Annotated in this window: 53 protein-coding genes (1 of these 53 cut by a window edge); 28 read left to right on the top strand and 25 right to left on the bottom strand. The window is 63.9% G+C overall.

Annotated features, from left to right (window positions below; genetic code table 11):
* From N826_RS44450 to N826_RS30645, 4 genes are all read left to right on the top strand, one after another.
* Positions 1–191, top strand: a 191-nt coding sequence (locus N826_RS44450; RefSeq protein WP_044435280.1) for a hypothetical protein, incomplete at its 5' end; no start/stop codon positions are given.
* 14 nt (positions 192–205) lie between these two features.
* The gene (locus tag N826_RS30635; RefSeq protein ID WP_044435282.1) at positions 206–685 is read left to right on the top strand and encodes a hypothetical protein; all 480 of its coding nucleotides are present in this window, start codon (positions 206–208) and stop codon (positions 683–685) included.
* Between the two features lie 265 nt (positions 686–950).
* Entirely contained in the window at positions 951–1,286 is a 336-nt protein-coding gene (locus N826_RS30640) for a hypothetical protein (RefSeq protein ID WP_044435284.1), read from the top strand.
* Positions 1,287–1,363: 77 nt separating this feature from the next.
* Positions 1,364–2,578, top strand: a complete 1,215-nt coding sequence (locus tag N826_RS30645; protein ID WP_084721309.1) for an MFS transporter — start codon at positions 1,364–1,366, stop codon at positions 2,576–2,578.
* 161 nt (positions 2,579–2,739) lie between these two features.
* On the opposite strand, the gene N826_RS30650 is transcribed toward N826_RS30645, so the two are convergent.
* The 5 genes from N826_RS30650 to N826_RS30670 form a co-directional block, all read right to left on the bottom strand.
* The gene (locus N826_RS30650) at positions 2,740–3,588 is read right to left on the bottom strand and encodes a sugar phosphate isomerase/epimerase family protein (RefSeq protein ID WP_044435288.1); all 849 of its coding nucleotides are present in this window, start codon (positions 3,586–3,588) and stop codon (positions 2,740–2,742) included.
* Between the two features lie 52 nt (positions 3,589–3,640).
* Positions 3,641–4,663, bottom strand: a complete 1,023-nt coding sequence (locus N826_RS30655; protein WP_084721310.1) for an ABC transporter permease — start codon at positions 4,661–4,663, stop codon at positions 3,641–3,643.
* Positions 4,660–5,676, bottom strand: a complete 1,017-nt coding sequence (locus tag N826_RS30660; protein WP_044435290.1) for an ABC transporter permease — start codon at positions 5,674–5,676, stop codon at positions 4,660–4,662. The genes N826_RS30655 and N826_RS30660 overlap by 4 nt, the downstream gene beginning before the upstream one ends.
* Entirely contained in the window at positions 5,669–7,150 is a 1,482-nt protein-coding gene (locus N826_RS30665) for a sugar ABC transporter ATP-binding protein (protein ID WP_044435292.1), read from the bottom strand. The genes N826_RS30660 and N826_RS30665 overlap by 8 nt, the downstream gene beginning before the upstream one ends.
* A gap of 98 nt (positions 7,151–7,248) precedes the next feature.
* Entirely contained in the window at positions 7,249–8,244 is a 996-nt protein-coding gene (locus N826_RS30670; protein ID WP_044435294.1) for a substrate-binding domain-containing protein, read from the bottom strand.
* Between the two features lie 147 nt (positions 8,245–8,391).
* On the opposite strand from N826_RS30670, the gene N826_RS30675 reads away from it, so the two are divergent.
* The 4 genes from N826_RS30675 to N826_RS30690 are packed head-to-tail and all read left to right on the top strand — an operon-like array spanning position 8,392 to position 13,023.
* A complete protein-coding gene (locus tag N826_RS30675; protein ID WP_044435295.1) occupies positions 8,392–9,420 on the top strand; it encodes a LacI family DNA-binding transcriptional regulator in 1,029 nt (342 codons plus the stop codon).
* A complete protein-coding gene (xylB, locus tag N826_RS30680) occupies positions 9,417–10,889 on the top strand; it encodes a xylulokinase (protein ID WP_044435297.1) in 1,473 nt (490 codons plus the stop codon). The genes N826_RS30675 and xylB overlap by 4 nt, the downstream gene beginning before the upstream one ends.
* On the top strand, positions 10,886–12,310 hold the full coding sequence (locus tag N826_RS30685; RefSeq protein WP_211099430.1) for an FGGY-family carbohydrate kinase: 1,425 nt from the start codon (positions 10,886–10,888) through the stop codon (positions 12,308–12,310). The genes xylB and N826_RS30685 overlap by 4 nt, the downstream gene beginning before the upstream one ends.
* Positions 12,311–12,327: 17 nt before the next feature.
* Positions 12,328–13,023 (top strand): class II aldolase/adducin family protein, encoded by a 696-nt coding sequence (locus tag N826_RS30690; RefSeq protein ID WP_044435299.1) that lies wholly within the window; start codon positions 12,328–12,330, stop codon positions 13,021–13,023.
* A 60-nt stretch (positions 13,024–13,083) separates the two neighbouring features.
* On the opposite strand, the gene N826_RS44455 is transcribed toward N826_RS30690, so the two are convergent.
* On the bottom strand, positions 13,084–13,524 hold the full coding sequence (locus N826_RS44455) for a hemerythrin domain-containing protein (RefSeq protein ID WP_044435301.1): 441 nt from the start codon (positions 13,522–13,524) through the stop codon (positions 13,084–13,086).
* A gap of 163 nt (positions 13,525–13,687) precedes the next feature.
* On the opposite strand from N826_RS44455, the gene N826_RS30700 reads away from it, so the two are divergent.
* Positions 13,688–14,203 (top strand): ferritin-like domain-containing protein, encoded by a 516-nt coding sequence (locus N826_RS30700; protein WP_044435302.1) that lies wholly within the window; start codon positions 13,688–13,690, stop codon positions 14,201–14,203.
* A 525-nt stretch (positions 14,204–14,728) separates the two neighbouring features.
* Positions 14,729–14,935, top strand: coding sequence for a hypothetical protein (locus N826_RS30705; protein ID WP_044435304.1), 207 nt, complete (start codon positions 14,729–14,731; stop codon positions 14,933–14,935).
* Positions 14,936–15,008: 73 nt separating this feature from the next.
* On the opposite strand, the gene N826_RS30710 is transcribed toward N826_RS30705, so the two are convergent.
* Positions 15,009–16,415 carry an Nramp family divalent metal transporter gene (locus N826_RS30710; RefSeq protein WP_084721311.1) on the bottom strand — a complete coding sequence of 469 codons (1,407 nt, stop codon included), beginning with the start codon at positions 16,413–16,415 and terminating at the stop codon, positions 15,009–15,011.
* Positions 16,416–17,748: 1,333 nt separating this feature from the next.
* Here N826_RS30710 and N826_RS43525 point away from each other — a divergent pair.
* The gene (locus tag N826_RS43525) at positions 17,749–18,501 is read left to right on the top strand and encodes a hypothetical protein (RefSeq protein WP_147041106.1); all 753 of its coding nucleotides are present in this window, start codon (positions 17,749–17,751) and stop codon (positions 18,499–18,501) included.
* Positions 18,502–18,719: 218 nt separating this feature from the next.
* On the opposite strand, the gene N826_RS30715 is transcribed toward N826_RS43525, so the two are convergent.
* The 7 genes from N826_RS30715 to N826_RS30745 all read right to left on the bottom strand — a co-directional run bounded on the left by N826_RS30715 (position 18,720) and on the right by N826_RS30745 (position 27,536).
* Positions 18,720–19,142 (bottom strand): hypothetical protein, encoded by a 423-nt coding sequence (locus N826_RS30715; RefSeq protein ID WP_044435306.1) that lies wholly within the window; start codon positions 19,140–19,142, stop codon positions 18,720–18,722.
* A 48-nt stretch (positions 19,143–19,190) separates the two neighbouring features.
* Positions 19,191–20,897, bottom strand: a complete 1,707-nt coding sequence (locus tag N826_RS30720; protein WP_052832320.1) for a pyruvate, phosphate dikinase — start codon at positions 20,895–20,897, stop codon at positions 19,191–19,193.
* Positions 20,897–22,375 carry a pyruvate kinase gene (pyk, locus tag N826_RS30725; protein ID WP_052832322.1) on the bottom strand — a complete coding sequence of 493 codons (1,479 nt, stop codon included), beginning with the start codon at positions 22,373–22,375 and terminating at the stop codon, positions 20,897–20,899. The genes N826_RS30720 and pyk overlap by 1 nt, the downstream gene beginning before the upstream one ends.
* 19 nt (positions 22,376–22,394) lie before the next feature.
* Positions 22,395–23,366 carry a 2-hydroxy-3-oxopropionate reductase gene (gene glxR / locus N826_RS30730; protein ID WP_084721312.1) on the bottom strand — a complete coding sequence of 324 codons (972 nt, stop codon included), beginning with the start codon at positions 23,364–23,366 and terminating at the stop codon, positions 22,395–22,397.
* 97 nt (positions 23,367–23,463) lie between these two features.
* Positions 23,464–24,237: a hydroxypyruvate isomerase gene (hyi, locus tag N826_RS30735; RefSeq protein WP_044435309.1), complete on the bottom strand. Its 774-nt coding sequence runs from the start codon at positions 24,235–24,237 to the stop codon at positions 23,464–23,466.
* A gap of 32 nt (positions 24,238–24,269) precedes the next feature.
* Entirely contained in the window at positions 24,270–26,039 is a 1,770-nt protein-coding gene (gcl, locus tag N826_RS30740) for a glyoxylate carboligase (protein ID WP_044435310.1), read from the bottom strand.
* 465 nt (positions 26,040–26,504) lie between these two features.
* Positions 26,505–27,536, bottom strand: a complete 1,032-nt coding sequence (locus N826_RS30745; protein ID WP_044435312.1) for a TRAP transporter substrate-binding protein — start codon at positions 27,534–27,536, stop codon at positions 26,505–26,507.
* A gap of 143 nt (positions 27,537–27,679) precedes the next feature.
* On the opposite strand from N826_RS30745, the gene N826_RS30750 reads away from it, so the two are divergent.
* Together N826_RS30750 and N826_RS46300 are read left to right on the top strand one after the other, a co-directional pair.
* Entirely contained in the window at positions 27,680–28,396 is a 717-nt protein-coding gene (locus N826_RS30750; RefSeq protein WP_044435314.1) for a GntR family transcriptional regulator, read from the top strand.
* A 143-nt stretch (positions 28,397–28,539) separates the two neighbouring features.
* A complete protein-coding gene (locus tag N826_RS46300; RefSeq protein WP_044435316.1) occupies positions 28,540–30,978 on the top strand; it encodes a bacteriohemerythrin in 2,439 nt (812 codons plus the stop codon).
* A gap of 24 nt (positions 30,979–31,002) precedes the next feature.
* On the opposite strand, the gene N826_RS30760 is transcribed toward N826_RS46300, so the two are convergent.
* Both N826_RS30760 and ybaK read right to left on the bottom strand, forming a co-directional pair.
* A complete protein-coding gene (locus N826_RS30760) occupies positions 31,003–31,185 on the bottom strand; it encodes a hypothetical protein (protein ID WP_044435318.1) in 183 nt (60 codons plus the stop codon).
* A gap of 189 nt (positions 31,186–31,374) precedes the next feature.
* Positions 31,375–31,833, bottom strand: coding sequence for a Cys-tRNA(Pro) deacylase (ybaK, locus tag N826_RS30765; protein ID WP_244619719.1), 459 nt, complete (start codon positions 31,831–31,833; stop codon positions 31,375–31,377).
* Between the two features lie 290 nt (positions 31,834–32,123).
* Between ybaK and N826_RS30770 the strand changes: the two genes are divergently transcribed.
* The 4 genes from N826_RS30770 to N826_RS30785 all read left to right on the top strand — a co-directional run bounded on the left by N826_RS30770 (position 32,124) and on the right by N826_RS30785 (position 35,170).
* Positions 32,124–32,636: an RNA polymerase sigma factor gene (locus N826_RS30770; protein WP_044435371.1), complete on the top strand. Its 513-nt coding sequence runs from the start codon at positions 32,124–32,126 to the stop codon at positions 32,634–32,636.
* A gap of 467 nt (positions 32,637–33,103) precedes the next feature.
* Complete coding sequence (locus N826_RS30775) at positions 33,104–33,994, top strand: ferritin-like domain-containing protein (protein WP_044435321.1); 891 nt, start codon at positions 33,104–33,106, stop codon at positions 33,992–33,994.
* Between the two features lie 113 nt (positions 33,995–34,107).
* Positions 34,108–34,629 (top strand): RNA polymerase sigma factor, encoded by a 522-nt coding sequence (locus tag N826_RS30780; protein WP_044435372.1) that lies wholly within the window; start codon positions 34,108–34,110, stop codon positions 34,627–34,629.
* 106 nt (positions 34,630–34,735) lie between these two features.
* Positions 34,736–35,170 (top strand): hypothetical protein, encoded by a 435-nt coding sequence (locus tag N826_RS30785; RefSeq protein ID WP_044435323.1) that lies wholly within the window; start codon positions 34,736–34,738, stop codon positions 35,168–35,170.
* 25 nt (positions 35,171–35,195) lie between these two features.
* Here N826_RS30785 and ppc read toward each other — a convergent pair whose 3' ends face one another.
* Positions 35,196–37,964 (bottom strand): phosphoenolpyruvate carboxylase, encoded by a 2,769-nt coding sequence (gene ppc, locus N826_RS30790; RefSeq protein ID WP_084721313.1) that lies wholly within the window; start codon positions 37,962–37,964, stop codon positions 35,196–35,198.
* A 447-nt stretch (positions 37,965–38,411) separates the two neighbouring features.
* Between ppc and N826_RS30795 the strand changes: the two genes are divergently transcribed.
* Positions 38,412–41,039: a calcium-binding protein gene (locus tag N826_RS30795; protein WP_044435324.1), complete on the top strand. Its 2,628-nt coding sequence runs from the start codon at positions 38,412–38,414 to the stop codon at positions 41,037–41,039.
* A gap of 21 nt (positions 41,040–41,060) precedes the next feature.
* On the opposite strand, the gene N826_RS30800 is transcribed toward N826_RS30795, so the two are convergent.
* Both N826_RS30800 and N826_RS30805 read right to left on the bottom strand, forming a co-directional pair.
* Positions 41,061–44,024, bottom strand: a complete 2,964-nt coding sequence (locus N826_RS30800; protein ID WP_044435327.1) for a methyl-accepting chemotaxis protein — start codon at positions 44,022–44,024, stop codon at positions 41,061–41,063.
* 132 nt (positions 44,025–44,156) lie between these two features.
* Complete coding sequence (locus N826_RS30805) at positions 44,157–45,308, bottom strand: glycosyltransferase (RefSeq protein ID WP_044435329.1); 1,152 nt, start codon at positions 45,306–45,308, stop codon at positions 44,157–44,159.
* Positions 45,309–45,506: 198 nt separating this feature from the next.
* Here N826_RS30805 and N826_RS30810 point away from each other — a divergent pair, with 198 nt between their 5' ends.
* The 8 genes from N826_RS30810 to N826_RS30845 all read left to right on the top strand — a co-directional run bounded on the left by N826_RS30810 (position 45,507) and on the right by N826_RS30845 (position 51,926).
* Entirely contained in the window at positions 45,507–45,707 is a 201-nt protein-coding gene (locus tag N826_RS30810) for a hypothetical protein (protein ID WP_044435331.1), read from the top strand.
* A gap of 283 nt (positions 45,708–45,990) precedes the next feature.
* Complete coding sequence (locus N826_RS30815; protein ID WP_044435332.1) at positions 45,991–47,022, top strand: Bug family tripartite tricarboxylate transporter substrate binding protein; 1,032 nt, start codon at positions 45,991–45,993, stop codon at positions 47,020–47,022.
* A 75-nt stretch (positions 47,023–47,097) separates the two neighbouring features.
* Positions 47,098–47,604, top strand: coding sequence for a tripartite tricarboxylate transporter TctB family protein (locus N826_RS30820; RefSeq protein ID WP_044435334.1), 507 nt, complete (start codon positions 47,098–47,100; stop codon positions 47,602–47,604).
* Positions 47,605–47,637: 33 nt separating this feature from the next.
* Positions 47,638–49,161, top strand: coding sequence for a tripartite tricarboxylate transporter permease (locus tag N826_RS30825; RefSeq protein ID WP_044435335.1), 1,524 nt, complete (start codon positions 47,638–47,640; stop codon positions 49,159–49,161).
* A 13-nt stretch (positions 49,162–49,174) separates the two neighbouring features.
* Positions 49,175–49,867 (top strand): GntR family transcriptional regulator, encoded by a 693-nt coding sequence (locus tag N826_RS30830; RefSeq protein ID WP_044435336.1) that lies wholly within the window; start codon positions 49,175–49,177, stop codon positions 49,865–49,867.
* A 50-nt stretch (positions 49,868–49,917) separates the two neighbouring features.
* The gene (locus N826_RS30835; RefSeq protein WP_044435339.1) at positions 49,918–50,610 is read left to right on the top strand and encodes a CBS domain-containing protein; all 693 of its coding nucleotides are present in this window, start codon (positions 49,918–49,920) and stop codon (positions 50,608–50,610) included.
* Positions 50,611–50,707: 97 nt separating this feature from the next.
* The gene (locus N826_RS30840; protein WP_044435341.1) at positions 50,708–51,154 is read left to right on the top strand and encodes a GNAT family N-acetyltransferase; all 447 of its coding nucleotides are present in this window, start codon (positions 50,708–50,710) and stop codon (positions 51,152–51,154) included.
* A 25-nt stretch (positions 51,155–51,179) separates the two neighbouring features.
* Positions 51,180–51,926: a sulfite exporter TauE/SafE family protein gene (locus N826_RS30845; protein WP_044435342.1), complete on the top strand. Its 747-nt coding sequence runs from the start codon at positions 51,180–51,182 to the stop codon at positions 51,924–51,926.
* Between the two features lie 19 nt (positions 51,927–51,945).
* Here N826_RS30845 and rocD read toward each other — a convergent pair whose 3' ends face one another.
* Entirely contained in the window at positions 51,946–53,181 is a 1,236-nt protein-coding gene (gene rocD, locus N826_RS30850; protein WP_044435343.1) for an ornithine--oxo-acid transaminase, read from the bottom strand.
* Between the two features lie 30 nt (positions 53,182–53,211).
* Positions 53,212–54,207 carry an arginase gene (gene rocF, locus N826_RS30855; RefSeq protein WP_044435376.1) on the bottom strand — a complete coding sequence of 332 codons (996 nt, stop codon included), beginning with the start codon at positions 54,205–54,207 and terminating at the stop codon, positions 53,212–53,214.
* Between the two features lie 121 nt (positions 54,208–54,328).
* Here rocF and N826_RS30860 point away from each other — a divergent pair, with 121 nt between their 5' ends.
* Entirely contained in the window at positions 54,329–54,775 is a 447-nt protein-coding gene (locus N826_RS30860; RefSeq protein ID WP_044435345.1) for an Lrp/AsnC family transcriptional regulator, read from the top strand.
* A gap of 265 nt (positions 54,776–55,040) precedes the next feature.
* Here the strand turns inward: N826_RS30860 and N826_RS45805 are convergent, their stop codons facing one another.
* Genes N826_RS45805 through N826_RS30875 form a run of 3 tightly spaced genes read right to left on the bottom strand, consistent with a single transcriptional unit; the run spans position 55,041 to position 56,400 of the window.
* Positions 55,041–55,175, bottom strand: coding sequence for a hypothetical protein (locus tag N826_RS45805; RefSeq protein WP_044435378.1), 135 nt, complete (start codon positions 55,173–55,175; stop codon positions 55,041–55,043).
* 20 nt (positions 55,176–55,195) lie between these two features.
* The gene (locus N826_RS30870) at positions 55,196–55,771 is read right to left on the bottom strand and encodes a GNAT family N-acetyltransferase (RefSeq protein ID WP_044435347.1); all 576 of its coding nucleotides are present in this window, start codon (positions 55,769–55,771) and stop codon (positions 55,196–55,198) included.
* The gene (locus N826_RS30875; protein ID WP_044435349.1) at positions 55,771–56,400 is read right to left on the bottom strand and encodes a tyrosine-type recombinase/integrase; all 630 of its coding nucleotides are present in this window, start codon (positions 56,398–56,400) and stop codon (positions 55,771–55,773) included. The genes N826_RS30870 and N826_RS30875 overlap by 1 nt, the downstream gene beginning before the upstream one ends.
* Positions 56,401–56,570: 170 nt before the next feature.
* Here N826_RS30875 and N826_RS30880 point away from each other — a divergent pair, with 170 nt between their 5' ends.
* Positions 56,571–56,867 carry a hypothetical protein gene (locus N826_RS30880; protein ID WP_052832328.1) on the top strand — a complete coding sequence of 99 codons (297 nt, stop codon included), beginning with the start codon at positions 56,571–56,573 and terminating at the stop codon, positions 56,865–56,867.
* Between the two features lie 8 nt (positions 56,868–56,875).
* On the opposite strand, the gene N826_RS30885 is transcribed toward N826_RS30880, so the two are convergent.
* Positions 56,876–57,307 carry the 3' portion of a bestrophin family protein gene (locus N826_RS30885; protein WP_044435350.1) on the bottom strand. Its footprint extends 495 nt past the window's final position, so the window shows 432 of its 927 coding nt (coding positions 496–927); its start codon lies beyond the right edge, outside the window; it ends in the stop codon at positions 56,876–56,878.

The following is a 57,307-nucleotide window of genomic DNA, read 5'->3' on the forward strand; positions in this document are numbered from 1 at the left end:
CCTACATGGTCGACGGCGTGCAGTACATCGCCGTGCAGGCCGGCTGGGGCGTCGACGCCGAGCGCATGATGGGCGGCATCGACGGCTTGCTGCCGGAAAACCGCCGTCCGCCCAAGATGACCCAGGGCGGCGTGATCTGGGTCTTCGCCCTTGGCAAGGACCAGTCCAAGCAGCAGGCAGCGGCTCAGTAAGGGGAGAGCGAGGGATGCCCAAATCGAAGACCAAGTCCATGACCTCCGGCCTGCTGATCTTCGGCACCCTCGCACTGGCGTCCTTCGGGACGCCAGCCCTGGCGCGGGACCTGCCGAAGACGCCCGACGAACTGATTTCCACGGTCTCCAAGGCGATCACCGAGCGCGACATGGCCGTGTTCGAGGATCTGGTGAACTGGAAAGACGCGCGGAAGATCCGCAAGCGGGTGGTCAGCTACCAGATCCGTACCACCTTCGGCCGCCCGATCCGCTCGATCGCGCTGGAAGACTTCCCGGCCGATGGACTGAAGGAAACGGAGAGCCGGGGCACCCAGAAAGCCAACATGGCGGTCTCGCACCGGCTGCGCGTCATCTTCGACGAGCCGCCGGGCGAGTCCGGCATCCCGCCGACCGACGTGTTCCTAATCGGCAAGGAACAGGACGTTTACCGGATAGCGCTGGTCAACCCGGTGCCGAGGAAAGACAACGACTGAACCACCAGGGACGCTGCCGGGGTGGTCACCCCAGCAGCGTCCCCAACCCCATACCTCTGCGTTCCGTGCAACCCTGGGAACGATTTAATCAGATTGCTAATTCAGTCTGAATTAATACATTCACCAGTGCAGCAGCGATGCTGTAACGCACTTCTTGGGCGTTTCCTCCCTAGACTCGGGCCGGTGGTTTTCCACCGGCCTTTTTTTATGGACCGTTCAGTACGCAGCCGCCATGATCCGGTATGGATGAAAATGAGGCGATGCCATGAGGCTGAACCCGGTTCACATCTCCCTGCTGATCATCCCATTTGTCGCAAGCCCCGCAATGGCCCACGACTGGTACTCGGGGCTCCAGACCCCAAGCGGCGTTTCCTGCTGCAACGAAGGCGATTGCCAGCGCGTCGGTCATCGGTATTCCGCCGAAACCGGCCATGAGGTCGAGATCGAAGACCAGTGGGTCCGCGTCGACCCAGGGGTTATCCTCCCCTTGTCGTCGCCCGACGGCCTGACCCACGCCTGCTTCTCCCGCTACCGCTGGATCGACCCGCCCAGCAAGACCTTCATCAACCTGCGCTGCGTGATCCTTGGTGGAATGGCTTGAGCCTCTATTTTCTCGCGTGATGCACCCGAAGCCCCTAAACCTGTAGCCGGTTGCAGTCGCGGGAACCGGAGAGGCAGATGCCGACGAAGACAGCGGGAAACGCTGCACCAGGGCGGGGCTGGGTGCTGGTCCTCGCACTTGCCATCGGCCAACTGATTTCCTGGGGCACGACGTTCTATACCTTCCCGCTCGTGATCGACCCGATGATTGCGGAACTCGGCTGGGCGCGGACGACCGCCTATATGGCTCCGGCATTCGGCCTGATTGCCCAGGCGATCTGCGCGCCGCTGGCGGGTTTCTGGATGCAGAGGCATGGCGGCCGCCTGTCCATGACCGTCGGTTCGCTTGGGGTGGCGGTCTCGATCCTGGCGTGGTCCGCCGTCGGTGAGCCCTGGCAGCTCATGGCCGCCTGGGTGCTCATGGGGGTGGCGCAGGCCTTCGTCCTCTACGAGCCTGCCTTCACGGTCGTCGCCCAGCGCAAAGCTCTGGACTTCCGGCGCTCCGTCGGGGCTATCACGCTGCTCGGCGGCCTGGCCGGAACGGTCTTCGTCCCCGGCACTCAATTGCTGGTCGAACTGCTGGGATGGCGGCAGGCGGTGCTCTGTCTGGCCGCGATCAACCTTGCTGTTCCGATGATCCTGCATGCGCTGCTCGTCCCGAGCGGGAACGGCGGGGCGGATTCCATTGAACATGCCGAAGCGGCAAGTGCCGATCCGCCGCCCACCGGCCTCAGCCCGCGCATCTGGCTGGGGCTGGCGCTGTGGTTCACCGCCGGCTCGGCGTATCTTTCCGGCGTCACCTTCCACTTCGTCCCGCTGCTCGCCGCCGAGGGAATACCGCCGACCACGCTGGCCGCAATCTTCGCCGTCGTCGGCCCTTCCCAACTGCTGGGACGCGCCTGCCTGATGGCGCTGGGGTCGAAAGCCACGGCGTTCGGCGCCGGGCTGAGCACGGTGTCGATGCTGCTGGTTTCGTCCGTGATGCTGTGGGTGCTGCCACATTCCACCCCAGGGCTGATTGCCTTCGGGGTGGTCTACGGCGCCGGCAACGGCATCATGACGATCGCGCGGGGCATCGCTATCGCCGAGGTCGGCGGCCGTGCCCGCTATGCCGCTCTCACCGGCATCCTTCAGACGCCTGCCGTGCTCGCCTTGGCGCTGGCGCCCGTCATCGTCTCCCTCCTGCGCGATGCCGGCGGGGCGGACGCCGCTTACGCGGCGTTCCTGACGGTCACCGTGCTGTCGGTGGCCGGCTTCGCCATCGCCCTACTCCCCAGCCGGCCGCTTTCATAGAAGACGGAAAGCGGAGTTGTTGGGCCACGGCCCAACCTACGAAGCAGGAGTCTGTAGGTTGGGCCGTGGCCCAACATCGACGCGCTGACAAGTCAGAACTTGCCAGCTTTGGCAGGAAAGCGGCCAGAGGCCGCTTCTACAGCGGGCCGATGCTTGCGGGATCAGATCAGCCCGTACTGCCGCGCCTTGTTGCGGAGGAACGGCAGGCCGTCGTCCAGCACTTCCTGACGGTCGCGCGCGACCGGACGCCAGACCGACAGGGCCGACGCGATCTGCGGCGGCAGTTCGATGAAGCTTTCCATCGCCATGCCGCCCTTGAAGCCGATGGCCGCCAATGCGCCGAACACCTCGTCCCAGGCGACGGTGCCGGTGCCGGGCACGCCCCGGTCGCTCTCCGACAGGTGGATGTACTTAAGGTGCTCGCGGGAGCGGAGGATGCCGTTGGCGACGCCCTTTTCCTCGATGTTCATGTGGTAGGTGTCGAGGTGGACGAAGATGTTGCCGGCGCCGATCCGTTCCACCATCGAGACGGTCTGGTCCGCCGTGTTGAGCATGTGGTTCTCGTAGCGGTTGACCGCCTCGAGCCCGATCTCCAGGTTGAGCTTGCGGGCATGCGCCGCCGCCTTCTCCATCACGGACGCGACCGCATCCAGTTCACCCTGCGTCGGGGCCTTGCCGGTCCGCTCGCCGATCGAGCCGTAGACCACGCCGCTCAGCGCCTTGGCTCCCGTCGCCGCCGTCTTGTCCAGCGCCATCTTGAGGAATTCCAGCGCCTTGTCCGGGTTGTTGGTCGGCCGGCTGTCGTCCGGCAGGCCCAGCGAGCACACGGCGATCATCTCATGCTTGTCGAGCAGCGCCCGCGTGTGCTCGGCATCGACGGCCGGCGGGTCGAGCAATGCTATCTCGACGAAGGCGAGGCCGTAGCGCGCCGCTTCCGGGATCGCCAGTTCGGCAGCCTTCCGCGTCCAGTCGAGCGACCAGAGGCTGGTGTGAACGCCAAAACCTTGCATAGGAAGTCTCCTCAGTAAAAAACGTCTTCTTGGTGTTGGGTAAATGTGAGTGTCAGGTCCGCCGGACGGACCGTCCGGCCCAGATATGGCGGACGACCATGACGGCGATCAGGAAGGCGCCCCACATGGCGGTCGCCAGATGCTGGTTGGCTCCCAGCAGGTTCAACCCCGACGAGATCACCTGAAGGATCAGCAGCGCCAAGGCCACCGGCAGCGCCCGCCCGAACCCGCCGAACGGATCGACGCGCCCCAGGAAACAGGCCAGCACCGTGATCAGCAGATACGCCTCGCCATGGCCGACCCGGACGGAGTTGAAGCGCGCCAGCATCAGAATGCCGGCGATGCCGCACATCAGGCCGGACAGCGTATAGACCAGCATGATCGTGCGCTTGGTATCGATGCCGGAATAGCGCGTCGCCTCGATATTGGACCCCGCCATGTAGATGGTCAGGCCCAGCCGGGTCTTGTTCAGGATCAGGTGCCACAGCGCCACGCAGGCGATCAGTATCCACAGCGGCATGGGTATGCCGGCGAACCAGCCATGCCCGAGCATGCCGACGAAGTCCGGGAAGCCGGAGATATCGCCGCCCCTGGTGGCGAACTCGCCCAAGCCCCGCAGGAAGATCATCATGCTGAGCGACACCAGGATCGGATGGGCGCCGGTATAGGCGATGGCCGCCCCCATGACCCAGCCGATCAGGGCACCGACCGCGACGGCGGCCAGCCCGCCCAGCAGGAAGGCCGGCATCCCGGCCTCGACCCCGCCATTCGCCTGAAGCACCCAGGCCAGCACCAGCCCGCAGATATTGGCGGTGAACGTGATCGCCAAGTTGAGCCCGCCCGACAGGATCGGGATCAGCATCGCCAGCGTCAGCAGCCCCAGTTCCGGCAATTGGAATGCCACCGACGTAAACGTCGGCACCGTCAGGAACCGATCCGTCGCCAGACTGAACACCAGCACGACGACGGCCAGCAGCATCAGCAGACCGGCGATCTCGCTGCCTGTGCCGAGCGTGACGATCCGGCTGAGCCACGGCGTCGAATGAGAGGATTTAGTGGTCGAAAGCCGCGTCATGTCGCCACCGCCCTGCGCTTGTCGCGTCCCATCGCCCCGGCCAGAAGGTTGCCGACGCCGCTGCCCGACAGCGTGATCGCGACCAGGATCACGGCGCCGACGATCATCTTGAAGGCATAGGGCGAGACGCCCAGCAGGTTCAGGCCATTCTGCGTTATGGCGACCAGCATTACGCCCAGGAAAGCCCCCAGCAGCGTGCCCCGTCCGCCGCCAAGCCGGGCGCCGCCCAGCACGACGGCGGCAAGCACTTCCAGTTCCCGGCCGTACATCGCGTTGGGCACGACTTCCTGCGCGTAATGCGCCTGCATCAGCCCGGCGATCCCGGCCATGACGCCCATCCAGCCATAGGCCAGATAATGCATCCCGGCGATGTTGATGCCGATCCGCCGCGCGCCCTCCATGTTGTCGCCCATCGCGTAGAGCTGCCGCCCCAGCGTAGTCCGCCGGATCAGGAACCACGTCGCGAACACCACGGCCGCCATGACGGCCACCGGCAGCGTCAACTCGGCGAACCCGTTGGCGGTGTCGAACTCGAACAGGATGATACGGTCCAGCCACCAGTCCGGCAGGTCGTAGATCGATACGCCCTGCGTGAAGAACATCAGCGCGCCGAAGAACAGGTTGAAGGTCGCGATGGTCACGACGATGGAGATGATCCGGAACCGCCAGATCAGCGTCGCGTTGACCGCCCCCAGCGCGAAGCCGTAGAAGCCCGCGACCAGGAACCCGACCGCCCAGTTGCCGCCCCCCAGATGACCGACGGTCAATGCCGTCAGGTACTGCACGACGGAGGCCGCCACGGCGAACGAGATGTCGATGCCGCCGGCGATCAGGACAACCAGCAGCCCCGCCGCGAAGATCACGTTGACGGCGCTGATGTTGAGCAGGTCGAACAGGTTGACCAGCGTGAAGAAGGTGTCGGTGGTCAGCGCCAGGAACAGGCACATCAGCGCTATCACCACCATCAGCCAGCGCTCGGTCGAGCCGATATGAGGCAGACGAAGACTACGCATGGACTTGGCTTTCGATCCGCCCCATCGGCACGGTGCCCGGCAGATACTCGTCGATCAGCCGGCCGTCGCGCATGTGCAGGATGCGGTCACAGTTGAAATAGACTTCGGGGATTTCATCGGAGATCAACAGGATCGCCATGCCTTCCTCCGCCAGCTTGTGGACGATGGCGAAGATCCCCGCCCGCGCGCCGACATCGACACCGACGGTCGGCGAGTCCAGGATCAGCACCTTCGGCTCCGTCGCCAGCCACTTCGCCAGCACGATGCGCTGCTGGTTACCGCCGGACAGCGTATTGACCGGGTCTTCCGGCCGGCCGATCTTGACGGCCAGCCGCTTTATCCATTCGCCGACCAGCGTGGATTTCTTGCGTTCAGACAGCAGCCGCGCCGGCCCGAGCAGCCGGTCCAGCACCGGGATCACCGTGTTGTCGGCGATCGACTGCGGCTGGACCAGACCCAGCGACAGCCGGTCTTCCGAGACATAGGCGATGCCGGCGTCGATCGCGTCGCGATTGGACCGCAGGCGTAACGGCTGGCCGTTCAGCTTGATCGTTCCGGCATCGGGACGGGTCATGCCGAACAGTGACAGCGCCAGTTCGGTCCGGCCCGCTCCCAACCTTCCCGTAATCCCGACGACCTCGCCCCGCCGCACGGTCAGCGAAACATCCTGATAGTCGCCGCGCCGGGTCAACCCCTCGACCTCCAGCACGACCGGGTTGGCCGTGCGGTCGGCGGCGCGGACGTCCTGGTCGAAGGTCTGGCCGGTCATAAGCTCGGTCAGCCGGGTCTGCGTCATGCCCTCGGTCGGGAAGGTCCCGACATAGCGGCCGTCGCGCAGCACGGTGACGCGGCTGCAAACCTCGAGCACCTCCGCCAGCCGGTGGCTGACGAAGACGACGGCGATGCCATCCGCCGACAGCCGCCGCACGATGGCCAGCAGCGCGTCGGTTTCCGACTGGCTGAGCGACGCCGTCGGCTCGTCCATGAAGACCAGCCGCGTTTCCGCAATTAGGGCGCGGCAGATTGCGACGATCTGGCGCTGCGCGATCGACAGCTCCCGCACGGGCGTATCGAGATCGATGCCGACCCCCAGCCGCTCCAGCATCTCCGCCGCGATCTTGCGCATGGCGCCGTAATCGACCAGCCGGGGCCGTCCCCCGAGGTTGCGCTCGAAGGCGATGTTTTCGGCGACGGTCATTTCGGGGAAGAGCGCCAGATCCTGCCAGATCACCTGAATGCCGAGCGACCGCGCCATCCCCGGCGTCAGCCCTTCCATCGGCTTGCCGTCGAACAGCATCTCGGCGCCCGGCTCCGGCCGATAGACGCCGCTGATGATCTTGATCAGCGTGCTCTTGCCGCAGCCGTTCTCGCCCGCTAGGCAAAGCACTTCCCCCGGCGCTACGTCGAATGACACGGACTGCAACGCCCTGACGCCGCCGAAGACCTTCGACACGTTTCGGAGTTCAAGAAGCATGTAATGATCCTATGGAGCGATGTTGGGCCACAGCCCAACCTACGAGAGTAGCGTCACCCGTAGGTTGGGCCGTGGCCCAACATCACCTCGTCATGACCTCAAAGCCCCAGGTCGGCCAGCTTATCGACCGTGTTCTTGTTCAGCTCGACCAATTGATCGACGATGATGTTCCGTTCCGCCATGTCCGGATGCACCACGCCCAGGCCGGGGATCTCCATCCCGTCCTTGATCTCCTGCCCCTTCGCCAGCATGTCGCCGAGCGTCACGAAGACCTTGCCGGCCTCCATCGGGTTCCACATGAAGCCGCCGGTCAGGATGTCGTCATGGACCAGCCGCTTGCCCTGCCCGGGCGAGAACGGGCCGAGCACCGCGATTTCGCCGCCCTTGCGCCGCTCACTCACCGCGCGGGCCGCCCCGATCGGGCCTTGGCTGCCGAACGCCAGGAAGCCCTTCAGGTCCGGATGCGCCCGCATCAGGTCCAGCGCGGTCTTCCGCGATTCGTCGACGTTCTCGGCAACGCCGTAGCGGTCGCCGACCAGTTCCATGTCGGGGTGGTTCTTCTTGATATAGGCGATGGCGGCGTCGGCCCAGGCGTTGTGCAGCGGAACCGTCAGCGAACCGACGAACACCGCGTACTTGCCCTTGCCGCCCAGCTTGTCGGCCAGCATCTTGCCATAGGCGTCGCCGAAGCCGTTGACCGAGGCTAGCTCGAAGTTCCAGTCGGCGTTCTTCTGCTTGGGCGATTCATGCGTGATCACCTTGATCCCGGCATCGCGGGCGCGTTGAAGCACCGGCTCCAGCACTTCCGCGTCGTTCGGCACCACGCCGATGACATCGACGCCCTGGGCGATCAGATCCTCGACCGCGCGCACCTGAAGGGCAGGGTCGGCGCTGGTCGGGCCGACCATAAAGGCATCGACGCCCAGTTCCTTGCCGCGCTGCTTGATGCCGGCTTCCATCGCGTTGAACCAGGGAATGCCGCCAATCTTGACGACCACGCCCATGCGTTCCGCCGCATCGGCGACCGTAACCGTCGAAGCGACGCCGAGCGCGAAGACGCCGGCGAGCAGAATCCGGCTGAGCCTGCTGGTCATGTTTCCTCCTCCATTTTTGTTTCCCAGCCCGCGCCGGGTGTTTCTTAACTTTGTGACGGCAACGCTAAATCCATTTAGCAAACCGGTCAAGATGCTCTATCATCTAATTACGGCCACTAGCCGATATGGGGAGGAGCCACGAAAAAGATGGCGACGGCGAAGGGACAGCGCAGGTCCACGATCTACGACATCGCGACGGCGACGGGCACGTCGCCAGCAACCGTCAGCATGGTGCTGAACGGCACGTGGCAGCGCTACAGGATCAGCGAAGCGACGGCGACCCGCATCCTGGATGCCGCCCGGACCATCGGCTACAACGTCAACATGAAGGCGCGGGGACTGCGCCTCGCCCGCTCCGGTCTGGCCGGCATGATCATGCCGCATTACCGCAACCGTTTCTTCGCCGGTCTGTCGGAAACCTTCGAGGCCGGAGCCCGCGCCCGTGGTTTCTGCCCGATGGTCGTCAGCACCCAGCGCAAGCCTGAAACCGAGCGCGAGGTGGTCGAGCGGCTGCTGTCCCATCAGGTCGAATTCCTGTTCATCGTCGGCGTCGCCAACCCCGATCCGCTGAACGAGCTGTGCAGCGCCGCCAACATCCCCTGCGTCAACATCGACCTGCCCGGCGCCAACGCGCCCTCTGTCGTCACCGACAACCAGGGCGGCGCCCGCATGCTGACCGACATCCTGCTGGACAAAATAGCGGCCCCGGACCCCAGCTTCCATTTCCTGGGCGGCGTCGCGGGAGAATACGCGACGGAAGAACGCATCGCCGGTTTCAGCCAGGCATTGGCATCCCGAGGCATTGCGTTGCCGGAAACCCACATTCACCGCTGCGGCTACTGGCCCCCGACCGCCCGCCAATCCATCGAACACCTGCACGATAAGCTTGGCGGCCTGCCCGCCGGCCTCTTCATCAACTCGATCACGGCGTTCGAGGGTGCGGTGCAATTCTTCCGTGCTCTCCCGCCCCAAGCCTTCGAGGGCCGCTTCATCGGCTGCTTCGACTGGGACCCCTTCGCGGCCTTCCTGCCCTTCCCCGTCACCATGCTGCGCCAGAACGTCGAAGCCATGATCGAACAGGGTTTCAGCTATATCGAGAACTACCGCGCCGGCGATCACCCCCTGACCAAGGTCCCGCCGCAACTAGGCCCATCGCACGTCAAGGTCCCGGCATGACCAGTACCTATCTCGGCATCGACATCGGCACATCTGCCGTCAAGGCCGTCGTGGTGGACGAAGCGCAGGCGCTCCTGGCATCGGCCTCCGTGCCGCTGACCACCAGCCGCCCGCATCCGCTGTGGTCGGAACAGCACCCCGACCAGTGGTGGACCGCAACCAATCAAGCCGTCGTCACGCTGCGCCAGAGCGCCCCGGAAGCCTTCGCCCGCACAGCGGCCATCGGCCTGTCCGGGCAGATGCACGGCGCCGTCCTGCTGGACGCCGCCGACCGTCCCCTGTGCCCCGCAATCCTGTGGAACGACGGCCGCGCCGCCGCCGAGTGCGAAGCGCTCCAGGCCGCCGTCCCGAACCTCGGCCATATCGCCGGCGTCGTCGCCATGCCGGGATTGACGGCGCCGAAGCTGCTCTGGCTGGCCCGTCACGAACCGGCGCTCTTCACCCAGACCGCCCATATCCTTCTGCCCAAGGACTATGTCCGCCTGAAGCTGACCGGCAACCACGTCACCGACCCGACCGACGCCGCCGGTACGCTGCTGCTGGACGAAGCAAGCCGCGACTGGTCGCCCGAGCTGCTGAACGCCTGCGGCCTGACCCAGGCCCAGATGCCGCGCATATCAGACGGCACAGCCCCGGCGGGTCGCCTGCTTCCCGCAATCGCCGCCGAATGGGGCCTGCCCGTCGGCACGATCGTAGCGGGCGGAGCCGGAGACGCCGCCGCCGGCGCCGTCGGGATCGGGGCGATCAACTGCGGCGACGCCTTCATTTCGCTCGGCACCTCGGCGCAGATCTTCGTCACGACCGGCAGCTACCGGCCTTATCCGGAGACGCTGATCCACAGCTTCGCCCATACCCTCCCTCGGACATGGTTCCAGATGGCGGCGCTGCTGAACGGCGCCAGCGTGGTCGAGTGGGCGGCCCGCCTGACCGGCCAGCCGGATATCCCGGACCTCCTCGCCCGCACCGAAGCCGCCTTCACCGCCCCGCAACGCCTGCTGTTCCTGCCTTATCTGGCCGGGGAGCGCACGCCCCACAACGACCCACATGCGCGCGGCGTCCTGTTCGGCCTGACGCCGGAGACCAGCCCTACCGCCGTCATGCAATCGGTGCTGGAGGGTGTCGCCTATTCCCTGCTCGAAGCACACGACTGCCTGACAGCGGCCGGAACGCCGGTCACCCACGCCGCCATCATCGGCGGAGGCGCCCGCAGCCTGTTCTGGACCCGCATCATCGCCAGCACGCTCGGCATTCCGATCACCCGCTATACCGGCAGCGAGAGCGGCCCGGCCTTCGGAGCCGCCCGCCTCGCCCGCATCGCCGCAACAGGAGAAGCCATCGACACCATCTGCACCAAACCGCCAACCCTGGACGTAACGGAACCCGACCGGCGCCTTCACGAAGTCTACCGGGAAAACTCGGTCCGCTTTCGGCGTCTCTACCGGGCACTGAGGGAGGAATTCAGAGCGTGAACGACAACGACAACACGCCACCCAACAGCATAAAGACGGTCGCCGTCTTCGACATCGGCAAGACCAACGTCAAACTCAACGTCGTCACATCAGACGGTGAGGTCCTGGAAACCCTTTCCACCCCCAACCCGTCGCTTGACGGTCCACCCTATCGACACCACGACCTTGCCGGCCTGGAAGACTGGCTGCTGACCAGCCTTGCCACTCTGGCAAGCCGCCATTCTCTGACCACCGTCGTCGCCTGCGGCCACGGCTCCGGCTGCGTTCTGGTGGACGACGATGGACCCGTCGTCCCCATGATCGACTATGAACAGCCGCTCCCCGCGTCGGTCGAACGCGCCTATGCCGACGCCGCCGGCCCCTACCTGGAGCGCGGCAGCCCGATCATGCTGGGAGCCACCCACATCGCCCGCCAGATGTTGTGGATCGAGCAGGAACACCCGACAGCCTTCGCCAAGGCCCGCCACGTCCTCGGCCTACCGCAATACTGGGCATGGCGCCTCAGCGGCGTCGCCGCATCCGAAGTCACGATCCTCGGCGCGCAGTCGCATATCTGGAACGCGCCCGACCGCCGCCCGGCGTCCATCGTCGCGGCCCGCGGCTGGCAACGCCTGATCCCGCCCTTCGCGCCGGCCTGGAAGTCGCTCGGCCCGATCCGACCCGAGCTTGCCAGCCGTCACGACCTGCCCCCGACCCTGCAAGTCCTCTGCGGCATCCACGACAGCAGCGCCAATTTCTACCGCTACCAGGCCGCCGGCCTCGCCGATATGACCGTCGTTTCGACCGGAACCTGGATCGTCGGCCTCAGCGACGGCTTCGACCCGACAGCCCTGTCCGAAGCGCGCGGCATGACCTGCAACGCCGACGTCCACGGCCGTCCGCTGGCCGGAGCGCTGACCATGGGAGGCCGCGAGTTCTCTAAGGTTGCGGGAGAGTCTCCCAGCGCGTCGCCCGCCGACCCCGCCACGGTCGCCCGCCTGATTGAACAGGGCACCATGGCCCTGCCCTCCTTCGGCAACGAGGACGGGTTGTTCCCCGGCAGCAAAGCCCAGGGCCGGATCACCGGCCCTCCTCCTGCTTCACCGGAAGACCGGCGAGCCCTTGCCGTCCTCTACACCGCCCTGCTGACGTCGGTCTGTCTGGACGCGCTGCGCAGCGAAAAGCTGGCGGTCCTGGACGGCAGCTTCGTCCGCGACCCGCTCTACGCGGCGCTGGTGGCGGCCTTCCGCCCCGGCAGCCCGACCCTGTTCAACCTCAACAGCCAGGGCACGGCGGCCGGCTCCGCCCTGCTCGCCTCCCACGAGACGCGGACCGCCCCCGTCCCGATCCCGCTGGAGACACCACCGGCGCTGAACCTCACCGGCCTGACGGCCTACCGGGGCCGCTGGCTCGATCTCGCCCAACAGACCAAGACGCCATAACCGGAGACCAGGGAACAATGGAAACGACCAATCAAGACCTCCGCCGCGAAATGGTGGAGACCTGCCGCCAGATGAACGCGACCGGCATCAACCAGGGGACCGCCGGCAACCTGTCCGTCCGCACGGAAGACGGCTTCCTGATCACGCCCTCGTCCCTGCCCTATGACCGCATGCAGCCCGAAGACTTGGTGGAAATGTCGTTCGACGGCACCTATACGGGCCGCCGCCCGTCGTCGGAATGGCGCTTCCACCGCGACATCCTGCGCCAGCGCACGGATATCGACGTGGTCCTGCACTGCCACTCCATCTTTGCGACGACGCTCGCCTGCCACCACAAGACCATCCCCAGCTTTCACTACATGACCGGCGTGGCCGGCGGCACCACCATCCGCTGCGCCAAATACGCGACCTTCGGCACCCAGCAGCTATCGGATTATGCGCTGGAAGCCCTGGAAGACCGATTCGCCTGCCTGCTCGGCCAGCACGGCCAGATCTCGTTGGGCAAGACGCTGGAAAGCGCCCTCTGGCTGGCGAACGAGGTCGAAACCCTGTCGCGCATGTACGTCCACGCCCTCACGCTCGGCGAACCGCCGATCCTGCCCGACGACGAAATGGCCCGCGTGCTCGAACAGATGCGCCGCATGAGCTACGGCCAAGCGCCCGACCTCGACGGCATCAACGACATCGCACGGCCCCGGCAAGCCGCCGGCTGACCGGTTGGCACAAGGCGAAGCGGCACCCCGGCAGCGGGCGTCGCTTTGCGCTTATGTCTCTCACTTTTCCCTCATACCCCGCGCCGTCACCGTCATCCGGGCGATCTGATCCGGCTTCAAGTCCTGCTGGATCATCGAAGCGACCAGCGTGTCCTCGCGGTCTACCTGACGCTCGAACAGCGGCTTCAGCCGGTGAAAATCGGCGAACCATTGATCGTTCTCGTTCGAATTGTCGGCCGCCCGCGCCGCCAAGCTGGCGATCATTTCGCGAAGTTCACGCTGGCCGGTTCGGATTTCCTCCAGCGGCTCCGCCCGGTGCGCAACCTCCGCCAAGACCGGAAGGACGGCCTCGTCCATCATGTCGGCATGCGCAGTCCACAGCCTATCGAAGCGCTCGAACAGGTCGGCGCGCTCGGCATAACCCTCGAACACCGAGTTGCCGGCCAGGGAGAACAGGTCCCGGCCTGCCTTGTGATCCGATAGAATAATGTCAAGAATCATGACTGAAATTCCTCCACGGATTGACGTTCCGGTCCGGTAAACCGGCCGTCGCGATGCGGGTTCCTCATGTTTCCGGTGCTGCCGCCAACTAATTGCACGAACCGGGAACCACTCCGTAGTTTTTCGGTTGTCGCACCAGCAACCCAAACAGGAGTCATCCACCATGACCGTTTCTTCAGACGCAGCACGCGATCTCTTCGTCACCGGACTGCGCAACGCGCATGCTCTGGAGATGCAGGCGTTGCAGATCATGAACCGTCAGGTCGAGCGCCTGGAAAACTATCCGGAGGTCGAACAGGCTCTCCGCAAGCACATCCAGGAAACCGAAGGGCAGCGCCAGCGCATCGACGAAATCCTGAACCAGCTGGCGGAAAGCCCTTCCACGATCAAGGAAGCCGCAATGGGCTTCATGGGCAACATGGCGGCAATCGCCCATGCCCCGGCGGATGACGAGATCATCAAGAACATGCTGGCGAACCACGGTTTCGAGAACTACGAGATCGCCGCCTACAAGTCGCTCCTGATCATGGCCGAAGCCGCCAGCTTCACCAACACCACAGGCCTCCAGCAGTCGCTTCGCGAAGAGCAGGCGATGGCGCAGAGCGTGGCCGACATGATCGAGCCGGTCACCCGCAAGTACATCCAGCTCACCCTGCAGGATACCAAGGCCAAGATGTAACCGACGGTTTTAGAACGCTTCGGCGCCTGCCGGTTTTATCAGGCGCCAACCTTTTTCCCCTTGGACGGACCTGTTCCGTCCAAGGGTTTTTTTAATTACGTGAGTGAATGAAAAAAATGGCCGCGCACGAAGCGCGGCCCCAGTAACACGGAGTCGTGAAGCCGATGCATCTCACTCCACATCATCTATTTCTACTTACGGCTCCTTTATTCAAGAATGAAAATTTTCAAAATCCCGTCTTTTGCAATCCTCGCTCTGGATTTCACTTTAAATAAATCTCGCCTTCGTACAGCAATGCTGTTGCTGTAGAGCAGCACGTTTCCCATTCACAACCATGATGACGGGTCAGGCTGCAAAAGGTATGTCCAGCCATTTTCCCGCAACTCAGGTTACCGTATCTGGCATACCAAATACACAAGTCTGGGCTTGGCCAGACAGTCCCCGATACTATTTGCATTGCATCGCACAATGAGGTCGGGATCTCACCGGCTAAGCGCGGGTCAGCAGTAAGGGGAAGCAACTACGATGATCGACAATCCGATGGAACTCGCCCTGACGGTATTCGCCGTCGCCCTGGTCCTGACGGCCCTGGCATCGGTTTTCACCATGCTCTTCGCAAGGGAAACCCAGGTAGCGGCCGGACGCGCCGCAAACGGCAACTGCTTGCTTGAGGCCGTATCCTCGCCCACGTCCCTTTCCGCTCACAAGCCCAACCTCAAGATCGTCGCCTGAAAGGCACCGGCCGGCCGCGATAGCCGACCGGTGCTCGACGGAACGTCGAAGGCAAGTGTCTGAAGCTTGAGCGTCAGGCCAGGAACTGGAGGTACAGCACGTAGGCGCTGATCGCGGCCAGGGCCGTCACCCCGCTCCAGGCCCACGCCATCATCGCCTTGTTGGGCAGGTATTCACGCTCCCAGCCGGTGAAGTCGTTCTTGAGCGACTGGATAGTCAGCCAGAACAAGAGCGGTGAGAAAAACAGCGCCATGACCGAAGCGATCTGGACGACGACGATGGGCTCCGGCATGCCGAAGATGACGGCGGTTCCCGAAACCAGCCAGATGATCTGGAAGCCGCGATAGAGATACATCCGCATTTTCGGCGTGTCCCAAGCCCGGCGCAGCCGGACGCAGCTTTCCTCGAAGATGCGGGCCTGTCCGTCGAAATACGTGAACACGGTCGAGAACAGGGCGGCCGTCGCGCCGGCGATGATCACGGGGAAGACCCAGGCGCCGAAGGTTTCGGTATAGATGCTGGCGATGGTCAGTCCCATTTCGGCTCCCTTGGGAACCAGACCGATCGGGTTGAGCACCACTGCGCCGATGATCAGGAACGTCATGCCGGTGATCATCGAAATGATGTAGCTGATGTTCATGTCGCGGCGGAATAGAGTCATGTAGTTTTTCATGTAGTTGGGCGCGACTATGACGTCGTAGCCCTGTGCCTTCAGCCGCTTGACTTCCACCATGCCGGTACGCTTGTCGACCGCCCAGTTCGACTGCATCGGGGCGACTTCGACCGTCGTCGGGAAGTATCCCCACATGGCGCCGAACAGCATGGCGGCGCCGGCTGGGGCCGCGACCGGGGCCAGATTGGACAGGTACTCGCCCGGGGGAGGCATTTGAAGCAGGAATGCCGTCAGGGCGGCGACGGCGAAGACGACGATGGCTATCTTCACGAACATCTCGACGGCGGCATAACGCCCCAGCCATATGATCGCGATGGTCACGACCAGGATGCCCACCGCCAGGACTTCGAGCGGGACGATCGGGAAAGCGGCCCATAGCAGTGCCGCGCAGCCAAGCGTCCGCCCGGCGATGCCGAAGGTATTGGCGAGCGATTGGAACAGAAGGTACCACAGAGGCCAGTTGCCTCGGCCCTTACCGATCCTCTCATAGCCCTCCATGATGCTTTCGCCGCGCACCATCGTGTACCGGTGCGCGAACTCGAACGCGCAGTACTTGAAGAAATAGGCGAAGGGTATGATCCAAAGCAACGCATACCCGTACTGCGCTCCCGCTGTCGGCGCATGCATGATGTGGCTGGCGCCGATCCCCGTCATCGCAGCGGCGATTCCCGGCCCCATGGCGCGCCAGGTATCGCGCACGCCTGTGCCAGGCGCCTCCAATCTGATCGTCTTGTGATCGTCCTCGGCTTGCCGTGGAGCCTGCCTGAGGTTGGTCTCGGGGATTTCCGGCAATGGACTGGTGGCCATCGTTCCTCCCTAGGATCTGTTTTGTCGGCTTTTCGCTCTTGGACCTCCGGAGTTGCCCCTTGGCATATGGAATGCAATATACCGAACTAATTTGAAGACAATCGTTTTGCGGTTTTCTGCAATATGAAAAATGGTGTCGCTGGGTGGATGAAAGGCAAGGACGTAGGGATAAGCCTGCTATGTGCTTACGGATTTGCTCCGTATTGGCATAAAACTGATGAAGACTCTTTCTTCATCAGTCACGTAACTGCTTTTATATATCCTTGAAGAGATGTGCTGTTACAGACCTACTCATGCGTCATGTTCATACAGATTGATCTTTATGTTGCTTATTGTTTTCAGTGGAGAGAGATTTATTTCATCCGTGACCTCTTGCTACCGATCCAATTCAGCAGCTATTTGAAAAGCGATCTCGATTTTCATTGACCATAATCTAGCAAACCTGTGTTGGACCAGCGCGCAATACCAAGAAAAAGGTAAATTCCTTATCATGCAGGAATAAGCTTGAAACAATTTTTGGTAGTTTAACGAAATAGCCTTGCAATTCTTCGGCAATCTCAGGCGGGTGCATATCACCATGTTCATACGATCAACAGAATGTTGCCGTCAGCGACGGATTGGTAGCATTGTTGACATCTCGAAATCCTGGATGAGAGTTAATCTGGTTTCCAATGTCTGCACGTCATACGTGCCTTCCTGGATATAACATTTAAAATGCGACGCATATCCCATTCTCCTATCCAAACTTATTGCAAGGATATTCCGAAAGGGGTAGCTTCCAACGAGAAGGTTTTTTTGGCTATGACCCCGAGGAACGACCTAGGTTCGGGACCGTCCAGCTTCGATCATGACGTGGCGACAAGCCTCGGATCAAGTTCGCGCGGACCTCGTGCCACTCCTGACATCGAGTCAAGGGACGGTTTGCCCGAGAAGGTCATCGTGGAGAACGGCGCCATGTGCCCAGCGGTATTGGAAGCTGAAGTTCGTGATACGGAGAGCACGGAAGGCGTGCTTGGAGTCGAGCGACCTCGGCGTGCGCAGGTTCACGGCCTTTCCGCAGGTAAGTCGCCGGAAGCTTCTGGCGAGATTACTGGAGCAGACCTCAGATGGATCGCCAAGGATCTGCTGAGAACTTTGTTCGGGGACAATTCGCAAGTTGGCGCACGCTGAAACATCGGCTTACTTGCGTTCTCATTCCTGATGATCTTCAGCAACTTGGGCGACTTTTATCGCCCAAGCTGCTGCTTATTACGCATTCGCGTTGATTGAATTTCACATGCGATATTTTAAATTCGAAGTGTGCTTGAGCGCTTCTGCTTACTGATGCATGGCCATGCACGAAAAGATCCCGCTTAAAGACGCTGTTCATCGTCATGCCATGAGGGCATATGAAAAAACCTGTGCCGAAGGCGGTTCTGGAGCCGAAAACAGTCGGGTTTTTCGTCTGTTAATCCGGGAAACAGAAGCTCTTGTCAACCAGTGGGAAAGTTTGCTAAGCCGCCATCTGCATGAGATATCCTTCAAGCTCGAATACCGTAAGCTTGATACTCAACCCGCCCTACTTCTGGTATTAGGCCTGCCAGCAGCTTTTGAAGCGCTCGTCGCTTTGGGAGCCTTTCGGCGTACCAATTCAAAGTTGAAGTCTTGGGAAAATGCACGATTAACATCCAACATCCATCCTTTTGCATTGGCAATGATGGCCGAGAGCTTAGCGGGTATCTGGCATAAGGTTAGGTCGTCCGAACATGCCAAGTATGCCGTCGTTCGGAGGACGCTTCATCTTCCAGCGGAAGTTAATCTCGATATCTATGCTGCTGATGGTTCTCGTGGACAATCCTGGGCACGGGAGGTTGCCTCCCTTAGGAGAGAGTTTCTAGAACCCTCTGGATCTGGAAAACCGATCGGTGGTTCCAGTGCTGAAGCGTCTTCGTCGATGGAGTTGTTGTTGACTGCGGAAAGCACGCTCGCCGCATTACGTGATAAGGGACTTGACAAAGCACTTCTGTGTGCTTTGACGGATATGGAACCGCTGGCCTTGCTTTGCATGATGATACTGCTGAACCAAGCTAACGCTGGCAAGGACTGACAGCTTCTGGTAACCCGGCCCATGAGTCGGCTATTTCCAAATCTCCCGCGCCGCTCAAAACAATATTGATCAGGGAAAATAAGTGCGGTTCTCTGACAACCAAGGTCAGAGAACCGCAGGGCTGATAGTGAAGTCAAAGCGACAGCCAACATAGACAATCTTGCCTGCTGATTGCCGCTTCGCTATCGCCAACCTATGTACTACATGAGGTCCCCGCCTCAGCCGCCGTGAAACCCCTTCAGCCTCGGCTCGCCGCGTCCGATGTCTTTCGGGAAATCCGCAGTACGCGCCGTTTCGATCACGCGGTCGATGAAGCCCCGGTATAGCTCCGACACGTCCACCGGATGCTCCTTGGCATGGACCGCCTTCGATGCGTCCGCTTCGCCCTTGTCGAACCAGTTGTTGTCGTCGTCACGCACCGAGTACAGAAACAGCGAGTCGTGGTTGTCATCGTCCTCGGCGACATTGTGCTGCGCCTTGGTGACCTTGAACGTTCCGTCGCCGTCGGGACCCGATACGATGCGCAGTCCGTGCATCACCATGGCCTTGCCGCGGGCGTTCTGGTTGGCATCGTGGACGAAGCTGTCCAGCGGGTAATAGCTTTCGATGGTGTCCCGCTGGTTGATGTTGACGCTCTGCATTGGCTTCGTGTCTCCGATGTTATTCGTGTCGTTTCAAGGATCCGGTGCTCAGGCCGTCCTGCGGCCGTCCGGTTCGCACCCCAGCCATTTCAACTCGTCCGCCCAGCCGATCAGGACGGCGAGTTCGTCGGACAGCGCCGGCCGGATGGTCGGAACAATGCCCAGGATCACCTCGCCGGTCGATCCGTCCAGCGTCACGGTATCGCTGGTCCCGACCGCCACGCCGCCGATGAACGCGCGCATGGCCCCGGCGTCGATGATCAGTTCCGCGACGCCGACGACGCAGGCCTTGCCCATGCCGCGAGCCACCACGGCGGCGTGGCTGGTCATGCCGCCGCGCGCCGTCAGGATGCCGTGCGCGACGTGGATGCCGTGGATGTCCTCCGGGTCGGTTTCGGTCCGGCACAGGATGACGGCTTCACCCCGCGCCGCCCTGATCTGAGCATCAGCGACGGTGAAGGCGAGCCTGCCGGTCACCGCCCCTGGCGAGGCGGCCAGCCCGACCGCTAGCAGGGTGCGGGGAGCGTCCGGGTCGAGCACCGGCTGAAGCATATGGTCCAGGGCTTCCATATCGACCATATCGACGGCCTCTTCCGGCGTGACGACGCCTTCTTCCGCCAGATGGACGGCGATTCTGACCGCCGCCTGGGTCGTTCGCTTCCCGGAACGGGTCTGGAGCAGGTAGAGCCTGCCCTGCTGCACGGTGAACTCCAGGTCCTGCATGTCGCGCAGATGCGCTTCCAGCCGCCGCGCCACGTCCCGAAGCTGAGCGTGGACCGCCGGCATGACATGCTCCAGCGCACTCAGCGGCAGCGGCGTCCGGATGCCGGCGACCAGATCCTCCCCCTGCGCATCGGGCAGAAACTCGCCGAACAGCACGTTCTCTCCGGTCGAGGGGTCGCGGGTGAAGGCGACGCCGGTGCCGCTGTCGGCGCCCCGGTTGCCGAACACCATCGCCTGGATCGTCACCGCCGTCCCGCCGTGTTCGGGGATGCCGTGAAGGCGGCGGTAAAAGACGGCGCGCCGGTTGTTCCATGACCGGAACACGGCGCCGATCGCCTGCCAGAGCTGCTCGTGGACATCCTGCGGGAAAGGCCGCCCGACTTCGCGGACGATCATCTCCTGATACTCGCGGACCAGCACCCGGCAGTCGTCCGCCGTCAACTCGCTGTCCAGCCGGCAGCGGCGCCGCTGCTTGACCGCGTCCAGGATACGTTCGAAGCAGTCATGGTCGATGCCCATGACGACCGTGCCATACATCTGGATGAAGCGCCGGTAGGTCTCCCAGGCGAAGCGGCTGTCGCCGCTCCAGGCCGCCAGTCCCATGACCGTCACGTCGTTGAGGCCAAGGTTGAGGACGGTGTCCATCATGCCCGGCATCGATACCGCCGCGCCCGACCGCACCGCGACCAGCAGCGGGGCAGCCGCACTGCCGAACCGGCCGCCGGTCAGCGCACCGACGCGCCGCAATGCGTGGGATACCTGGTCCTTCAGCCAATCGGGAGCTTGCCCGCCATCCTGGCGGAACTCCCGGCAGACCGGCGTGGACAGGGTGAAGCCCGGCGGTACCGGCAGGCCGAGCCGGCTCATCCCGGCAAGCCCAGCCCCCTTGCCGCCCAGCAGATCGACCGGATCGATCCCCGGCGGCAGGGCATCCGCCGTGCCGCCGCCGAAGCCGAATACCCGGCAGGGTGCCGCTTCGACGATTTCGGGCGTAAGTTCCGCCGCACGCTCCGCCGGGGCCTTGGACGGCATCAGTCCTGCTCCGGTTCCAGGTAAATGATCCGGAGCGTGTTGGTCGAGCCGGTGCGGCCGAACGGCACGCCGGCCGTGATCGCGATCCGGTCGCCGATACCGGCGATGCCGTAGTCCTGGGCGATCCGTACCGCTTCCGGAACCATCTCGCCGAACGAGCTGATGCCCTTCGTTACGTGAACGGTATGAACGCCGTAGGACAAGGCCAGCCGCCGAGCGGTGGTGTCGTGGATCGAAATCGCGAGGATCGGCATCGGCGGACGTTCCCGTGCGGCGCGCAGCGTCGTGCTGCCCGACTCCGTATACGTCACGATGGCCTTGGCGTCCACGGCGCGGGCGGATTGGTGCGCCGAATGGGTGATGGCATCCGACGTCGTCTTGCCCAGACCCGGATGCTGGCTGTCCATGATGCTGAGATAGGACTCGTCACCTTCGACCCGGCCGACGATCCGGTCCATGATGGCGACCGCTTCCAGCGGATAGCTTCCGGCGGCGGTCTCCGCCGACAGCATCACCGCGTCGGCTCCGTCATAGACGGCGGTCGCCACGTCGGAAACCTCCGCCCGCGTCGGCGACGGCGAACTGATCATTGATTCCAGCATCTGCGTCGCGACGATCACCGGGCGGCCCGCGTCGCGGGACTTCCGGATGATCTTCTTTTGCAAGCCCGGCACGTCTTCCGCCGGCATTTCGACGCCCAGATCGCCGCGCGCGACCATCAGGGCGTCGGAAAGCTCGATCAGCTCGTCCAAGTGCTGGATCGCCATCGGCTTTTCGATCTTCAGCATGATCGCGGCGCGGTCGCCGATCAGGCCGCGCGCCTCGACCACGTCTTCCGGCCGCTGGACAAAGGACAGGGCGATCCACTCCACCCCCTGGTTCAGCGCGAACTCCATGTCGCGCCGATCCTTGGGCGTCAGGGGCGAGAGCGGCAGCATCACGTCGGGGACGTTGAAGCCCTTGTTGTTCGACAGCCGGGTACCGGCGACGACCTCCCCCAGCAGGAAGTCGGCGCCCTGCTCGATGACGCGGATGCGGACCTTGCCGTCGTCCAGCAGCAGGGTGCTGCCGACCTTCATCGCGGAGATGACCTCCGGATGCGGCAGGCAGACCCGCTCCTCGTTGCCCGGCGCCGGGTCCAGGTCGAACCGGATCACCCGGCCCACCCGCAGGCCGATAGCCCCTTCGGCGAACGAGCCGATGCGGAGCTTCGGCCCCTGGAGGTCGGCGATGACGCCGATCGGGCGGTCGTACTCGACCTCCAGCGCGCGGATGCGGGCCAGCACCTCGCCGTGGTTTTCCTGCGTGCCATGACTGAAGTTGAGCCGGAAGACATCCACCCCGGCCAGCATCAGGCGCCGGAGCATATCGGCCGACGAACTGGCCGGGCCGACCGTCGCGACGATCTTGGTCTGCCGGTGACGCCGGAAGATCGGCGCCTTTTTCTGCCCCGAAGCCGGGATTTCTGAGGGTGTCATGACATCACTTGCGGTTGGGTCAGTCGTCGCCGCCGGGCGCGGTCTGGCCGATTTCGAAATTGCCCATGACTTCAAGGATGCGCAGCAGGCCGGAGTGGTCCCATTGCGCTCCGCCCTGGGCGGCGCAGGCGTTGAAGAGCTGCTGCGTGCTGGCGGTATTGGGCAGCGACAGGTTGAGCGACTTGGCGCCCGCAAGTGCGAGGTTGAGGTCCTTCTGGTGCAGCTCGATCCGGAACCCCGGATTGAAGTTGCGCTTGATCATCCGCTCGCCATGCACTTCCAGGATGCGCGACGACGCGAAGCCGCCCATCAGCGCCTGACGGACGCGGGCCGGGTCCGCTCCGGCTTTGGCGGCGAACAGCAGGGCTTCCGCGACCGCTTCGATGGTCAGCGCCACGATGATCTGGTTGGCGACCTTGGTGGTCTGCCCGTCGCCGTTGCCGCCGACTAGGGTGATGTTCTTGCCCATCTTCTCGAACAGCGGCTTGACCTTCTCGAACGCCGCCTCGGGTCCGCCGACCATGATGGTCAGCGACGCCGCCTTGGCGCCGACATCGCCGCCGGAAACCGGCGCGTCCAGGTAGTCGCAGCCGAGCTTGTTGATTTCGGAAGCGAAGCGCTTCGTCTCGATCGGAGCGATCGAGCTCATGTCGACGACGGTCTTGCCCTTGGACAGACCCTGGGCGACGCCGTTCTCGCCGAACAGCGCTGCTTCGACATGGGGAGTATCGGGGACCATCGTGATGATGATGTCGGCCTTCTCGGCCACTTCCTTGCCGGACTTGCAGGCGGTGCCGCCCTTTCCGGTCAGTTCGTCGGGGACGGGCTGGATGTCGTACAGGTACAGTTCATGCCCGGCGTCGATCAAATGACCCGCCATCGGCCGACCCATAATGCCAAGCCCGATGAAACCTACTTTCATTTTTCGCTCCCTCCGTGAAATGTTTATACCCGACGAATGTCGGTTTGTCGCGCTGGATTGACTTGGTATTCGACGTGTTGCGGGCGTTTTGTTGGGCCACGGCCTAACCTACAAAGCAGGAGCCCGTAGGTTGGGCCGTGGCCCAACAACACTCGACGCGTCTTCCTCACCCCTTGGTGAACCAGCCCAGGCCTTCTTCGGTCTTGGTCTTCGGCTTGTACTCGCAGCCGATCCAGCCGTCGTAGCCGATCCGGTCGAAGTGGCCGAACAGGAAGGGGTAGTTGATTTCACCCGTACCCGGCTCGTTGCGGCCCGGATTGTCGGCAAGCTGGATATGCGCGATCCGCGACAGGTTCTTCTCGACCGTGCGGGCGAGATCGCCTTCCATGATCTGCATGTGATAGACGTCGTACTGGACGAATATGTTGTCCGAGCCGGTCTGGTCGATCAGGTCGATCGCCTGCTTGGTCCGGGTCAGGTAGAAGCCCGGAATGTCGATGGTGTTGATCGGCTCGATCAGCAGCTTGATATCGTGCTTCTTCAGCTCGTCGGCGGCGTATTTGATGTTGCCGACGAAGGTGTCGTGCAACTTGGTCTGCTCTACCCCGGCCGGCACGATGCCGGCAAGGCAGTTGACCAGCGGGCACTTCAGCGCGGTCGCGTACTCGATCGCCTTGCCGACGCCGTCGCGGAACTCTCCGACACGGTCCGGCATGCAGGCGATGCCGCGCTCGCCCGCACCCCAGTCGCCGGCCGGCAGATTGTGGAGCACCTGCTTCAGGTCGTTGGCCTGAAGCCGCTGGACCAGATCCTCCACCTTGTAGGGATAGGGGAACAGGTACTCGACGCCCCAGAAGCCGGCCTTGGCGGCCCGCTCGAACCGGTCGAGAAAATCGTACTCGGTGAACAGCATCGTCAGATTGGCCGCGAATTTCGGCATGATGCTTCCTCCCTTTTCTTCGATACTTCGTTTCAGACCAACACGCGGTGAGGCTGCTGCTCCGGGAGGTCGAGGATTTCCTCGAACTCCGTGACGTTGTCAATCTCGGTGCCCATGGCGATGTTGGTAACCCGCTCCAGGATGATCTCGACGACGACCGGGACCTGGTACTGCGCCATCAGCTCGTCCGCCTTGGCGAAGGCGGCCTGGATCTCGCCGGGATCGGTGACGCGGATGGCCTTGCAGCCGAAGCCCTCGGCGACCGCGACATGGTCGACGCCATAGCCGTTCAGCTCCGGCGCGTTGATGTTCTCGAACGAGAGCTGGACCTGGAAGTCCATCTGGAAGCCGCGCTGCGACTGCCGGATCAGCCCGAGATACGAGTTGTTGACGACGACGTGGATGTAGGGGAGCTTGAACTGGGCGCCGACCGCCAGTTCCTCGATCAGGAACTGGAAATCGTAGTCGCCGGACAGCGCCACGATGCGGCGCTTCGGGTCGGCCGCCCGAATGCCCAGTGCCGCCGGCAGCGTCCAGCCGAGCGGACCGGCCTGACCGGCATTGATCCAGCGGCGCGGCTTGTAGACATGGAGGAACTGGGCGCCCGCGATCTGCGACAGGCCGATGACGCTGACGTAGCAGGTGTCCTCGCCGAACGCCCGGTTCATCTCTTCATAGACGCGCTGCGGCTTGATCGGCTTGTTGTCGAAGTCGGTGCGGCGGTGCATGGTCCGCTTCCGAACCCCGCATTCATCGCTCCAAGCCGAACGGTCCTTCAGCTTGCCGGCGGCCTTCCACTCCTTCGCCACCTCGACGAACAGGTTCAGCGCGGCGCCGGCGTCCGACACGATGCCGAAGTCCGGCATGAAGACGCGGCCGATCTGGGTCGGTTCGATATCGATATGGACGAACTTGCGGTCCTTGGTATAGACGCCGACCGAGCCGGTGTGCCGGTTGGCCCAGCGGTTGCCGATGCCGAGCACGAAATCCGACTTCAGCATCGTCGCGTTGCCGTAGCGGTGCGACGTCTGCAAGCCGACCATGCCGGCCATCAGCGGATGGTCGTCGGGGATGGAGCCCCAGCCCATCAGCGTCGGGATGACCGGAACGCCGGTGATCTCGGCGAACTCGACAAGCTGCGCCGACGCATCGGCATTGATGACGCCGCCGCCGGAAACGATCAGCGGACGCTCCGCCTCGTTCAGCATCGTCAACGCTTTTTCGATCTGCGCGCGGGTCGCGGCGGGCTTGTAGGCCGGCAGCGGCTGGTAAGTGTCGATGTCGAACTCGATCTCCGCCATCTGGACGTCGAACGGCAGGTCGATCAGCACGGGGCCGGGACGGCCCGAGCGCATGATGTGGAAAGCCTGCTGAAAGACGAACGGGACCTGCGCCGGCTCCAGCACGGTGGTCGCCCACTTGGTCACCGGCTTGGCGATGCTGGGAATATCGACCGCCTGGAAGTCTTCCTTGTGCAGCCGGGCACGGGGAGCCTGACCGGTGATGCAGAGGATCGGAATGCTGTCGGCCTGGGCCGAGTACAGGCCGGTGATCATGTCGGTGCCGGCCGGGCCGGAGGTGCCGACGCAGACGCCGATATTGCCGGCTTCGGCGCGGGTGTAGCCTTCAGCCATGTGCGAGGCGCCCTCGACGTGGCGCGCAAGGATGTGGCCGATCCTGCCGTTGCGCTGCAAGGCGGAGTAGAACGGGTTGATCGCGGCTCCGGGGACTCCGAAGCAGACCGAGACCCCTTCCTTTTCGAGAACGTGAACCGCGGCTTCGATCGCTGTCATCTTGGGCATTGTTGTTACCCTCCCTAGGATCGGTTTTTGTATCCTGTATGCCAGCACCTAAACACCGATCCGGGGGAGCATCAACAGCTTTGGATTCCTTTTTCACGATACGGAATTTTGCTGCGACGCGGTTCGAGCGGAGCACGGTTCGGCGATTTGCGGGCGGACGCTCCTAAGATCTCTTATTGTGCAAAGCGTTCCAGCTCAGCGGCTTGAGGAATTGCGCCCCCTGCTTCGCCTGTGATCTGATCGAGCATTCGGCCTCTGCACAGACAAAAGCCTGCGTCACGATCTTGTGACGCAGGCTTTTTCATGTCCGGCCTCGACAAGTCGAAGCTTATATCAGGGGCCGAAGACATTGATCCCTGTGGACAGCGCTTGTTGGGCCACGGCCCAACCTACAGGCTCCTGCTTCGTAGGTTGGGCCGTGGCCCAACATTCCGTAGCGCCGGTCAAACTCGTCGGCTCCTGGTCTTACTTCGCAGCGAGCTGCGACCGCGCCTTGTCGATCTCCGCGAAGATTTCCTTCACCAGATCGGCGCCGACTTCCTGGGTGTACTTGTCGGTGACCGGCTGGAGATGCTGGCGCATCCGTGCGCGCTCTTCCTTGCTCATGTCGGTCACGACCATGCCCTTGGCCTGGACCGCCTTCAGCATCTCGACCTCGCGCTGGCGGTTCAGTTCGCGCTGGTACGGAGTCGCTTCCTTGGCCGCGTCGGTCAGGATCTGCCGCTCGTCGGCGGACAGCTTGTCCCAGGTCTTCTTGCTGAACAGGACCACCAGCGGGTCATAGACGTGATGCGTCGTGGTCAGGTATTTCTGCACTTCGTCGAACTTGGCCGTTTCGATGGTCGGCAGCGCCGTTTCCTGTCCGTCAACGGCCTTCTGCTCCAGAGCGGTGTAAAGCTCGGTGAAGGGCATCGGCACGGCGTTGGCGCCGACGCCGTTGAAGATGTCGACGAAGATTGGGATCTGAATCACGCGGATCTTGAGACCCTGCATGTCTTCCCACTTGGTGATCGGGTGCTTGCTGTTGGTCGTGTCGCGGTAGCCGTGCTCCCAGTAGCCAAGCCCGACCAGACCTTTCTCGGGAAGCTTTTCCAGCAGCTTGGTCCCGACCGGACCGTCGACCACGGCGTCGGCCACACGCACGTCGTCGAACATCAGCGGCAGGTAGAAGACGCCGTATTCCTTGATCATGGTGGAGAGAAGGCCGGTGCTGACGACCGTCATGTCGATCGTGCCGCCCTGGAGCGAGGAGATCACCTGGGCATCGCCTCCCAGCGTGCCGCCGGGGAAGATCTTGCTCTTCATCTTACCGCCGCTCTTCTCGGCGACGATGTCGGCGAACTTCTGTGCCCCCATGCTGAAGGGATGTTCCTTGACCTGCACCACCGCGATCTTGAACGAGTGGCTGCCGATTTCGGCGGCCAAGGCCACACCGGCGGTCATCATCAGGCCAGCGGCCATCAGCGGGGCCAGAGCCCGTTTGAACATCATTTTCATGCGTTTCCCTCTCCCCTTATTTCGACCACCGCGATTTCCCTTCCGGAACTTCTCGCGGCGATCTGATATCTGTGATCACACTTGCATCAGACCTGACGGAGTGTCAAGCTGGATTCTCGAGACCAGCCACCGGAGAGAACCCCATGCCCCCCGTCAACGGCGCTCCCGCTTCGGGACTTGCCAGCCTTGAGCGCATCGACCGGGAAACGGTTTCCGGGCGGGTCTACCGCGACCTCCGCGAGCTTCTGATCAGCGGGGAAATCTCACCCGGCGAGAAGCTGGCGCTCCGCTCGGTCGCCGCGGCACTGGGCACCAGCCTGATGCCGGTGCGCGACGCCGTGGCGCGGTTGGCGGCGGAGCAGGCGGTGGAGGTCATGCCCAACCGCACCGTCCGGGTGCCGGTGATGACGCGCGGCCGGTTCGAGGAGTTGCGGACGATCCGCCTGATGCTGGAAGGCCACTGCACCGAAGTGGCGGCGGCCCACGCCACGCCCCAGGACCTGACGCGGATCCGCGAGCTACACGCCGACTTCACGGCGGAACACGACATGGACGACCCCGATGCCGGCCGCCTGATCCGCCTGAACAAGGAATTCCACTTCGCCGTCTACAAGGCGTCGCGGATGCCGGTCGCCCTCCAGATGATCGAGGGGCTGTGGCTGCAAATCGGCCCGGTCCTCAACTTCGACCTGCGGACGAAGTCGGAACGCCTGTCCCGCCGCGTTGCGGTCGGCCACCATACCGAGCTGCTGGCGGCGCTGGAACGCCGCGACGGTCCCGCTGCCCGCAAGGCATTGTCCGAGGACATCGTCAGCGCCGGTGACTTCATCCTGAGCCGGAATGTTTTGCCGGTGACGTGATGCTTGTTCGGCGGAGACGTGAAATTTCCGAAGGGTGAACAACCTGGGCTGATTTGCCGCAGTTTTACATAATTGCGGTTAATCAGATTACAGGAAGATGTCAGCCAGAAGAAGGCACCTTTCTCATAGATTGCGGTGCTGCGATGAAGCCGATTCCTTTCCTGGCGCGATTTAAGGTTCCGACAAAGATCGGCTTCGGCTTCGCCGTCGTGCTCCTGCTTCTGGTCGCCGTCGGCTCGTTCGGCGGCATGGCGCTCTACGAGGGAGTCCGGCTTCAGAAAACCTACGCCTCGATCTCCGACAACGCCCAGGGCGTGCTTCGCATCGCCCATTTGGTTGCCGAAATGCGCCGCGACGTCCTGGTCGCGATCGACGAGAGCGATGAGGCAGCGGCGGTCCGTGCAACCGACCTCGGCACCCGGATCAACGTCATGCTGGACGAGGCGTCAAAGGCCACGAGCGACCCGGAACGGCACGGCAACCTCGATGTCATGCGGTCCCTGCTCGGCGCCTACCAAGCCGATTTCAAGAAGGCGCTGACGGCGGAGCGGGTACGCCACGACTCGATCGAACACGGAATGAACCCGATCGGCGCCAAGGTCAGGACCAACCTGACCGAGATCGTCCGCTCGGCCATGACCGACGGCGATTTCGCCGCCGCTGCCCATGCGGGCATCGCCCAGGAAGCCCTGATGCTGGCGCGCATCTCGGCACTTCATTTCATTACGACCCGAGACAAGGCGGAGATTGCCGAATTCAACAATAGGATCGAGACCTATACCCAGACCGTGACCGAGCTTCGGACGCGCCTGACCGATCCCGGACGCCAGGCGCTTGCCACCGAAGCGGTCACGCTGGCGGGCGACTACGCCGCGTCGTTCCGCAAGGTGGTGGAGACCACGGCGGAGGCGCACGATCTCGTCAAGGGCTCCATGGCCGCAACAGCCGCCGAGTTCGGCCGGCTCGCGGCCAGGACCAGCGACAGCCAGCACGCCGCGATGACGACGCTGAAGGACGAAACCGCCGCCGAAATGGACGGTGCGCTGGTCCTGGTGCTGAGCGTTTCGGCTCTGGCCCTGGTACTCGGGATCGGGCTGGCGGTGCTGCTGTCGCGTGCGGTCGCCGGGCCGGTGACACGGATGACCGCCGCGATGGAAGACCTTGCCGGCGGCAACTTGTCCGCCGACATCCCCGGATTGGGTTACCGGGACGAGATCGGCTCCATGGCGGAGGCTGTCCAGGTCTTCAAGAACAACGCGGTCGAGAAGGAACGGCTGGAGGCCGCCCAGGAGGAGCAGAAGCGCCGCGCCGACGAGGAGCGCAAGCTGGCGCTCCGCAAGATGGCCGACGGGTTCGAGGCCCAGGTCGGAACCGTCGTGGAGGCGGTCACCTCGGCGGCTGTTCAGTTGCAGGCCTCGTCGCGCCAGATGGCCGCGACCGCGACCGAGACCAGCGCCCAGGCGACCTCGGTCGCGGGGGCGGCGGGACAGGCCTCGGCCAATGTCCAGACCGTCGCGACGGCGACCGACGAGTTGGCCGCCTCGATCAACGAGATCGCCAATCAGGTGGAGCGCAGCCGCACCGTGGCGGTGCGCGCCGACGGCGAGGCGAAGGAAACGACGCAACTGATCGAGCGGCTGTCGGACGCCGTCGTCAGCATCGGCGAGATCGTGACGATGATCAACGGCATCGCCAGCCAGACCAACCTGCTGGCGCTGAACGCAACCATCGAGGCGGCACGGGCCGGCGAAGCCGGCAAGGGCTTCGCGGTGGTGGCGTCGGAGGTCAAGAACCTCGCGAACCAGACGGCCAAGGCGACCGAGGAAATCACCGGACAGATCGCCGCCGTGCAGAACGGCACGGCCGATGCGGTCAAGGCGATCACCTCGATCTCCAGGGTCATCGCCGAGATCGGCGAGATCGGCGCCACCGTCGCGTCCGCCGTATCGGAGCAGACCGCCGCCACCGGCGAGATCGCCCGCAACGTCGAGCAGGCCGCCATGGGAACGCAGGAAGTATCCCGCAGCATCGGCATGGTCGAGCAAGCCGCCCGCGATACCGGCAGCGCCGCCGAGCAGATCAGTTCGTCGTCCAGCGACCTGTCGCAACAGGCGGACATCCTGAAACGGGAAGTTTCGCGTTTCCTCGATCAGGTCCGCACCGACCGGAAGAACCTTCAACTGGTGGCCTGGGAAGCATCGCTGGAAGTCGGCTCACCCGAGATCGACCGGCACCACAAGGAGTTGATCGATCAGCTCAACCACTTCTTCGGAAGCATGATGTACGGCGACGGCGCCGCCGGGGCGGTCGATGCCATCGCGATGCTGGTCGGTTCGATGAGCGAGCACTTCGCCGACGAGGAACGGCAGATGACCCGCATGGGCTATCCGGGCACCGCCGACCATATCCGCGACCATGCCGATTTCATCCAGCGCTTCGACCGGCTGCGGTCCGATGTCGATGCCGGCAAGCCGGATGCCGCCAACGCCCTGTTCGAACACCTGGCCGACTGGACCAAGGCCCATATCCTGGCCTACGACAAGAAAGTGGCGGAATACGCGATAGCCCGGCGGGCCGGCTGAATTGGGCCGGCCAGGGCGGAGAAATCAGCAGCAGGCGGCTTCGGCGGCGGACAGCGTGGCGGCGATGACCTGACGATAGCGGCGCAGATACCCGTTCCGGTCGACTACCGTGGTAATGATCTGGACCTTTTCGTCACCCACGGGTTCAGCATCGTAGAACTTTGAATGAAGGAACCGGATCACTTCAGCTTGATTGGAGGTCAGCACATCACGCTCCGTCGTCTGGAATCCTGTGGCCTGTTAAAGTGATCTTGGCCTCGAACCTTTAACAGATGGTTTCCACGGTCCAGCCTCTACTTTATCGCGCCCTGTGCTTTCTGTTTGAAAAACAGAACTATCTTTGCGTGGTTCCTGAATGAAAACACTGGCAAAAAACTCCGGCAATCCGGATCGGCGTCATCGCTCCCCGCTCGCCAGCGCCGCGACGACGGCGGAACTTGCCGCGACCAGATCGGCCGGCGCCACCTTGATCTGAAGCCCGCGCTGCCCGCCGTTGACGACCAGGAACGGCAGTGCCATCGCCGAAGCGTCCAGGAAGCAGCGCAGCCGCTTCTTCTGCCCCAGCGGGCTGATGCCGCCGATATGATACCCGCTGATCCGCTCGGCATCCGCCGGCCGCATCATCACGGCGGACTTCTTTCCCGCCGCCGCCGCCAGGGCCTTCAGGCTGAGTTCCTGATCGGACGGGATGATCGCGGTGCACGGCTCGTCCCCGGCCACGACCATCAGCGTCTTGAACACCATCGAAGGCGCCAGCCCAAGCGCCTCCGCCGCCTGAAGCCCGATGGACGGAGCGTCGGGGTCATACTCGTAACTGAGAAGTTCGAACCGCTTCCCCGCCTTATCCAAAGCCATAGTCGCCGGCGTCCGTTTGGACACGCTCCACTCTCCACACAAGTCTCCGCGCCGGTATTTCTATCCGGACTCCTGCCGGTTTACGAGCAGGTTCGGGATCAAGGCAGGTATGGTTCGTCTATTCGGACTCATGCCCCCACTGATTGAACGGAAGATTTCATTTGAAACAATCTCAAAGGATATACATACTATTTGCAATTGATTTGATCTGTGTTTTTCGCGGATAACTTTGATGGTCAAAGAAAACTGGCGGCGAGCGCAGGGGCTTCCGTCCACCAATGGGTAGCAACATGACTTCGGTAGCCTTGCAGGATGCGCAACAAGCAATCGTCGATGTAATGCCTTCACTGCGGAAGTTCGCCCGCTCCCTGACCGGCTCGGCCGATGCCGCCGACGAACTTGTTCAAGCCGCCTATGAACGCGCTCTGAGGTCGCCGGAAACCCTCACCACAGTCGAGCAGCCGATCGGCTGGATGTTCCGCATCATCCGGAACATCTGGATCGATGAGACCCGCTGTGCCCGCAACCGCCTGTCCGCTCCCCTGGAAGAAGGCGAGCACATCGCCACCGACGACACCGAACGCACGCTGACCGCCCGCTCCACCCTCGCAAGGGTGCGCGCCGTGGTAGCAGACATGCCGGAAGAGCAGAGCGCCGCCATCATGCTGGTCTGCGTCGACGGCCTGACCTACCAGGAAGCCGCAACCGTCCTCCGCATTCCCGTCGGCACCCTGATGAGCCGCCTCTGCCGGGGCAGGCTCGAACTGGCGCGCCGCTTCAAGGACACGGGAACGAAATGCTGAAGCACGGCAGGCGGTTCAGGAGCGCGTGATCGTCACGCCGTCCCGGCTGGCCAGCTGAATGATTTGGTGAACGATACCAGGAGCCGAAGAGTTTGACCGGCGGTAGGCAAGTGTTGGGCCACGGCCCAACCTACGAAGCAGGAGCTGTAGGTTGGGCCGTGGCCCAACAAACACTGTCCAGACAGGTCAATGTCTTCGGCCCCTGGTATGAGATCTTTAAACCAGATCGACTATCATCAAAATACAACAGGCGAAAATAAACAACATTTGAGCCCAACGCCAAATAAACGCAAATTGAGTATGCTTCTTCAATTCTCGTAATCCTAGGTACCCACTCTCGAAATGCATCCAGCGCGGCGCCCCGATCAGTAGGGAGACATAGGAGCGGATCTCGACGACACGCGGATCTGCTCCGGCCGGCCTCAAAGGTCAGCCGGTCTACCTTCATCGTTCGGGAGAAACGCCTGATGTCTGTTACTATCGATCAAGAGAACAGCCTGACGAACACGGGATCGCAGCGCCGCCTGTTCATGGGCGGAGTCGGCCTGGGGCTGGCGAGCCTGGCGCTCGTCACCGGCGGATCCGCCGCCTTCGCGGAGGAAAAGCCGGCGCTCACCGATGCCGATATCCTGAACTTCGCGCTCAACCTGGAATACCTCGAAGCCGAATTCTATCAGCGCGCCGCTTTCGGCAGGGGGCTGCTGCTACAGAACGTCCAGGGCCAGGGGCATTTCGGGCCGGTCAGCGGCGGTCGGCAGGTTCCGTTCACGAGCCCGATCGTCCGACAATACGCGATGGAGATCGCCGAAGACGAAAACAACCACGTCGTCTTCCTGCGCTCGCAGCTCGGCAATGCCGCCGTCGCCCGCCCCAAGCTGAACCTGGACACGAGCTTTACCGCGGCGGCCCGGGCAGCCGGACTGATCTCGGCGGGTCAGGTCTTCGATCCCTATGCCAACGAGACCAATTTCCTGCTCGCGGCGTTCATCTTCGAAGATGTCGGCGTTACCGCCTACAAGGGCGCCGCCCGCTTCATTTCGAACCCCGACGTCCTCGAAGCGGCCGCCGGCATCCTGGCAACCGAAGCCTACCATTCCGGGATCATCCGCTCCGCCCTGTACCAGCTCGGCCTGCTCGATCAGGCCAAGGCCATATCCGATCTGCGGGACGCCGTGGACGGTCCCGACGGGATCGACCAGGATCTCGGCACGCTGGAGAGGGCCAACCTGATCCCCACCGATCTCAACGGCCTCGCCTATAGCCGGACACCGCAGCAGGTCCTCGACATCGTCTACCTGGGCGGCCAGGCCAACGGCTTCGGCTTCTTCCCCGGCCGCACCAACGGCACGATCTCGTAAGCGGAACGAGGCGGCGTCCGCGACCTGAAACCGGGAGCCGGAGAGTTGGTCCGCTCAAACTCTCCGGCTCCCGGTATCGGTCGCCGCTGTCCGATGGGCCGATGGATTACAGCATGACCCCAGCAACCACACGCGACAGGCGTCGCGCCATCGTCGACCTGATGCCCGACCTGAGGCGTTTCGCCCGTGCCCTATCCAGATCGGAGGATGCCGCCGACGAGCTCGTCCAGACGGCTTACGAGCATGCGCTCAGCCATCCCAAGTCCCTGGCTGCCGTCGAACGGCCGTCGAGCTGGATGCGCTGCATCATCAGGAACATCTGGGTGGACGAGAAGCGGAGTTCGCGGGACCGGCTGTCGGTGCCGCTGGACGAGGACGGCCATATCGCGGACGAAGATACCGAACGCACCGTGATCGCCCGAGCGACCCTGGCGCGGGTATGCGTCGAAGTGCCGGCCCTGCCGGACAAGCTGCGCCGTCCCATCGTCATGGTCTGCCTGGATGGCTTGAGCTACCGGGAAGCCGCCGCCAAGCTGAACATCCCGATGGGCACGCTGATGAGCCATCTTCACCGCGCCCGCCTGGAACTGGCCCGGCGTGTCGAGCTTCACGTCCCTGGGCCGGGTCGCGGCTAACCGCCGCAACCGCGGCCAAACACACGCGTATGCGTTGCATCCCGGCCTGCCCTGGGGTGAACTATCGCCGCTGCGCCCGGCAGCACCCCAGTTTCAAAAGGCCATCATGAGCGGATACCGGAAAAAGCTCGACGAGTTGAAGAGCATGCTGGTCAAGGCGGAAGATTTCAGCACGGTCCAAAGCTTCTTCTTCGACCATGTCACCTGCCACAAGACGTTCGTCCAGGCGAGCGAGCCTGCGAAGAACGACAAGCTGGAAGAGATCCTCAAGCTGATCGGTGGTCAGGTAATGGGAAAGGAATGCTCCCTGACCGGCCTGATGATGCTGGAGGTCAGGGAACACAGCCTGTTCCACGGCGGCGTCTTCATGAACGGCCGCATCGCGACGATCATTTATTTCAGCGACATCGATATCGGCATGGTCGCAGTGAACAGCGGTCCCGTACCCAGCCAGATGTCGTTCGCCCGGATCGCCTGCCTGCCGAACAACGGCAACGTATCCGCCGCGTCCCTTGCAAGCGGCAGCGGAACGCTGCAATAAGGCTCCGCTGCCCTCTCCCCTGCCCTCACCCGCTGTTCCGCAACCCCGCCGCGATGCCGTTGATCGTCAGCTGGATCCCCCGCAGCACGTATTCCTCCGCCACGTTGGTCCGGTAACGCTTCAGCAGTTCCACCTGGACGTGGTTCAGCGGGTCCAGGTAGGGGAAGCGGTTGCGGATCGAGCGCGCCAGCAGCGGGTTGCTTTCCAGTAGGACTTCCTGCCCCGTGATCGTCAGCAGGGCGTCGACGGAGGCCTGCCACTCCGTTCGGATGCGGTTGAACACCCGGTGGCGGAGGTCGGCGTCGGTCACCAGTTCCGCGTACCGCGATGCGATGGCGATGTTGCTCTTGGCCAGCACCATGTCCATGTTGGACAGCAGCGTCTGGAAGAACGGCCAATCCTTGTACATGGCCTTCAACGTATCCGTCCCGTCGTCGGGATGGTCCGCCAGATAGGCCTGGATCGCCGAGCCGAAGCCGTACCAGCCCGGCAGCATCAGGCGGCACTGCGCCCAGCTGAACACCCAGGGGATCGCCCGCAGGTCCTCGATGCTGCGCGTCTTCTTCCGGGACGACGGCCGGCTGCCGATGTTCAGGCCGGCGATCTCGGTGATGACCGTGGATTCCCAGAAGTAGTTCTCGAACCCCTCGGTCCCGTAGACCAGATCGCGGTACGCCCCGAAGGCATGCGCCGACAGCTCCTCCATCGTCGCCAGATAGTCTTCGCGCGGCGCCGCCCTGTCCGGCTGAAGCAAGGTCGCCTCCAGCGTCGCGGCGGCCAGCGTTTCCAGGTTCCGACGTCCGACCTCGGCGTTGGAATACTTGCCGGAGATCGTCTCGCCCTGCTCCGTGATGCGGATCTGGCCCTGCACCGCTCCGCCCGGCTGCGCCAGGATCGCCTGATAGCTGGGACCTCCGCCCCGGCCGACCGAGCCGCCGCGGCCGTGGAACAGCCGCAGCCTGACCCCATGCCGGCGGAACACCTCGACCAGCCCGATCTCCGCCTTGTAAAGCTCCCAGCCGGAGGTGACGAAACCGCCGTCCTTGTTGCTGTCTGAATAGCCCAGCATGACTTCCTGGATATTCCCCCGGCTTTCCAGGAACCGCTGGTACTGCGGTATCCCCAGCAGCCGGTCCATGATGCCGGTCGAGTTGCGCAGATCCTCGATCGTCTCGAAAAGCGGCACGATGTTGACCGACAGCACGCCGTCCAGCGGCCGGAGCAATCCGACCTCCCTCAGCAGGAGCGCCACCTCCAGGATGTCGGACACCCCGTCCGCCTTGGAGATGATGCTGTTGGGGACGGAGGCCGCCCCGTAGCGCCGGTGCGCCTCCGCCGCCGTCCGCAGGATCGCCAGTTCGGACAGCGTCTCCTCCGAATAGTCGACGAACGCGGACACCAGCGGTCGCGCCGTCTTCAGCTCCTTCAGCAGCAATGCTATCCGCGCTTCCTCGTCCAGCTCGCGGTACGCCGTGCCCGGCGCCGCCGCTTCCAGCAGGTCGGCCACCGTCCGCTCATGGACGTCCGAGTTCTGGCGAAGGTCGAGCCCGGCCATATGGAAGCCGAACACCGCCACCGCATGGCGCAGGTAGCGCAGCCGGCCGCGCGCCAGGATGGCGGAGCCGTTCTTCATCAGGCTGTCGTGGATGACGTCCAGCTCAGCCTTCAGCTCCGCGGCCTCGGCATAGGGCGGCGCTTCGCCGACCGCATGGCGCAGCACTTCGGCATGCCCCAAGCCCCGCGCGGTCGCGGCCAGCCGCGCGTAGATGCCGGTGATCGCGCGGCGGTACGGCTCGTCCTGCCGGTTGGGCGACCGGTCGGGCGAGCGGTCCGCCAGCTCCCGCAGGGCGTCGGAGAACGGCACGTTCCGACGGTTCAGCGACAGCTCTCCGCCCAGCGCATGAAGCTCCTCCAGATAGAAGCTCAGCGCGTGGGTGCCCTGGATCTTCAGCGCCTGGGCCACGATGTCGGCCTGGACGAAGGGATTGCCGTCGCGGTCGCCGCCGATCCAGCTTCCCATGCGCAGGAAAGGCGGAACCTCCTCCCCCTTCCACGATGGGTCAGCGGCGGCCAGCCGGTCTTCCAGCAGCGCGTAGAAGCGCGGCAGTTCCCGCAGGAACGTCTGGTCGTAGAACGACGCGCCGTTCTGGACCTCGTCGATCACCGTGCGCTTGGTCCAGCGCAGCAGGCTGGTCTGCCACAAGGTCACCACGGCCCGGCGCATCGCCTCGTCGCAGGCCGCTTCCTCGTCCGGGGTCATCCGGCTGTGCTCGCGCGCCGCCAGCAGATGCGCCAGATCCAACTCGCGGTTGAGCGAGCTCTTGCGCCTGACTTCCGTCGGATGGGCGGTCAGGACTGGGCAGATCAGCGCTTCCGCGAAGAAGGCGCGCAGCCGGTCCGCCGGGATGCCGGCCTCGAAGGCGCGGTTCAGGGCGTGGCCTATCGTTCCGGGACGCGGAGCCGATCCCGCCAGATCGTGGGCGCGGGTGCGCCGGATGTGGTGCTGGTCCTCGGCGATGTTCGCCAGATGGGAAAAGTACGAGAAAGCCCGGATGATGCGGGTGGTCTGTCGCGGCGTCATGCCGTTCAGCAGGCTTTCCAGCTCCTGCCGTGCTGCCGCGTCGTCGTCGCGATGGAACCGGATCGAGGTCTGGCGGACGCTTTCGACAAGGCCGAAGACCTCTTCGCCTTCCTGCTCGCGGATCGTGTCGCCCAGGATGCGCCCCAGCAGCCTGATGTCGTCGCGGAGTGGGAAGTCCTTCTCGGGCACTTCGGCCTGGTTCATGACCCGCATGATTAACCGCCTCTTCTCAGCCGCCTCGGTCACATCGGTAAAGATCGCGTCGGGAAAACTGTAACCACCGGTCCATCGGGGCGCTATACACTATCTTGCTGCACCGCGAAAAATGGACAAAGAATTCAGAGGACTGTGACACATATCCCAATTTGGTCACTCTTCAGACCACGATAGTGTCACTGGCACTTTCCGCAAATTGCATCGATAAAGAATTTGTCGGTCACCTGAGACGGAAAATGCTGTCGAGCACCAAGAAGAACTCAATCCCGGAGTAAGGCAAGGTCAGCACACAGGTCGTTACTGGAGGTGAACCTATGTTCACTGTCCAAGGACAGACTTGGCGTGTGCTTATTTTATGCTCCGAAAAGATCAGATGATGTTTTCGTCCAGGCCGCTGGTCAGTGACGGACGGCTTCAAACCAAGAGAACCCCGGTATCAGCACAATGGCAACCACTTCCCTGTCCGCAACGGCCGCTGTCCCCGAAACCAGCGCCGCCGCACCAGCGAGCGCGCCCGTTCCAACTGCCGCCACGACGCCGCCGCCGGCGATCGTCAAGGTTTCCGCTCCGGGCGGCGTGCTCCAGGCGCCGGACCTGCCATCGGCCTCGGGACCGGGCGAGATCGTGGCGGTGCAGCTTCAGAACAATACGGACAGCGCGCAGGGACCGGGGGAGGTCACCTTCGGCCACGTCTTCCGCCAGGGCGACTTGGGCGCCGGCCAGCATCTGACCGCCGTCATCGGCGGGCGCGACGTGCCGGTGCAGATGGACGTCAAGGCGACTCATCCGGACGGCTCGGTCCGCCACGCCATCCTGACCATCGACCAGCCCGGCCTTGCGGCGGGAGAAACCGCCAGCGCCATGCTGAGGAAAGCCGGCGGCGGACCGGATGGTGCTGCGATCCGGCCGGACGACATCATCGCCAAGGGCTACGACGTCGACATCAACGTCGACCTGAAGAATTCCGACGGATCGGTCACCCACTTCAAGGTCGATGCCGGCGCCGAACTGGCCAAGGCCGCCAGCGACGGCACGCTGAAGACCTGGATGAGCGGACCGCTAGCCTCCGAATACCGCGTGGTCACCGCGCTCAACGACCATCTCGACGTTACCCTGGACATCCGGGCCTTCAAGGATGGATCGGTGCGCACCGACGTCATCATGGGCGTCGAGTCGTCGTACCAGGGCGGTCTCCAGAACTTCTACGACTACGACATCAAGATCCTGGACCACGGCAAGACGGCCTATGCCAAGGACGGCATCGAGCATTTCCGCAACAGCCGGTGGCACGAGGAAGTCTGGTCCAACGGCCAGCCCGACATCCATGTCGCCCAGGACGTCGATTACATGAAATCGACCGGCGCCGTGATCGACATCGACAGCTCCATGGGCGTTTCGCCCGGCAGCGTGGCCCTGCCGTCCGGGGCCGACACCGATCCCATGGGCAGCGCCATGATCGCCAGGGACATGTCGCAGGTCGGCGGGCGCGGCGACCTCGGCATCATGCCGATCTGGAACGCCCGCTATCTGGCAAGCCAGGACGAGCAGGCGCAGAAGACCATGCTCGCCAATGCCGATGCCGCCGGCAGCATCCCGTGGCACTACCGCGACGAGGCGACCGGAGACTACCTGCGGATCGACGACCATCCCAATTTGTGGATGGACGGACGGACCAATTGGCCGCAGTTCGGCGACGACGGCCTGACCAACGGCTTCTCCGACGGCAAGCCGGCCGGCTGGGCGATCGACACCGCCCACCAGCCGGCACTCAGCTACCTGCCCTATCTGGTCACCGGCTCGCAGTATCATCTGGACGAGCTGATGGCCCAGACCACCTACAGCGTCGCGTCGTTCGCGCCGCACTACCGGGGCCAGGAACAGGGCTTCATCGATTTCGACCAGGTCCGCAGCCGCGCCTGGACGTGGCGCGACATGAGCGACGCAGCTTATATCACGCCCGACGACCACTCGATGAAGGGCTATTTCGAGAAGCTGCTGGACAACAACCTGGATGCGCTGGTCAAGCGCTACGTCATCGACGGGCAGGCCGACAAGTACGGCGACTTCGAAGGCTTCCTGCGCCACAGCACCTGGGCCGACGGCGATACGATGCCCTGGCAGTCGGATTTCGTGGCGCTGGCGCTCGGCACCATGGCCCAGCGCGGCTATGCGCAGGCCGAGAAGATGGTCGATTGGATGGACAACTTCACGTCCGGCAGGTTCATCCACGGTGACGACGGCTTCGACCCGCGCTTCGGCTCCTCATATCTGGTGAAGGTCCATGGCAACGGCTTCGGCCCCGCCTACGACACCTGGGCCGAGCTGTTCAAGGCCAGCTTTGGCACCGATCCCGGCAACCCGCCGGAACGGATCGATGGCTGGCCCAGTTCGCCCTTCGCCTATGCCGCCAACGCGCGGGCGACCGTCGCCCAGATCTTCACCGTGAACCATTCGCCGGACGCGATGGAAGCCTTCGGCTACCTGAGCAACGCGATGGTCAAGGCACAGGGCGCCCGGGGCTTCTATTCCGATCCGACCTGGAACATCTCGCCCCGGCTGCCGGACGGCGATACCCTCGACCTCGATCAGGTCCGCATCACCCACGGCGCCGACGACCAGTTCCTGTCCGGCACCAACGGCAACGAACTGCTCCATGGTGCCGGCGGCGACGACCAGATCAGCGGCGCCGGCGGCATCGACGTCCTGTTCGGCGATATCGGCGACGACGATCTGTCCGGCGGTGCGGGTAACGACTACCTTTATGGTGGCGGCGGCGACGACACGTTGAACGGTGGTTCCGGCGACGATTACCTGAAGGGCAACGGCGGCAACGACCGCTTCGTGTTCGACGGCGACGCCGGGGGTCGCGACACGATTTCGGAGTTCCGCAAGCACGGGACCGACACGATCGAGATCGGGGACGGTCTGGCGACCTCCGCCGCCCAGATCATCGGCTCCGCCAGCGCCGACGCGTCGGGCGACGCCGTCCTGCACATCGGAACGGGGTTGACCATCACCCTGCTCGGCGTCGGCACCGGCGACCTGAAGGCGGACATGTTCCACTTCGCCTGAACGCCGACGGCGGATTACTCCTCAGCACGTATAGGCGAGCCTCACGGCTCCCCAGTGACGCCCATTCACCAGAATGGGCGCGTCGGCCTCCTTCATGCGGATCAGACGGCCGTCGCCCATGTCCCGGCTGTAGGACTGAAGCAGGAATTCCCGCGTGCTGCGCGCGGCGGCAAGACCGGAGCGGTCGGTGAAGACGCGGCGGTTCCGGCAGTGGGCGGTGTTCCAGGCAACGTCGCCGGGCCGCTGCGGTTCGGAATATTTCCGGTTATGTGTCGGCAGATAGCCGGCCAGGGTGACGGCGGCGCAGAACTGGATGCGCGGATCGACCGCCAGGACCGGCTCCTGGATGGCGGGCAAGACGCGATCGAGCAGTGCCGTGAAGGGCGCCGTGTACTGTTGCGGCGCCGTTCCTTCCACGGCGGTCAAGTCGGTGCTGAAGAAATCCTCTTCGGCGATATCGCCCCGTCTGAGCCCCTCTTCGAAGACCGCCGAAATCTGCTTGGCGGTTCCCTGCGCCAGTTTGATGAACCGTTCGTCCTGGGCGTACATGTTCTGGTAGAAGGCGGCGAGCCGGTCGGCGAGCGCCTTGGCGAGATAGTCGAAGGCCAGATGCAGGCCCAACGCGCTGACCCCGGCGACCTGACACCTGATGTCGCCGACACCGGGAAGCGTCACGATCACGCCGGCCCCCGCGCGGAGCACCGGCAGGTCGTTGCCGGAAAGCAGCGCTCCTTCCAGGGACAGGTCCAGGATCAGGGAAGAAATCCTGCTGTTCGCGATCAGGACGGTCACCGGGACCTCGCAGGGCAGTCGGTTGGAAGACCGGCGGTCGCCGGCGACCGACTGCCTCAAGGCTATGACCAGACGTCGTTTCAGTTCCTGAACGGCCTTGTGGGTGACCGAGACCCGCTGTCCGACGTCGGCCGCCGTCCTGCTGATGCCGTCCGACTGCTGGCGGATCATCTGCACGCTTGACGAGACCTCGGTCGCCCCACCGGCCGACTGCACGGCGCTGCGGCCGATCTCGGCATTGGCGGCGGACTGTTCCTCGACCGCGGCGGCGGTCGATGCGGCGGCATCGTCGATCTGGCCGATGATCGCGATGACCGACCGGATCGAGTCGACGCTGCCGCCGACCGCCTCGTGAAGACCGGCGATCTGGCGTGTGATCCGATCGGTCGCGACCTGGGTCTGGTTGGACAGCGACTTCACTTCGTTGGCGACGACCGCAAAGCCCTTGCCGGCGTCACCGGCCCGCGCCGCCTCGATGGTCGCGTTGAGGGCCAGCAGGTTGGTCTGGCTGGCGATCTCGGCGATAAGGTCGAGCACGGTGCCGATCTCGGAAGTCGCCTCCTCCATCCTGCCGATGGCGGTCGCCGCCTCGCGGGCACTCGCGACCGCATCCCGCGCTATGGTGCTCGACCGGGATGCCTGATGCGCGATCTCGTTTCCGGCAGTGCCGAGTTCCTCGGTGGCCGCCGCCACGCTGGCGGCATTGGCGCTCGCCTGTTCGGCGGCCAGCGTGACGACGCCCGTGCTGTTCCGGACGACATCGATCGCCCCCAGCAACTGGCCGACGCCGACGGCGACACCGTCATTGCCTGCCTCGACTTCCGCCCAGGTGGCGTCCAGGTCGCTTTCGATCGTCTGGCAGGTTTGCAGCAGCAGTTGCCGCGTGGATGCTTTCTGACGGGCCTCTATCTCCCGGCGCTCCTGAATGCCATAGATCAACTTCGCCTGGAGCGCCCTCAACTGGGAAGCGAGACGCCTGAATTCGGGAGCTTCGGGGACCTCGATCTCGTGCCTCCGGCCCTCCTGGGAAATCGCGTCGCAATGCTGCTCGAAGCGGCGCAGGGGACGGCGCAGGGTGCGCAGGAGCAGCCAGCCCGCGACGACAGTGACCAGGATGCTGAAAGCGAGCGCCAGGAGCGCATGCCCGAGCCTGGACGCAAGGTCGTCTTGCGCGCGGGCGTATTCCGCCGCCGCCACGCGAACCTGTAGCTCCTCCAGCGCCCGGTTGCTTTGCTGGACGGCATCGAACAGCGGCAGCATCGTCAGCCGGTAATGGTCCTGCAAGGTCCCGCCATTCCCTTGGGCCGCAAGGTTCAGGGCCGGCTCCAGGCCGTCCCGCAGGAAAGCGGCGCGGCGGTCCTGGAACTCACGGGCCAGGACCTTCTCCTCGTCCGTCAGGTAGGTCGCCATGTATTGTGACCAAAGATCGGAGATTCTTTGCCGGTTGGCCTCGACCTTGGATACCAGGGGAGCGATCTTCGCGGCTTCCCCGTTGTTCAGGTCCATGACCATCATGGATACGCTATGCAGGTTGCTCCACAGGAGCCGGCTGATCTCGGCGAGTTGCCCCTGGGGCACGACGCGGTCGTCGTTGACGGTGCGCAGCGATTCATTGCTGTCCCGCATGCCGCTGAGGCCAAGCCAGCCGACCAGCAGGATGGCGAGGATGAGCGTGCCGACCAGAACAGCCAGACGGCCGGTCAGGCTGGCCATGGCCGTGGCGGCATGACTGCGCCAGCCAAGCCGGATCAGCGCACCTTCGCGGATGCCCAGCGTCCCGTCCGATTTGTCGTTCAGGCGGGCATAGGCGCGCTCCGCCGCCTCGACCTGCGCGCGCGACGGTTTCGTCCGGATCGAGATGAAACCCGAGATCTTGCCTTCTTCGACAAGCGGCGTGACGTTGGCCCTGACCCAGTAATGATCGCCGGACTTCGTCCGGTTCTTGACCAGGCCTTCCCAAGGCTTGCCTGACTTGACCGTAGCCCAGAGGTCGGAGAAGGCATCGGCCGGCATGCCGGGATGACGCACGATGTTATGGGGAGCGCCGATCAGTTCCTGTTCCGTAAACCCGCTTATGGCAATGAAGCCTTGATTGACGAAGGTGATGCGGCCCTTGTCATCGGTTCGGGAAACAAGGAGTTCGTCGTCGTCAAGCTCGACCTCTTGATTGGTCACAGGGCCATTGTCGCGCACAGAATTCTCCGCAGAAAGAAGGGCACAGGTAGTTATTAGCGAAAAACTCCTTAAATTTCGCCCAACCGCCCTAAATCATACGCTATTCATTTCATCTTATTTGATTATTACCTACGGCCTACACGAAGACGTTTATCGTACCGGGTCAGTCGTCCGCATCCTGCCTTTCCACTCACCGCCCCGGCCCATCCGGTGGCGACGTGCGGAGTCCAGCGTCGCTCCCAGGTAGAATGCCGCCACCAATGGCAGGGCGGGCGCCCAGAGCGGCGAGCGGCCGTGATACTTCAGGGCAGGCAGGTACGATGCGACCATAAGCGTCCAGGCCGCCGCCGCCATCCAGCGCGCGGGTCCCTCCGCCGCGACGGTGACGACAGGCGGGACGATGAACACCAGCGTCATCGCCAGCGCCACCCCGGCCAGCAGCAGCGGCGAGTATCGAAGCTGCGTATAGGCGCTCCGCGCGATCATCCGCCAGACATTCCCGGCTCCCCCATACCCACGCAGGGACCGCGCCTCTTCCGCCAGTTCCAGGCGGATGCGGTGGCCGCCCGCCTTGATCGCGGCAGCCAGCGCGCAGTCGTCGATCAGTTCACTCCGGATCGTCGTTAGCCCTCCGATCCTGTCCACCGCTTCCCGGCGCACCAGCATGACGCCGCCGGCCGCCGCCGCGACGGCGTGACCTGGATCGTTGACCCAGCGAAACGGATACAGCATCCGGAAGAAATACACGAAGGCCGGCATCGTCGCCCGCTCCGCCACGGTTTCGCAGTGAAGCCGCACCATCAGCGAGTTCAAGTCCAGCCGCTCGGCCTCGGACCGCGCCGCCAGTTGCCGCAATCCGCCCGGCGGATGGTCGATATCGGCATCGGTGAACAGGACATAGGCCGCATCGGGAACGGTTTCCGCCGCCGCCTCCAGTCCCGTCCGCATCGCCCAGACCTTGCCGGCCCATCCTGGCGGCAGGACGGGAGCGCGGCACACGGTCAGCCCGCCGGGCCGGCGCGATCCGGCGGCAGCCGCCCGTGCCGCCGCCGCCGTCCCATCGTCGCTGTGGTCGTCCACCAGCACGACATGCAGCGGTGCCGGATAGTCCTGATCCAGCAGCGACGCCACCGCCCTGCCGACTACGGCCGCCTCGTTGCGGGCGGGAACGACGGCGACCACCGGCGGCAGCGCCGCTGGTTCGACGACCGCCTTCGGAAGACCGAAGCGCCAGTAGCCGCCTCTCCCCAGCAGCAGGTAGAGCCATATGGCGAAAGCAAGGGCGGCGACCGGCAAGTACATCTTCAGGTTCTCCTCATGCCCGAGATATCTCAACTTCGACAAAGGAGGAAGCAGGAAGGCGGAAGTCCGCCAAGCCTGAGGACGGTGAGACAGGCCCTTGAATACGGTATACCAGATATCCCGTTCTGAGCGCTTGTCATAAGACAGGGACGCTGTCATATTTGCTGCAACGCACAATCACCTTGCAGGAGACAAGACATGTTCGGTGCCTACGCCTTTGAAATGCTCGCCCTTGTCGTCGCGGTCGGCGGTCTGGTCGCGGTCATCGCGGAAATCATCATCAAGGATCCGTCGGCTCTGGCCGACATCGTTACCGACAGCCGCGCCATGGCGCAGCCGGCACAGCGCGCCCGCGCCGCTACCACCGTCAGCAACGGCAACTTCCGCAAAGCGGCCTGACTTCGTTTACTTCCCGGAAAGACTGTTCGCTACTGCATCAAAGGTCAGCGACACTGCATTGTTTCAAAAACTGGCTTTTACTTCACAAGTATTATCGCAGCGCAATATTTTCATGCCTAAAGACTTATTAAAAAATTCCTGTTGATTTGTATAGACCATGCCGCATACCATATACCAGCGCTAAGACGATCCGACCGGTCGAGTCCTCAAAGATAACAATGTCGCCGGCCCTCTCCATGAGCGGTGTGGAACAGGATGCCGGCTACACAGGGAGGAGTCTGATATGGCTGTGCTGGAGAGTGTCTCCCGCCTGAAGGCGGCTGCCGCGATTACATGTGTTTCCTTGAGTGCGATTTCCATCACGACGCTGACTTCCACCCAGGCCCTGGCGTGGGAGCCGACCAAGTCGGTGGAATTCATCGTCCCGGCCGGCACCGGCGGCGGCGCCGATCAGATGGCGCGGATGATCCAGGGGATCATTCAGAAAAACAACCTGATGAAGCAACCGGTCGTCGTCATCAACAAGTCTGGCGGAGCCGGCGCCGAGGGTTTTCTTGACGTTTCCGGATCGAACCGGAACCCCCACAAGATCATCATCACCCTGTCCAACCTGTTCACCACGCCGCTTGCTACCGGCGTGCCGTTCTCGTGGAAGGACATGACGCCGGTCGCCATGCTGGCGCTCGACAACTTCATCCTCTGGGTCAACGCCGAGCAGCCGTACAAGACGCCGAAGGATCTGGTGGACGCCGCCAAATCAGGCGGGGCCAACAGTTCCAAGATGGGTGGTACTGGGTCCAAGCAGGAAGACCAGATCATCACCGCCGCGATCGAGCAGGCGACGGGAGCGACGTTCACCTATATCCCCTACAAGGGCGGCGGCGACGTCGCGGCCCAGCTGGTCGGCAACCACATCACCGCCAGCGTCAACAACCCGATCGAAGCTGTCGCCCAGTGGCGAGCCGGCGCGCTGCGACCGCTCTGCGTGTTCGACGCCCAGCGGATCGACCTGAAGGAGCCGATCGCCAACAACATGTCGTGGAACGACGTGCCGACCTGCAAGGAAAGCGGGCTGGATGTCGAATACACCATGCTACGCGGCATCTTCACCTCTCCCGGCGTCAACGCCGACCAGATCAAATACTACGTCGAACTCTTCCAGAAAGTGCGCGAGACGCCGGACTGGAAAGACTTCATGGCGAAGGGCGCGTTCAACACGACCTTCATGACCGGCGACGAGTACAAGGCCTGGCTCGCCAAGACCGAAACGACCCACAAGGGCCTGATGGAGAAAGCCGGCTTCCTCGCGAAGTAACGGCGGATAACGACGCGGTCCCGGACGGCGGCGCCATGTGTCCGTCCGGGATCCGGTCTCCAAAGGGAGGGACGGATGAAGCAGCGCAAAAGTGACGAAGACGCCGTCACCACTCACCACACGATGGAAATCGCCGTAGCCTTGATGTTCGCTGCTCTGGCCGTCGTGGTCATGATCGACAGCAACCGGGTCGGCAACGGCTGGGCCAGCGACGGGCCGGAAGCGGGATACTTCCCGTTCTACGTCGGCCTGATCATGTTCATCTCGAGCGCCGCGATCCTGATCGCCAATCTCGTGTCCCGCACGCCGAACCGCAGCACCTTCGTGGAACGCGGACAGTTCGTGCTGGTCATGAAGGTTTTGATTCCGACGATCGTCTTCGTCGGACTGATCTGGCTGATCGGGATTTACTTCGCGGCTGCAATATTCATCGCTTTCTTCATGTATTGGCTGGGCAAATACCCCATCCAGAAGATCCTGCCGGTCGCGATCCTGATCCCGCTGGCTCTCTTCGTGATGTTTGAAATCTGGTTCCTGGTCCCCCTGCCCAAGGGTCCGGTCGAAGCCATGCTCGGCTACTGACGCAGCACACCCTGCATACCTCGGAGCAGCGCCTTGGAATCCTTGATGAACCTGATGCATGGCTTCGGCGTGCTCGCCGATCCCATGAATATCGTCTACATGTTCGTCGGCATCACGCTGGGCGTGCTGATCGGCGTCCTTCCCGGCCTTGGCGGCGCCAACGGCGTCGCGATCCTGCTGCCACTGACCTTCAGCATGTCGCCGACCTCGGCCATCATCATGCTGTCCTGCATCTACTGGGGCGCCCTGTTCGGCGGGGCCATCACCTCCGTCCTGTTCAACATCCCCGGAGAGCCCTGGTCGGTCGCCACCACCTTCGACGGCCATCCCATGGCGCAGCAGGGCCGCGCGGGAGAGGCGCTGACGGCGGCCTTCACCTCGTCCTTCCTGGGCGCCTTCGTCGCGATCGTCCTGATCACCTTCCTGGCCCCCGTGATCGCGCGCTTCGCGCTCCAGTTCGGACCGGCGGAGTTCTTCGCGGTCCAGCTCCTGACATTCTGTAGTTTCGTCGGCATGGGCAAGGAGCAGCCGTTCAAGGTGCTCACGGCCATGATGCTGGGCTTCGCGCTTGCCGCCGTCGGCCTGGACAGCGTGACCGGCCAGCTCCGCATGACCTTCGGCTCGATGGAGCTGCTGCGCGGCTTCGACTTCCTGATCGCGGTCATCGGGCTGTTCGGCATCGGCGAAATCCTGCTGACGATGGAGGAAGGCCTCGCCTTCAAGGGCAAGTCGGCCAAGATCAACGCGGCGGTCGTGCTCCAGACCTGGAAGCAGCTTCCCAAGTACTGGGCGACCGCCATCCGCGGCTCGATCGTCGGCTGCTGGATGGGCATCACCCCCGGCGGTGCCACCCCCGCCTCCTTCATGAGCTACGGCCTCGCCAAGCGCTTCTCGCGCAACGGCCACAAGTTCGGCACCGGCGAGATGGAAGGCGTGGTCGCCCCTGAGACGGCCGCCCACGCCGCCGGCACCAGCGCCCTGCTGCCCATGCTGACGCTCGGCATCCCCGGATCGCCGACCGCCGCCGTGCTGCTCGGCGGCTTGCTGATCTGGGGGCTCCAGCCCGGTCCCCTGCTGTTCATCGAACAGAAGGAGTTCGTCTGGGGCCTGATCGCCAGCATGTATCTGGGCAACGTCGTGGGGCTGATCGTCGTGCTGACGACGGTTCCGCTGTTCGCCTCGATCCTCCGCATCCCGTTCAGCATCATCGCGCCGGTCATCATCGTGATCTGCGCCGTCGGCGCCTACACCGTCCACAACGCCTTCCTCGACATCGCCGTGATGCTGGTGTTCGGCGTGCTGGGCTACATCTTCAAGAAGCTCTCATACCCGCTGGCGCCGCTGGTCCTTGCCCTCGTCCTGGGCGACATGGCGGAAAGCTCGTTCCGTCAGGCCATGCTGCTGTCGCAGGGCGACCTCAGCATCTTCTGGTCGAACCCGCTGGTCGGGACCATCGTGACGCTGGCCCTGGCGATGCTGTTCTGGCCGGTCATCTCTCTGGCGATCGGCCGCCTGTGGCCGCGCTCCGGGAGCAAGGCCGCCGTCTCGCTGAAGTAAGGGGGACCCGTGAATGGTTTCCCTGGAACCGACGACCGTAGATCCGATAGCCGTAGAACCGACACCCCTGGAACCTGCCCAGGTAAGTTTCAAGATGCAGGCGTATCGAGCCCTCAAGGGCTCGATCATGGAGATGGACATCTACGGCCAGCGGGGAGAGATCCGCATCGACGACCGCGAGGTCTGCGAGATGCTCGGCATCAGCAGGACGCCGGTCCGCGAAGCCCTGATCCTGCTGGAACATGAAGGCTTCGTCCGCACCGTGCCCCGGCACGGTGTGGTCGTCGCCCGCAAGAGCCGGACGCAGATCGCGGACATGATCCTGGTCTGGGCGGCGCTGGAAGGGATGGCGGCAAGGCTGGCCGCCACCCTGGCGGAGGAAAGCGACCTGATCCAGCTTGCCCAGGACTTCCCTCCTTCGCTGGCCCACACGCCGGACAGCGCGGCCGGTCTGCACCAATCGCTCGCCGGGCTGTCCCGCTGCGCGCTGATCGGCAGCCTGACCCGCAACCTCGCCCTCCACATGCGGGCGATCCACCGCATCGAACAGGCGGACGAAACCCAGGCCGCCCAGGCGGTCGAGACGCGGACCGCGGTCGTCGCGGCCCTCACCGCCCGCGACGGCGCGCAGGCGGAAAGCCTGATCCTCAAGCACCACTTCGCCCTGAACCAGTACATCCAGCGCACCTGCGCCTTTCTCGACTAGCGCCTTCCTCGACAAAAACTTCACGATCGACCTGGAATCGGAGAATAGCGATGCAAGCCAAGGACATCATGAGTTCCCCGGTCGTCACGGTAACCCCAGACGCCTCGGTCGCGGAGGTGGCGGCCCTGCTGCTGGAGAAACGCATCAGCGGCGTCCCCGTCGTCGACTCCGCCGGGCAGATCGCCGGCATCATCAGCGAGGGCGACCTGCTGCGCCGGGTCGAGACGGACACCGAACGCCACCGCCCGCACTGGCTGGAGATGCTGCTGGGACAGAGCGGCGACGCCGGCAGCTTCATCAAGTCCCACGCCAGCCGCGTCGGCGACGTCATGAGCCACGACGTCGTCGCCTCCTACCCGGAAGCATCCCTGCGCGAGATCGCCGAACTGATGGAGCGCCACGGCATCAAGCGGGTCCCCATCGTCGACGGCGGCCGGCTGGTCGGCATCGTCAGCCGCGCCAACCTCGTCCAGGGCCTGCTGGCCGACCGCGCCAAGCCCGCGGCCGGCTCCCCCGGCGACGACCAGATCCGCACGGCGCTGACCGACCTGCTGCGCACCCAGTCCTGGCTCAACCACGATCGCATCAACATCGTCGTCACCGGCGGCACCGTCCAGCTCTGGGGCAGCGTCAGGGACGACGAACAGCGCCGCGCCCTGACCGTGGCCGCCGAGTCCATCGCCGGAGTGAAGTCCGTGGAAGACCACCTGACCGCCAACGTCTTCACCAACGACGCCGGATGATTCCGGGCTTGCTCCCTCTCTGGTATCTGGCATACAGTATTTCGTACACAACGCGGAATACCGCGGGATAACAACCAGCAGGAGGAACGATCACGCCATGGACGGACAGGAATTCACCATCACCTTCGCCGCCACCGACGCCGATATCGACGCCAGCTTCGCGGTCATGTCGGAGCTTCGGACCAATTTTACCGACCCGGAGGTCTACCGTCACCAGATCCGCCGCCAGATGGACGACGGCTACAATCTGGCCCTGCTCTGGTTCAACGGCGAAGTGGCGGGTTGCAGCGGGTTCCGCGTTCATGAGACGCTGTCCCGAGGCAAGTACATGTATGTCGAGGATCTGGTGACTTCAGGGAAGCAGCGTTCCCATGGTTTCGGCGACAAGCTGTTCGACTGGGTCCACGCCCAGGCGCGCGAGCGCGGCTGCGGCCAGCTGGAAATCATTTCCGGCGTCCAGCGCGGCGACGCGCACCGTTTCTATCACCGCAAGCGCATGACCATCAAAGCCTTCCAGCTCGTTCTGCCGATCAAGGCGGACTGAACGAAAGCGAGCAGCACCCACACAAATGCTCTCCTACAGCCTGCTCGTACTGGCTGCCTTTGTCGCCGGCGTGGTCAATGCCATCGCCGGCGGCGGCGCCTTCATCACCTTCCCAGCCCTGGTCTTCGCCGGGGTTCCTCCGGTAGCCGCCAACGCCTCCAGCACGGTCGCACTCTTCCCCGGACAGGCGACCAGCGCTCTCGCCTACCGGCGCGACATCCTGGGCATCAGCGAATTCGGCCTGCCGTCCTTCATCGGGCTCAGTCTCGCCGGCGGTCTGGTCGGAGCCGTACTCCTCCTCTACACCCCCAACGCTGTTTTCGCGGACCTCGTCCCCTGGCTGATGCTGTTCGCCACCGTCGTCTTCGCGGTCGGCAACTTCGCTCCCAAGGGCGTCGCCGCCCGCATGCGCCTCAGCGGCCCCGCCGTGCTGGTCGTCCAGTTCATCATCTCGATCTATGGCGGCTATTTCGGCGGCGGGATCGGCTTCCTGATGCTGGCGGCGCTGACGCTGTTCGGCATGACCAACATCCACGCCATGAACGGGCTGAAGATCCTGCTGGCGACGCTGATGAACGGCGCAGCCGTCGCGGCCTTCATCGTAGCCGGAGCCGTCTACTGGCCGCAGACGATACCCATGGCGCTCGCCTCCGTCCTCGGCGGCTGGGTCGGCGTCCACGGAGCGCGGCGGATCAACCAGAAGTTCCTGAAGCTCATCGTCGTCGGCATAGCGTCCGCGATGACCGTCTGGTTCTTCTGGCGTCAATCCTAACCGTCTGCCCTGAAGCCGATCACGCCCCCCCGGTCAGCACCGGCTCGATCTGCTCCAGCGCCCAATCCACCTCGTCCCGCGTGATGACCAGCGGCGGCGCGATGCGGATCGTGTGGCCGTGGGTGTCCTTCGCCAGGACGCCCCGCGCCCGCAACGCCTCGCACGCGCGGCGGGCTCCTCCCGCCTCCGGGTGAAGTTCGACCGCCAGCATCAGGCCGCGCCCGCGCACCTCCCGAACCATATTGCTGCGGATGCCCTGAAGCTGCGTCTTGAAGTACTCGCCCTGGACGGCCGAGTTCTCGATCATCCCTTCTTCCGTCAGCGCCTTCAGGGCCGCCCGAGCCACCGCGCAGGCCAGCGGGTTGCCGCCAAAGGTGCTGCCGTGCTGCCCCGGCTTCAGCACCCCCAGCACTTCCGAGTTGGACAGCACGGCGGACACCGGATAGAAGCCGCCCGAGAGCGCCTTGCCGATCAGCGTCACGTCGGCCACGACACCTTCGTGCTCCTCCGCCAGCAGCTTGCCGGTCCGCCCCAGCCCGGTTTGGATCTCATCGAAGATCAGCGTGACGTTGTTTGCCGTGCAGAGGTCCCGCACGCGCCGGAAATACCCCGCCGGCGGGATCATCACGCCAGCCTCGCCCTGAATCGGCTCGACCAGGAAAGCGACGGTGTTCGGCGTGATCGCCGCTTCGAAGGCTTCGGCATCGCCGAACGGCACCACCCGGAAACCGGGCGCGAACGGCCCGAACCCGCCGCGCGCATCCGGATCGGTCGAGAAGCCGACGATCCCGATCGTCCGCCCGTGGAAGTTGTCGGAGCAGACGATTATCTCGGCCTGCCCTTCCGGCACGCCCTTGACCTCGTAGCCCCATTTGCGGACCGCCTTGACGGCCGACTCCACCGCCTCCGCGCCGCTGTTCATCGGCAGGATCTTATGCGAATTGGTCAGCGCCGCCAGCTCTTCGTAGAACAGCGGCAACTGATCGTTGCGGAACGCGCGAGAGGTCAGCGTCAGCTTGCCCGCCTGTTCGACCATGGCCGCCAGGATGCGCGGATGGCAATGCCCCTGGTTGACCGCGGAATAGGCCGACAGGCAGTCCAGATAGCGCCGCCCTTCGACGTCCCAGACCCAGACCCGCTCGCCGCGCGTCAGCACGACGTCCAGCGGCTTATAGTTGTGGGCACCCAGCGAGTGCTCCAGTTCGATCAGGCCAGCGGTTTCGCGCGACAGTTCGGCAACGGCGCTCTCAGACATGACTTCATCCTTCCTGATATCGAATAACGCTTACGCGACACGGATACGGCGGGCCGGGCGGTCGATGATCGTGCGGCCGAACAGGCTGGTGACCAGTTCCGTCAGCAGCCGGGCGCTCCGCCCCCGCTCGTCCAGGAACGGGTTCAGCTCGACGATGTCGAGCGAGCCGACCAGCCCGCTGTCGTGCAGCATCTCCATGATCAGATGCGCCTCGCGATAGGTGGCGCCCCCCGGCACCGTCGTCCCGACGGCGGGTGCTATGCTGGGGTCGAGGAAATCGACGTCCAGGCTGACATGCAGGTGCGCCCGCCGGCCCTCGATCTTCTCCAGAATTCCCTGAAGCAGGATCGACACGCTGGCCTGATCGATCATCCGCATATCGACCACCTGGATGCCCTTGTCCCTGACCGCGCCGCGCTCCTCCTTGTCGATCGAGCGCAAGCCGAAGATATGGACGTTTTCCGGCGGCACCGGCACGAAGGGCCGGTCGCCCAGCAGCGGCATCAGCGACGGCTCGCCGCAGGCGAACGCCATCGACATTCCATGCATGTTGCCCGACGGCGTCGTGGCCGGCGTGTTGAAATCGGCGTGCGCATCCAGCCACAGCACGAACAGCTCGCGGTTGGTATCCCGGCAATGCCGGGCCATGGCGCTGACCGTCCCCATCGACAGGCTGTGATCGCCGCCCATGAAAACCGGCACGCCGCCACCCTTCGCCATCTCGTAGGCGCGGTCATGGATCAGCCGGGTCCACGCGGCGATGAGCCCCGGATTGCGGCACGCCTTCGCATCGGCATCCTTCAGCCCAGGCTCCACCGCCGCCGGCTGCGCCAGATCGCCGTGATCGGTCACCCTGTAGCCCATCTCGCCGAGCAGCGCCGGAAGCCCCGCCGTCCGCAACGCCGCCGGCCCCATGATCGAGCCGGCCTCGGAGGCTCCCAATTCCAGCGGAATGCCGAGAAGCGACACGTCTGCCCAGTCGCCAAGCCCGCTTTGGTAGAGTTCGCCTGTTTCCGTCTGCCGCATGATGTCAGCCCGCTTCCGAATGATTTTGCATCCCGGACCCAGCATGCCGACATCAGGTGCCAACAGATAGCCAGTTAAGTGCTAATATCGTCAGCAAACTCTATCATTATGGCAGCACCACATGACGAATCGTCAACACCCCCTCGACCTCGACGCGACCGACCGCCGCCTGATCGAGCTGCTGCGCGACGATTCCCGGCTGCCGACCGCGACCCTCGCCCGCCACCTCGACGTGTCGCGCGGCACCGTCCAGAACCGGATCGACCGCCTGCTGAAGAACAAGGTGCTGATGGGCTTCACCGTGCGCCTGCGCGACGACGTGGACACCGGCTCGGTCCGCGCCATCGCCTCGCTCGAAGTCCGCTCAGCCGATCACAAATCGGTGCTGTCCGCCCTGAAACGCATCCCGGAAATCAGCCGCGTCTGGTCAACCAACGGCCGCTGGGACCTCGTCGCCGAAATCCGCACCGGCGACTTGACGACGCTCGACCGCGTCCTGACCGAAATCCGCACCAACCGCGCGATCACGCATTCCGAAACCAGCATCCTGCTGGCGGAGGTAGGGTGAACCGACGCTGTAGATGCGACCTGAGCTTTTTGCTTTTTGTCCTACCCGAAATTGGAGCGCGTAAGCGGTAACTTATACCGGCGGCCTTTAAGATTAACCGGTGAGTTCCGGTAAAAATGTCGGGCTGAAGAGGCCCGACCTACAAAACCAAGCGCTGGCAAAAGCACGCTGACGTAGGTCGGGCCTCTTCAGCCCGACACCTAACGCTCCAGATCGGTCAATATTAAATGCCGCTGGTATTAGATCGCAAAAACCCAGCCAAAGACTAGACGGAGTTAAACCACACCTTCGGATCATCGGCTGTGACTTTGATCTCGCCGCGGACGACTGCAAGAGTGCGCGCCTGGATCTCTTCCCGCGAAGCGATCCCGATCCTCAAAACACGTTCATCATTTTTCATGGCGCACTCCTCCAAATATTTCATAATGACCTTACCCCCGCTCCCACCCGCTTGTAATAGAACACCGTGTCGCACGGCTCCCCATCCGGCCACAGTGCGTAGCCCGGCACCGTGCCGACCATCACCCAGCCTTGCCGCCGGTAAAGCCGCTCGGCGCCGTCGCTGGCGGTGTCCAGCACCAGCAGCGTCTTCCCCTCGTCGCACGCCGCGTCCTCGGCCGCCGCCATCAGCGCCGCCCCGACCCCGGTCCCGCGTGCCCGCCGGTGGACCAGAAGCTTGGAAACGTCGCCCCGGTGCGGCTGGTTTTCCGGCTGCGCCAGGATCACCTGAACGGTCCCGACGATGCCCCGCTCCGGCTCCGGCCCCGCCCCATCCGTCTCCGCGACCAGCAGCACGCGCTCGCCGCGCGCGACGCCGTCCGCCACTCCTTGCCAGAACCCCACCGCCTTGCCCCGATCCAGCGGCGCCATGAAGCTGACCGACGCGCCCCCGGCCACGCAGTCGATCAGCACCTCCGCCAGCTCCGGAACGGCGGCCCGAGCCTCCGCAGCACCCAAGCGCCGGACCCGGAACCCACCGGCCTCGATCCCGCCCATCACAGCAGCTTCATCACGCGCCGCTTCGCCTCGTCGCTGCCGTCGACGTAGCTCTGGGTCGTGTTCAGGCTGGTGTGTCCCGCAAGCTGCTGGACGTCGCGCAGTGAGCCGCCCGCTTCGGTTATCCTGTCCGCCACCTGCGTTATGAAGGTGCGCCGGCCGGAATGGCTGGAAAAGCCGGAAAGCCCCAGTTCCCCATACATCTGGCCGAACATCAGCACGATGGAGTTCGCCGCCATGCAAACCAACCGCCGGTCCTCCGGGTCATCCGGATTGGGCCGCATCGCGCGTTCCGACAGGATCAGCGGATCGTCGGGACCGCCGGGCACGATGCGGAATAGCTCGATGACATGGGCGCGCAGGTCGGCATGCATCGGGATCACCCGGTCGGTCCCTTTCTTGCTCAACCGCAGCTTGCCACGCAGGTCGATCACGTCGGCGATCCCGCCGCCGTCGTCCATCACATGGGCGCGCCGCAGCTTCGCGATCTCCACCGCCCGCAACCCCGCCCGCACGCTGAGGAGCACCACCACGCGATCCCGGTGCGGATAGCGCCGACGCTCGCCGCACCAGCGCAGACACGCCTTCACCTGGGTATCGTTAAGGAGTTCCGCCCGTTTCCCCGCCATCGCCCCAAAGCCCGTCCGCTGCCAAACCGTCTCGACGACTCATAGTAAAATAAAAAATTCCACTATGGAATCCCCTTTCGATATCTCCGCCGCCCTGGAATGGGAAATCGGCCCCGGATGTTTGTGGAAGCAGGAGAACAAAACGTCACCCTTCGCCGTCGGAGACCATCGTGCCCAACCGCGTAACGTCCCGTACCCTGGCCCCGATCCTGGCCCTCCTTGCCATGGCTGTACTTGTGACCGGATGCATCTATCACGACGGCTATCCTGCCAATTACGGCGGCTACGGCTATTACGGCGGCATTTACGGCGGTCACGGCGGCGGCCATCACGGCTACGGACGACGGGATAGCTGGTACAGGGGCGACTGGAACCGGGGCGGCGGCCATTACGGCGGCCACCACGGTCATGGCCGGGGCTACGGAGGCCACGGAGGCCACGGGCGCCACAGAGGCCACGGCCGGTAAGCGCCCCCTCACATCAGCCAGTAATCGACCGGCTTCAGCGGCTGCGGCAGCTCGGTTTCGCCCAAAGCCTCCAGCAGGTCGATCTCGACCCTCCGGCATATCGATTCGAGCGGCAGGTCGTTGGGCAGCAGCCCGAACGGCTCCTCGATCTCGTCACCGATCGCATCCAGCCCGAAGAAGGTATAGGAAACCAGCCCGACGACGAACGGCGTCATGAACCCCGTCGTATCCACCAGCCCGAACGGCAGCGCGAAGCAGTACAGATACGCCGTCCGGTGGAGCAGCAGCGAATACGAGAACGGCAGCGGCGTGTGCCGGATGCGCTCGCACCCCGCCTGAACCCCCGCCAGCGCCGTCAAATTGTCCTCCACCTGTGCCACCATCATGGGGTCCAGCCGCCCGGCGGCGGCCAGCGCCGCGACATCCCGGCTCATCGTCCG

This window comes from Skermanella aerolata KACC 11604 (genome assembly GCF_000936425.1).
Classification (GTDB): Bacteria; Pseudomonadota; Alphaproteobacteria; order Azospirillales; family Azospirillaceae; genus Skermanella; species Skermanella aerolata.

What these genes read in the sequence shown, in the direction of transcription:
- N826_RS30635 (WP_044435282.1), top strand. Translation starts at nt 206, where the DNA reads ATGCCCAAATCGAAGACCAAGTCCATGACCTCCGGCCTGCTGATCTTC.
- N826_RS30640 (WP_044435284.1), top strand. Translation starts at nt 951, where the DNA reads ATGAGGCTGAACCCGGTTCACATCTCCCTGCTGATCATCCCATTTGTC.
- N826_RS30645 (WP_084721309.1), top strand. Translation starts at nt 1,364, where the DNA reads ATGCCGACGAAGACAGCGGGAAACGCTGCACCAGGGCGGGGCTGGGTG.
- N826_RS30650 (WP_044435288.1), bottom strand. Translation starts at nt 3,588, where the DNA reads ATGCAAGGTTTTGGCGTTCACACCAGCCTCTGGTCGCTCGACTGGACG.
- N826_RS30655 (WP_084721310.1), bottom strand. Translation starts at nt 4,663, where the DNA reads ATGACGCGGCTTTCGACCACTAAATCCTCTCATTCGACGCCGTGGCTC.
- N826_RS30660 (WP_044435290.1), bottom strand. Translation starts at nt 5,676, where the DNA reads ATGCGTAGTCTTCGTCTGCCTCATATCGGCTCGACCGAGCGCTGGCTG.
- N826_RS30665 (WP_044435292.1), bottom strand. Translation starts at nt 7,150, where the DNA reads ATGCTTCTTGAACTCCGAAACGTGTCGAAGGTCTTCGGCGGCGTCAGG.
- N826_RS30670 (WP_044435294.1), bottom strand. Translation starts at nt 8,244, where the DNA reads ATGACCAGCAGGCTCAGCCGGATTCTGCTCGCCGGCGTCTTCGCGCTC.
- N826_RS30675 (WP_044435295.1), top strand. Translation starts at nt 8,392, where the DNA reads ATGGCGACGGCGAAGGGACAGCGCAGGTCCACGATCTACGACATCGCG.
- xylB (WP_044435297.1), top strand. Translation starts at nt 9,417, where the DNA reads ATGACCAGTACCTATCTCGGCATCGACATCGGCACATCTGCCGTCAAG.
- N826_RS30690 (WP_044435299.1), top strand. Translation starts at nt 12,328, where the DNA reads ATGGAAACGACCAATCAAGACCTCCGCCGCGAAATGGTGGAGACCTGC.
- N826_RS44455 (WP_044435301.1), bottom strand. Translation starts at nt 13,524, where the DNA reads ATGATTCTTGACATTATTCTATCGGATCACAAGGCAGGCCGGGACCTG.
- N826_RS30700 (WP_044435302.1), top strand. Translation starts at nt 13,688, where the DNA reads ATGACCGTTTCTTCAGACGCAGCACGCGATCTCTTCGTCACCGGACTG.
- N826_RS30705 (WP_044435304.1), top strand. Translation starts at nt 14,729, where the DNA reads ATGATCGACAATCCGATGGAACTCGCCCTGACGGTATTCGCCGTCGCC.
- N826_RS30710 (WP_084721311.1), bottom strand. Translation starts at nt 16,415, where the DNA reads ATGGCCACCAGTCCATTGCCGGAAATCCCCGAGACCAACCTCAGGCAG.
- N826_RS43525 (WP_147041106.1), top strand. Translation starts at nt 17,749, where the DNA reads ATGCACGAAAAGATCCCGCTTAAAGACGCTGTTCATCGTCATGCCATG.
- N826_RS30715 (WP_044435306.1), bottom strand. Translation starts at nt 19,142, where the DNA reads ATGCAGAGCGTCAACATCAACCAGCGGGACACCATCGAAAGCTATTAC.
- N826_RS30720 (WP_052832320.1), bottom strand. Translation starts at nt 20,897, where the DNA reads ATGCCGTCCAAGGCCCCGGCGGAGCGTGCGGCGGAACTTACGCCCGAA.
- pyk (WP_052832322.1), bottom strand. Translation starts at nt 22,375, where the DNA reads ATGACACCCTCAGAAATCCCGGCTTCGGGGCAGAAAAAGGCGCCGATC.
- hyi (WP_044435309.1), bottom strand. Translation starts at nt 24,237, where the DNA reads ATGCCGAAATTCGCGGCCAATCTGACGATGCTGTTCACCGAGTACGAT.
- gcl (WP_044435310.1), bottom strand. Translation starts at nt 26,039, where the DNA reads ATGCCCAAGATGACAGCGATCGAAGCCGCGGTTCACGTTCTCGAAAAG.
- N826_RS30745 (WP_044435312.1), bottom strand. Translation starts at nt 27,536, where the DNA reads ATGAAAATGATGTTCAAACGGGCTCTGGCCCCGCTGATGGCCGCTGGC.
- N826_RS30750 (WP_044435314.1), top strand. Translation starts at nt 27,680, where the DNA reads ATGCCCCCCGTCAACGGCGCTCCCGCTTCGGGACTTGCCAGCCTTGAG.
- N826_RS46300 (WP_044435316.1), top strand. Translation starts at nt 28,540, where the DNA reads ATGAAGCCGATTCCTTTCCTGGCGCGATTTAAGGTTCCGACAAAGATC.
- ybaK (WP_244619719.1), bottom strand. Translation starts at nt 31,833, where the DNA reads ATGGCTTTGGATAAGGCGGGGAAGCGGTTCGAACTTCTCAGTTACGAG.
- N826_RS30770 (WP_044435371.1), top strand. Translation starts at nt 32,124, where the DNA reads ATGACTTCGGTAGCCTTGCAGGATGCGCAACAAGCAATCGTCGATGTA.
- N826_RS30775 (WP_044435321.1), top strand. Translation starts at nt 33,104, where the DNA reads ATGTCTGTTACTATCGATCAAGAGAACAGCCTGACGAACACGGGATCG.
- N826_RS30780 (WP_044435372.1), top strand. Translation starts at nt 34,108, where the DNA reads ATGACCCCAGCAACCACACGCGACAGGCGTCGCGCCATCGTCGACCTG.
- N826_RS30785 (WP_044435323.1), top strand. Translation starts at nt 34,736, where the DNA reads ATGAGCGGATACCGGAAAAAGCTCGACGAGTTGAAGAGCATGCTGGTC.
- ppc (WP_084721313.1), bottom strand. Translation starts at nt 37,964, where the DNA reads ATGCGGGTCATGAACCAGGCCGAAGTGCCCGAGAAGGACTTCCCACTC.
- N826_RS30795 (WP_044435324.1), top strand. Translation starts at nt 38,412, where the DNA reads ATGGCAACCACTTCCCTGTCCGCAACGGCCGCTGTCCCCGAAACCAGC.
- N826_RS30805 (WP_044435329.1), bottom strand. Translation starts at nt 45,308, where the DNA reads ATGTACTTGCCGGTCGCCGCCCTTGCTTTCGCCATATGGCTCTACCTG.
- N826_RS30810 (WP_044435331.1), top strand. Translation starts at nt 45,507, where the DNA reads ATGTTCGGTGCCTACGCCTTTGAAATGCTCGCCCTTGTCGTCGCGGTC.
- N826_RS30815 (WP_044435332.1), top strand. Translation starts at nt 45,991, where the DNA reads ATGGCTGTGCTGGAGAGTGTCTCCCGCCTGAAGGCGGCTGCCGCGATT.
- N826_RS30820 (WP_044435334.1), top strand. Translation starts at nt 47,098, where the DNA reads ATGAAGCAGCGCAAAAGTGACGAAGACGCCGTCACCACTCACCACACG.
- N826_RS30830 (WP_044435336.1), top strand. Translation starts at nt 49,175, where the DNA reads ATGGTTTCCCTGGAACCGACGACCGTAGATCCGATAGCCGTAGAACCG.
- N826_RS30835 (WP_044435339.1), top strand. Translation starts at nt 49,918, where the DNA reads ATGCAAGCCAAGGACATCATGAGTTCCCCGGTCGTCACGGTAACCCCA.
- N826_RS30840 (WP_044435341.1), top strand. Translation starts at nt 50,708, where the DNA reads ATGGACGGACAGGAATTCACCATCACCTTCGCCGCCACCGACGCCGAT.
- N826_RS30845 (WP_044435342.1), top strand. Translation starts at nt 51,180, where the DNA reads ATGCTCTCCTACAGCCTGCTCGTACTGGCTGCCTTTGTCGCCGGCGTG.
- rocD (WP_044435343.1), bottom strand. Translation starts at nt 53,181, where the DNA reads ATGTCTGAGAGCGCCGTTGCCGAACTGTCGCGCGAAACCGCTGGCCTG.
- rocF (WP_044435376.1), bottom strand. Translation starts at nt 54,207, where the DNA reads ATGCGGCAGACGGAAACAGGCGAACTCTACCAAAGCGGGCTTGGCGAC.
- N826_RS30860 (WP_044435345.1), top strand. Translation starts at nt 54,329, where the DNA reads ATGACGAATCGTCAACACCCCCTCGACCTCGACGCGACCGACCGCCGC.
- N826_RS45805 (WP_044435378.1), bottom strand. Translation starts at nt 55,175, where the DNA reads ATGAAAAATGATGAACGTGTTTTGAGGATCGGGATCGCTTCGCGGGAA.
- N826_RS30870 (WP_044435347.1), bottom strand. Translation starts at nt 55,771, where the DNA reads ATGGGCGGGATCGAGGCCGGTGGGTTCCGGGTCCGGCGCTTGGGTGCT.
- N826_RS30875 (WP_044435349.1), bottom strand. Translation starts at nt 56,400, where the DNA reads ATGGCGGGGAAACGGGCGGAACTCCTTAACGATACCCAGGTGAAGGCG.